Annotated in this window: 62 protein-coding genes and 2 tRNA genes (1 of these 64 running past the window's edge); 35 read left to right on the plus strand and 29 right to left on the minus strand. The window is 61.9% G+C overall.

Going from position 1 to position 53,201, the window contains the following annotated elements; translation table 11 throughout:
- The first annotated feature begins 112 nt into the window (after positions 1 to 112).
- A complete protein-coding gene (gene rpoD, locus CEW89_RS19460; protein WP_096807021.1) occupies positions 113 to 2,110 on the plus strand; it encodes an RNA polymerase sigma factor RpoD in 1,998 nt (665 codons plus the stop codon).
- 45 nt (positions 2,111 to 2,155) lie between these two features.
- On the opposite strand, the gene CEW89_RS19465 is transcribed toward rpoD, so the two are convergent.
- Positions 2,156 to 2,638, minus strand: coding sequence for a hypothetical protein (locus CEW89_RS19465; protein WP_096807022.1), 483 nt, complete (start codon positions 2,636 to 2,638; stop codon positions 2,156 to 2,158).
- Between the two features lie 154 nt (positions 2,639 to 2,792).
- Here CEW89_RS19465 and CEW89_RS19470 point away from each other — a divergent pair, with 154 nt between their 5' ends.
- Positions 2,793 to 3,095 carry an HlyU family transcriptional regulator gene (locus CEW89_RS19470; RefSeq protein ID WP_096807311.1) on the plus strand — a complete coding sequence of 101 codons (303 nt, stop codon included), beginning with the start codon at positions 2,793 to 2,795 and terminating at the stop codon, positions 3,093 to 3,095.
- 31 nt (positions 3,096 to 3,126) lie between these two features.
- Here CEW89_RS19470 and CEW89_RS19475 read toward each other — a convergent pair whose 3' ends face one another.
- Positions 3,127 to 3,978, minus strand: a complete 852-nt coding sequence (locus CEW89_RS19475) for an SDR family oxidoreductase (protein WP_096807023.1) — start codon at positions 3,976 to 3,978, stop codon at positions 3,127 to 3,129.
- Positions 3,979 to 4,101: 123 nt separating this feature from the next.
- Here CEW89_RS19475 and CEW89_RS19480 point away from each other — a divergent pair, with 123 nt between their 5' ends.
- The 6 genes from CEW89_RS19480 (at position 4,102) to ribD (ending at position 7,569) form a co-directional block, all read left to right on the plus strand.
- The gene (locus CEW89_RS19480; protein WP_066705686.1) at positions 4,102 to 4,491 is read left to right on the plus strand and encodes a winged helix-turn-helix transcriptional regulator; all 390 of its coding nucleotides are present in this window, start codon (positions 4,102 to 4,104) and stop codon (positions 4,489 to 4,491) included.
- Between the two features lie 86 nt (positions 4,492 to 4,577).
- On the plus strand, positions 4,578 to 4,877 hold the full coding sequence (locus CEW89_RS19485) for a hypothetical protein (protein WP_066705685.1): 300 nt from the start codon (positions 4,578 to 4,580) through the stop codon (positions 4,875 to 4,877).
- A gap of 60 nt (positions 4,878 to 4,937) precedes the next feature.
- Entirely contained in the window at positions 4,938 to 5,453 is a 516-nt protein-coding gene (locus CEW89_RS19490; RefSeq protein WP_157779931.1) for a hypothetical protein, read from the plus strand.
- Complete coding sequence (locus CEW89_RS19495) at positions 5,450 to 5,869, plus strand: secondary thiamine-phosphate synthase enzyme YjbQ (protein ID WP_096807025.1); 420 nt, start codon at positions 5,450 to 5,452, stop codon at positions 5,867 to 5,869. The genes CEW89_RS19490 and CEW89_RS19495 overlap by 4 nt, the downstream gene beginning before the upstream one ends.
- A 135-nt stretch (positions 5,870 to 6,004) precedes the next feature.
- Positions 6,005 to 6,472, plus strand: coding sequence for a transcriptional regulator NrdR (gene nrdR / locus CEW89_RS19500; protein WP_066705681.1), 468 nt, complete (start codon positions 6,005 to 6,007; stop codon positions 6,470 to 6,472).
- Positions 6,469 to 7,569 carry a bifunctional diaminohydroxyphosphoribosylaminopyrimidine deaminase/5-amino-6-(5-phosphoribosylamino)uracil reductase RibD gene (gene ribD, locus CEW89_RS19505; protein ID WP_096807026.1) on the plus strand — a complete coding sequence of 367 codons (1,101 nt, stop codon included), beginning with the start codon at positions 6,469 to 6,471 and terminating at the stop codon, positions 7,567 to 7,569. The genes nrdR and ribD overlap by 4 nt, the downstream gene beginning before the upstream one ends.
- On the opposite strand, the gene CEW89_RS19510 is transcribed toward ribD, so the two are convergent.
- From CEW89_RS19510 to CEW89_RS19520, 3 genes are all read right to left on the minus strand, one after another.
- Positions 7,562 to 9,301, minus strand: coding sequence for a capsular polysaccharide biosynthesis protein (locus tag CEW89_RS19510; RefSeq protein WP_198403464.1), 1,740 nt, complete (start codon positions 9,299 to 9,301; stop codon positions 7,562 to 7,564). The genes ribD and CEW89_RS19510 overlap by 8 nt on opposite strands.
- A gap of 16 nt (positions 9,302 to 9,317) precedes the next feature.
- Positions 9,318 to 10,448: a polysaccharide biosynthesis/export family protein gene (locus CEW89_RS19515; protein WP_244906109.1), complete on the minus strand. Its 1,131-nt coding sequence runs from the start codon at positions 10,446 to 10,448 to the stop codon at positions 9,318 to 9,320.
- 230 nt (positions 10,449 to 10,678) lie between these two features.
- The gene (locus CEW89_RS19520; protein WP_096807312.1) at positions 10,679 to 11,983 is read right to left on the minus strand and encodes a capsule biosynthesis protein; all 1,305 of its coding nucleotides are present in this window, start codon (positions 11,981 to 11,983) and stop codon (positions 10,679 to 10,681) included.
- A gap of 222 nt (positions 11,984 to 12,205) precedes the next feature.
- Here CEW89_RS19520 and CEW89_RS19525 point away from each other — a divergent pair, with 222 nt between their 5' ends.
- The 7 genes from CEW89_RS19525 to CEW89_RS19555 all read left to right on the plus strand — a co-directional run bounded on the left by CEW89_RS19525 (position 12,206) and on the right by CEW89_RS19555 (position 16,932).
- The gene (locus CEW89_RS19525) at positions 12,206 to 12,805 is read left to right on the plus strand and encodes a riboflavin synthase (RefSeq protein WP_066705854.1); all 600 of its coding nucleotides are present in this window, start codon (positions 12,206 to 12,208) and stop codon (positions 12,803 to 12,805) included.
- Positions 12,802 to 13,368 carry a hypothetical protein gene (locus CEW89_RS19530; RefSeq protein WP_096807029.1) on the plus strand — a complete coding sequence of 189 codons (567 nt, stop codon included), beginning with the start codon at positions 12,802 to 12,804 and terminating at the stop codon, positions 13,366 to 13,368. Before CEW89_RS19525 ends, CEW89_RS19530 begins: the two co-directional genes overlap by 4 nt.
- Before the next feature lie 135 nt (positions 13,369 to 13,503).
- Positions 13,504 to 14,607, plus strand: coding sequence for a 3,4-dihydroxy-2-butanone-4-phosphate synthase (ribB, locus tag CEW89_RS19535; protein WP_096807030.1), 1,104 nt, complete (start codon positions 13,504 to 13,506; stop codon positions 14,605 to 14,607).
- Positions 14,608 to 14,611: 4 nt separating this feature from the next.
- Positions 14,612 to 15,157, plus strand: coding sequence for a 6,7-dimethyl-8-ribityllumazine synthase (locus tag CEW89_RS19540; protein WP_096807031.1), 546 nt, complete (start codon positions 14,612 to 14,614; stop codon positions 15,155 to 15,157).
- Entirely contained in the window at positions 15,154 to 15,639 is a 486-nt protein-coding gene (nusB, locus tag CEW89_RS19545) for a transcription antitermination factor NusB (RefSeq protein ID WP_066705665.1), read from the plus strand. Before CEW89_RS19540 ends, nusB begins: the two co-directional genes overlap by 4 nt.
- A gap of 174 nt (positions 15,640 to 15,813) precedes the next feature.
- A complete protein-coding gene (locus CEW89_RS19550) occupies positions 15,814 to 16,122 on the plus strand; it encodes a hypothetical protein (RefSeq protein ID WP_096807032.1) in 309 nt (102 codons plus the stop codon).
- Positions 16,123 to 16,464: 342 nt separating this feature from the next.
- Positions 16,465 to 16,932 (plus strand): MmcB family DNA repair protein, encoded by a 468-nt coding sequence (locus CEW89_RS19555; protein WP_096807033.1) that lies wholly within the window; start codon positions 16,465 to 16,467, stop codon positions 16,930 to 16,932.
- A gap of 60 nt (positions 16,933 to 16,992) precedes the next feature.
- Here CEW89_RS19555 and CEW89_RS19560 read toward each other — a convergent pair whose 3' ends face one another.
- A complete protein-coding gene (locus CEW89_RS19560; protein ID WP_096807034.1) occupies positions 16,993 to 17,184 on the minus strand; it encodes a DUF6324 family protein in 192 nt (63 codons plus the stop codon).
- A 140-nt stretch (positions 17,185 to 17,324) separates the two neighbouring features.
- Here CEW89_RS19560 and CEW89_RS19565 point away from each other — a divergent pair.
- A tRNA-His gene (locus CEW89_RS19565) sits at positions 17,325 to 17,401 on the plus strand.
- 455 nt (positions 17,402 to 17,856) lie between these two features.
- Here the strand turns inward: CEW89_RS19565 and CEW89_RS19570 are convergent.
- Positions 17,857 to 18,177 carry a DUF6476 family protein gene (locus tag CEW89_RS19570; RefSeq protein WP_066705656.1) on the minus strand — a complete coding sequence of 107 codons (321 nt, stop codon included), beginning with the start codon at positions 18,175 to 18,177 and terminating at the stop codon, positions 17,857 to 17,859.
- Between CEW89_RS19570 and CEW89_RS19575 the strand changes: the two genes are divergently transcribed.
- The 4 genes from CEW89_RS19575 to CEW89_RS19590 all read left to right on the plus strand — a co-directional run bounded on the left by CEW89_RS19575 (position 18,176) and on the right by CEW89_RS19590 (position 22,572).
- A complete protein-coding gene (locus CEW89_RS19575) occupies positions 18,176 to 19,195 on the plus strand; it encodes an RluA family pseudouridine synthase (protein WP_096807035.1) in 1,020 nt (339 codons plus the stop codon). The genes CEW89_RS19570 and CEW89_RS19575 overlap by 2 nt on opposite strands.
- Before the next feature lie 204 nt (positions 19,196 to 19,399).
- Positions 19,400 to 20,296, plus strand: a complete 897-nt coding sequence (rpoH, locus tag CEW89_RS19580) for an RNA polymerase sigma factor RpoH (RefSeq protein WP_066705652.1) — start codon at positions 19,400 to 19,402, stop codon at positions 20,294 to 20,296.
- Between the two features lie 107 nt (positions 20,297 to 20,403).
- On the plus strand, positions 20,404 to 21,372 hold the full coding sequence (locus tag CEW89_RS19585) for a Gfo/Idh/MocA family protein (protein WP_096807036.1): 969 nt from the start codon (positions 20,404 to 20,406) through the stop codon (positions 21,370 to 21,372).
- A gap of 435 nt (positions 21,373 to 21,807) precedes the next feature.
- Complete coding sequence (locus CEW89_RS19590; protein ID WP_096807313.1) at positions 21,808 to 22,572, plus strand: esterase/lipase family protein; 765 nt, start codon at positions 21,808 to 21,810, stop codon at positions 22,570 to 22,572.
- Between the two features lie 3 nt (positions 22,573 to 22,575).
- Here the strand turns inward: CEW89_RS19590 and CEW89_RS19595 are convergent, their stop codons facing one another.
- Positions 22,576 to 23,745, minus strand: a complete 1,170-nt coding sequence (locus CEW89_RS19595) for a dipeptidase (RefSeq protein ID WP_096807037.1) — start codon at positions 23,743 to 23,745, stop codon at positions 22,576 to 22,578.
- 144 nt (positions 23,746 to 23,889) lie between these two features.
- Between CEW89_RS19595 and CEW89_RS19600 the strand changes: the two genes are divergently transcribed.
- The 3 genes from CEW89_RS19600 to CEW89_RS19610 are packed head-to-tail and all read left to right on the plus strand — an operon-like array spanning position 23,890 to position 25,023.
- Positions 23,890 to 24,207 carry a DUF4389 domain-containing protein gene (locus CEW89_RS19600; protein WP_066705647.1) on the plus strand — a complete coding sequence of 106 codons (318 nt, stop codon included), beginning with the start codon at positions 23,890 to 23,892 and terminating at the stop codon, positions 24,205 to 24,207.
- A gap of 11 nt (positions 24,208 to 24,218) precedes the next feature.
- The gene (locus CEW89_RS19605; protein WP_096807038.1) at positions 24,219 to 24,698 is read left to right on the plus strand and encodes a DUF2127 domain-containing protein; all 480 of its coding nucleotides are present in this window, start codon (positions 24,219 to 24,221) and stop codon (positions 24,696 to 24,698) included.
- A gap of 55 nt (positions 24,699 to 24,753) precedes the next feature.
- The gene (locus CEW89_RS19610) at positions 24,754 to 25,023 is read left to right on the plus strand and encodes a DksA/TraR family C4-type zinc finger protein (RefSeq protein WP_096807039.1); all 270 of its coding nucleotides are present in this window, start codon (positions 24,754 to 24,756) and stop codon (positions 25,021 to 25,023) included.
- Here the strand turns inward: CEW89_RS19610 and CEW89_RS19615 are convergent, their stop codons facing one another.
- The 4 genes from CEW89_RS19615 to CEW89_RS19630 form a co-directional block, all read right to left on the minus strand.
- Entirely contained in the window at positions 25,024 to 25,494 is a 471-nt protein-coding gene (locus CEW89_RS19615) for a GNAT family N-acetyltransferase (RefSeq protein WP_157779932.1), read from the minus strand.
- The gene (locus CEW89_RS19620) at positions 25,491 to 27,311 is read right to left on the minus strand and encodes a M3 family oligoendopeptidase (protein ID WP_096807041.1); all 1,821 of its coding nucleotides are present in this window, start codon (positions 27,309 to 27,311) and stop codon (positions 25,491 to 25,493) included. Before CEW89_RS19620 ends, CEW89_RS19615 begins: the two co-directional genes overlap by 4 nt.
- A gap of 82 nt (positions 27,312 to 27,393) precedes the next feature.
- Entirely contained in the window at positions 27,394 to 28,350 is a 957-nt protein-coding gene (locus CEW89_RS19625) for an alpha/beta fold hydrolase (protein ID WP_096807042.1), read from the minus strand.
- Positions 28,347 to 28,634 (minus strand): SCP2 sterol-binding domain-containing protein, encoded by a 288-nt coding sequence (locus tag CEW89_RS19630; protein ID WP_066705632.1) that lies wholly within the window; start codon positions 28,632 to 28,634, stop codon positions 28,347 to 28,349. Before CEW89_RS19630 ends, CEW89_RS19625 begins: the two co-directional genes overlap by 4 nt.
- 87 nt (positions 28,635 to 28,721) lie before the next feature.
- Here CEW89_RS19630 and CEW89_RS19635 point away from each other — a divergent pair, with 87 nt between their 5' ends.
- The 5 genes from CEW89_RS19635 to CEW89_RS19655 all read left to right on the plus strand — a co-directional run bounded on the left by CEW89_RS19635 (position 28,722) and on the right by CEW89_RS19655 (position 33,959).
- Positions 28,722 to 29,291: a tetratricopeptide repeat protein gene (locus CEW89_RS19635; RefSeq protein WP_096807314.1), complete on the plus strand. Its 570-nt coding sequence runs from the start codon at positions 28,722 to 28,724 to the stop codon at positions 29,289 to 29,291.
- A 35-nt stretch (positions 29,292 to 29,326) separates the two neighbouring features.
- Positions 29,327 to 32,239, plus strand: a complete 2,913-nt coding sequence (locus CEW89_RS19640) for a helicase-related protein (protein WP_096807043.1) — start codon at positions 29,327 to 29,329, stop codon at positions 32,237 to 32,239.
- Positions 32,240 to 32,245: 6 nt separating this feature from the next.
- Positions 32,246 to 32,626, plus strand: a complete 381-nt coding sequence (locus tag CEW89_RS19645; RefSeq protein WP_066705628.1) for an RNA-binding S4 domain-containing protein — start codon at positions 32,246 to 32,248, stop codon at positions 32,624 to 32,626.
- 53 nt (positions 32,627 to 32,679) lie between these two features.
- A complete protein-coding gene (gene fdxA, locus CEW89_RS19650) occupies positions 32,680 to 33,018 on the plus strand; it encodes a ferredoxin FdxA (RefSeq protein WP_066705626.1) in 339 nt (112 codons plus the stop codon).
- 431 nt (positions 33,019 to 33,449) lie between these two features.
- Entirely contained in the window at positions 33,450 to 33,959 is a 510-nt protein-coding gene (locus tag CEW89_RS19655; RefSeq protein ID WP_066705623.1) for a CarD family transcriptional regulator, read from the plus strand.
- Here CEW89_RS19655 and CEW89_RS21525 read toward each other — a convergent pair.
- Together CEW89_RS21525 and cobS are read right to left on the minus strand one after the other, a co-directional pair.
- Positions 33,848 to 34,429: a CBU_0592 family membrane protein gene (locus CEW89_RS21525; RefSeq protein ID WP_425321013.1), complete on the minus strand. Its 582-nt coding sequence runs from the start codon at positions 34,427 to 34,429 to the stop codon at positions 33,848 to 33,850. The two genes, CEW89_RS19655 and CEW89_RS21525, sit on opposite strands and share 112 nt — an antisense overlap.
- Before the next feature lie 230 nt (positions 34,430 to 34,659).
- A complete protein-coding gene (gene cobS, locus CEW89_RS19665) occupies positions 34,660 to 35,412 on the minus strand; it encodes an adenosylcobinamide-GDP ribazoletransferase (protein ID WP_096807315.1) in 753 nt (250 codons plus the stop codon).
- An 85-nt stretch (positions 35,413 to 35,497) separates the two neighbouring features.
- On the opposite strand from cobS, the gene cobT reads away from it, so the two are divergent.
- Positions 35,498 to 36,502 (plus strand): nicotinate-nucleotide--dimethylbenzimidazole phosphoribosyltransferase, encoded by a 1,005-nt coding sequence (cobT, locus tag CEW89_RS19670; RefSeq protein WP_096807045.1) that lies wholly within the window; start codon positions 35,498 to 35,500, stop codon positions 36,500 to 36,502.
- Between the two features lie 28 nt (positions 36,503 to 36,530).
- Here the strand turns inward: cobT and CEW89_RS19675 are convergent, their stop codons facing one another.
- The 3 genes from CEW89_RS19675 to CEW89_RS19685 form a co-directional block, all read right to left on the minus strand.
- Positions 36,531 to 38,420: a monovalent cation:proton antiporter-2 (CPA2) family protein gene (locus tag CEW89_RS19675; protein ID WP_096807046.1), complete on the minus strand. Its 1,890-nt coding sequence runs from the start codon at positions 38,418 to 38,420 to the stop codon at positions 36,531 to 36,533.
- A 164-nt stretch (positions 38,421 to 38,584) separates the two neighbouring features.
- Positions 38,585 to 41,455: a hypothetical protein gene (locus CEW89_RS19680; protein WP_096807047.1), complete on the minus strand. Its 2,871-nt coding sequence runs from the start codon at positions 41,453 to 41,455 to the stop codon at positions 38,585 to 38,587.
- Between the two features lie 171 nt (positions 41,456 to 41,626).
- Positions 41,627 to 42,631: a hypothetical protein gene (locus CEW89_RS19685; protein ID WP_096807048.1), complete on the minus strand. Its 1,005-nt coding sequence runs from the start codon at positions 42,629 to 42,631 to the stop codon at positions 41,627 to 41,629.
- A 107-nt stretch (positions 42,632 to 42,738) separates the two neighbouring features.
- Between CEW89_RS19685 and CEW89_RS19690 the strand changes: the two genes are divergently transcribed.
- Both CEW89_RS19690 and CEW89_RS19695 read left to right on the plus strand, forming a co-directional pair.
- A complete protein-coding gene (locus tag CEW89_RS19690; protein ID WP_244906110.1) occupies positions 42,739 to 43,176 on the plus strand; it encodes a hypothetical protein in 438 nt (145 codons plus the stop codon).
- Between the two features lie 25 nt (positions 43,177 to 43,201).
- Complete coding sequence (locus CEW89_RS19695; protein WP_096807049.1) at positions 43,202 to 43,660, plus strand: hypothetical protein; 459 nt, start codon at positions 43,202 to 43,204, stop codon at positions 43,658 to 43,660.
- A gap of 36 nt (positions 43,661 to 43,696) precedes the next feature.
- On the opposite strand, the gene CEW89_RS19700 is transcribed toward CEW89_RS19695, so the two are convergent.
- From CEW89_RS19700 to CEW89_RS20970, 3 genes are all read right to left on the minus strand, one after another.
- Entirely contained in the window at positions 43,697 to 44,431 is a 735-nt protein-coding gene (locus CEW89_RS19700; RefSeq protein WP_244906111.1) for a dienelactone hydrolase family protein, read from the minus strand.
- 53 nt (positions 44,432 to 44,484) lie between these two features.
- Entirely contained in the window at positions 44,485 to 45,342 is an 858-nt protein-coding gene (locus CEW89_RS19705) for a hypothetical protein (RefSeq protein ID WP_096807050.1), read from the minus strand.
- A gap of 173 nt (positions 45,343 to 45,515) precedes the next feature.
- A tRNA-Tyr gene (locus CEW89_RS20970) sits at positions 45,516 to 45,599 on the minus strand.
- Positions 45,600 to 45,755: 156 nt separating this feature from the next.
- Between CEW89_RS20970 and rlmB the strand changes: the two genes are divergently transcribed.
- Positions 45,756 to 46,556, plus strand: a complete 801-nt coding sequence (gene rlmB, locus CEW89_RS19715; protein ID WP_096807052.1) for a 23S rRNA (guanosine(2251)-2'-O)-methyltransferase RlmB — start codon at positions 45,756 to 45,758, stop codon at positions 46,554 to 46,556.
- A gap of 285 nt (positions 46,557 to 46,841) precedes the next feature.
- Positions 46,842 to 47,273, plus strand: coding sequence for a CoA-binding protein (locus CEW89_RS19720; protein WP_096807053.1), 432 nt, complete (start codon positions 46,842 to 46,844; stop codon positions 47,271 to 47,273).
- Between the two features lie 57 nt (positions 47,274 to 47,330).
- On the opposite strand, the gene CEW89_RS19725 is transcribed toward CEW89_RS19720, so the two are convergent.
- From CEW89_RS19725 to hisA, 7 genes are all read right to left on the minus strand, one after another.
- Complete coding sequence (locus CEW89_RS19725) at positions 47,331 to 47,852, minus strand: YcxB family protein (protein ID WP_157779933.1); 522 nt, start codon at positions 47,850 to 47,852, stop codon at positions 47,331 to 47,333.
- A gap of 14 nt (positions 47,853 to 47,866) precedes the next feature.
- Positions 47,867 to 48,181, minus strand: coding sequence for a phosphoribosyl-ATP diphosphatase (locus tag CEW89_RS19730; protein ID WP_096807055.1), 315 nt, complete (start codon positions 48,179 to 48,181; stop codon positions 47,867 to 47,869).
- A 26-nt stretch (positions 48,182 to 48,207) separates the two neighbouring features.
- Positions 48,208 to 49,005, minus strand: a complete 798-nt coding sequence (hisF, locus tag CEW89_RS19735; RefSeq protein ID WP_096807056.1) for an imidazole glycerol phosphate synthase subunit HisF — start codon at positions 49,003 to 49,005, stop codon at positions 48,208 to 48,210.
- A 60-nt stretch (positions 49,006 to 49,065) separates the two neighbouring features.
- Positions 49,066 to 49,341, minus strand: coding sequence for a hypothetical protein (locus CEW89_RS19740; RefSeq protein ID WP_096807057.1), 276 nt, complete (start codon positions 49,339 to 49,341; stop codon positions 49,066 to 49,068).
- Positions 49,338 to 49,790, minus strand: a complete 453-nt coding sequence (locus tag CEW89_RS19745; protein ID WP_096807058.1) for a DUF2867 domain-containing protein — start codon at positions 49,788 to 49,790, stop codon at positions 49,338 to 49,340. The genes CEW89_RS19740 and CEW89_RS19745 overlap by 4 nt, the downstream gene beginning before the upstream one ends.
- A 95-nt stretch (positions 49,791 to 49,885) precedes the next feature.
- Complete coding sequence (locus CEW89_RS19750) at positions 49,886 to 50,248, minus strand: hypothetical protein (protein ID WP_096807059.1); 363 nt, start codon at positions 50,246 to 50,248, stop codon at positions 49,886 to 49,888.
- Positions 50,245 to 50,967 (minus strand): 1-(5-phosphoribosyl)-5-[(5-phosphoribosylamino)methylideneamino]imidazole-4-carboxamide isomerase, encoded by a 723-nt coding sequence (hisA, locus tag CEW89_RS19755; protein WP_096807060.1) that lies wholly within the window; start codon positions 50,965 to 50,967, stop codon positions 50,245 to 50,247. The genes CEW89_RS19750 and hisA overlap by 4 nt, the downstream gene beginning before the upstream one ends.
- Before the next feature lie 149 nt (positions 50,968 to 51,116).
- Here hisA and CEW89_RS19760 point away from each other — a divergent pair, with 149 nt between their 5' ends.
- The gene (locus tag CEW89_RS19760; protein WP_066705591.1) at positions 51,117 to 51,503 is read left to right on the plus strand and encodes a DUF2147 domain-containing protein; all 387 of its coding nucleotides are present in this window, start codon (positions 51,117 to 51,119) and stop codon (positions 51,501 to 51,503) included.
- A 74-nt stretch (positions 51,504 to 51,577) separates the two neighbouring features.
- Here CEW89_RS19760 and hisH read toward each other — a convergent pair whose 3' ends face one another.
- Together hisH and hisB are read right to left on the minus strand one after the other, a co-directional pair.
- Entirely contained in the window at positions 51,578 to 52,216 is a 639-nt protein-coding gene (hisH, locus tag CEW89_RS19765) for an imidazole glycerol phosphate synthase subunit HisH (protein WP_096807061.1), read from the minus strand.
- 18 nt (positions 52,217 to 52,234) lie between these two features.
- Positions 52,235 to 52,822 carry an imidazoleglycerol-phosphate dehydratase HisB gene (gene hisB / locus CEW89_RS19770; RefSeq protein WP_096807062.1) on the minus strand — a complete coding sequence of 196 codons (588 nt, stop codon included), beginning with the start codon at positions 52,820 to 52,822 and terminating at the stop codon, positions 52,235 to 52,237.
- Between the two features lie 205 nt (positions 52,823 to 53,027).
- Here hisB and CEW89_RS19775 point away from each other — a divergent pair, with 205 nt between their 5' ends.
- Positions 53,028 to 53,201, plus strand: partial view of a hypothetical protein gene (locus CEW89_RS19775; RefSeq protein WP_096807063.1) — the 5' portion only. It continues 348 nt past the right edge of the window; only the first 174 of its 522 coding nucleotides appear in the window; it begins with the start codon at positions 53,028 to 53,030; its stop codon lies off the right edge, out of view.

Genomic DNA, 53,201 nt, shown 5'->3' on the forward strand with positions numbered 1-53,201 from the left:
GGCGACCCCGCACCGACTGCCGACCAAGGGGCCAGAGACTGGTCCATGACAAGGGCGGCGACAGGGCCATCGGGACCGCATCGGAACCCGCCAGAGTTTAGGGGAGAGCCGCATGGCAGCCAAAGACAATGACGACGCCAAGAGTGACGATCAGGACCAGGACGTGATGCTCGACGTGAGCCAGGCCGCGGTCAAGAAGATGATCGCCGAGGCGCGTGAAAAAGGCTACATCACCTACGATCAGCTCAACAAGGTCCTGCCACCGGAGCAGGTGAGTTCCGAGCAGATCGAGGATGTGATGTCGATGCTCTCCGAAATGGGCATCAACGTCATCGAGGACGAAGAGGTCGAAGACGACGACAACGCGGACGGCGAGGCCAAGGGCGGCGAGCTGGTCGCGACCTCCGGCTCGCGCGAAGTGGCGATGGCCTCCTCCGAGACCGAAAAACTCGACCGCACGGACGATCCGGTGCGCATGTACCTGCGCGAGATGGGCTCGGTCGAGCTGCTGTCGCGCGAGGGCGAGATCGCGATTGCGAAACGCATCGAGGCCGGGCGTAACACGATGATCGCCGGGCTCTGCGAAAGCCCGCTGACCTTCCAGGCGATCACCATCTGGCATGACGAACTTCTGTCCGAGGATATTCTCCTGCGCGACGTCATCGACCTCGAAGCCACGTTCGGCGGCGGCGTCGATGAGGACGAGGACGAGGAGAACGTCGTCGAAGGGCTGAACGCGGAGGCGACCGCCGGGGAGTCCAAGGAAAAGGAACAGGAATACGACGCCGACGGCAATCCGATTTCCTCCGACGAGGACGAGGATGATGACGAGCAGGCGAACATGTCGCTTGCGGCGATGGAATCGGCGCTGAAACCGCAGGTTCTCGAAACGCTGGCGCGGATTTCCGAGGATTTCGCCCATCTGTCCGAGATGCAGGACCTGCGGATGTCCGCCACACTCAACGAGGACGGGTCGTTCTCGGAAGGGGCGGAGGCCGAGTATCAGAAGCTGCGCTCCGAGATCGTGGTTCTGGTGAACTCGCTGCACCTGCACAACAACCGGATCGAAGCGCTGATCGACCAGCTCTACGGCATCAACAAACGCGTCATGTCGATCGACAGCGCCATGGTAAAACTCGCCGACCAGGCGCGGATCAACCGGCGCGAGTTCATCGAGGATTATCGTGGTTCCGAACTGGACCCGACCTGGCTCGACCGCATGGCGGAGAAACCGGGCCGTGGCTGGCAGATGTTCGTCGAACGCTTCTCCGACAAGGTCGAGGAGCTGCGCTCCGACATGGCCATGGTCGGGCAGTATGTCGGCGTCGACATCTCCGAATTCCGCCGCATCGTGGCGCAGGTCCAGAAAGGCGAGAAAGAGGCCCGTCAGGCCAAGAAGGAAATGGTCGAGGCCAACCTGCGTCTCGTGATCTCGATTGCCAAGAAATACACCAACCGGGGCCTGCAATTCCTCGATCTCATTCAGGAAGGCAACATCGGTTTGATGAAGGCGGTCGATAAATTCGAATACCGTCGCGGCTATAAATTCTCGACTTACGCCACATGGTGGATCCGTCAGGCGATCACGCGCTCCATCGCGGATCAGGCCCGCACCATCCGTATTCCGGTTCACATGATCGAGACGATCAACAAGCTGGTTCGGACCGGCCGTCAGATGCTGCACGAGATCGGCCGCGAACCGACGCCGGAAGAATTGGCCGAAAAGCTGCAAATGCCGCTCGAAAAGGTCCGCAAGGTGATGAAAATCGCCAAGGAGCCGATCTCTCTGGAGACGCCGATCGGCGACGAGGAAGACAGCCAGCTTGGCGATTTCATCGAGGACAAGAACGCGGTTCTGCCCCTCGACGCGGCCATTCAGGAGAACCTCAAAGAGACCACCACGCGCGTGCTGGCCTCGCTCACGCCCCGCGAAGAACGCGTGCTGCGGATGCGGTTCGGGATCGGCATGAACACCGACCACACGCTCGAAGAGGTGGGGCAACAGTTCTCCGTGACCCGCGAACGGATTCGTCAGATCGAGGCGAAGGCTTTGCGGAAGCTGAAACACCCCTCGCGGTCGCGGAAGCTGCGGTCGTTCTTGGATCAGTAAAGTTAGGAGCGCCCCCCGAAAGGGGGGCGTTTTTGTTTGGGAGGCTTAGTGGAACCATTCTGAGGAAATGGTTTGTTGAATACTCTCCGTAAGGGCGCGACTTTGTTCTCTCAGCGCGTTGACTTGGTGTTTTCGGACTGTCTCGTAATCACCTTTTTCCGGGTAGCAAAATTTTGTGCCGTTCAGGATGTTTGTGGCCTCTTCAAGAGATTTTAAGCCTGCCGGTAGTTCTCGTTCCTTAGAAGATGTCCGCATGAGGACATGTCCGGCATCTTTGAGTGCAAAAAGTTTGTTTCGAAGCGCGCGACGTTCCGTATTGAACTCTGCTTCCGAAATGTCGCTTTCTTTAAGCAAGCGTAGCGCGACGGAGTCAGAGATAGCTGATACGGCTTGCTGTGACCATTCTATGAGCAGCTTATCGGCTTCGAGCCTCATGGATGCGTGGGAAATCTTATTTGCTTTTATCGCGATTGTTGCTGCGATTGCAGCCGTCGCGAAGCTGGCTACAAATGTTAGAAAATCAATCATGTGAACATCCTTAATTTATAAAACGACACTGTGAATGGGGCTAGGTATCGCAAATTATTCGGTGCCTGCAAGGTTGGGGATGTTTTTTGAGTAGAGGAGCAACTTGCGCTTCGCTTTCGCTCATTCCAAAATGCCTCTCAAACAGGAGGTCCAAATGTCCATTTTCTCCAAACTCTTCGGCGGCAAATCTGGTAGCACGTCCGGGGCGCAAAGCGCGTCGAAAGAGGACGCAAAGCCTGAGCTCTACGGCGATGAGTTTCGCATTTTCCCGGAGCCGATCAAGGAGGCGAACGGCTACCGCGTGGCCGCCAGGATCGAAAAGGACATCGACGGCGTGACCAAGACCCACCACATGATCCGCGCCGACACGATGGGTGGCGAGGACGACGCGCGCATCGCCAGCCTGTACAAGGCGCAGATGTTCATAGACCAGATGGGCGAGGCGATTTTCAACTGATCCCCCGCCCAGCCGGTGTCCGTAAAACGGCTTAGAGCGCGGCTTTGACCGTCTCGGCGATCGGCTCGGTCGGGTGGCCGATCAGTTTGGACAGCGTTTGGCTGCCGTCGAACAGTGCGCCTTTGGCGGCTTTCGCATCCGAATCCGCGAGGATGGCGGCGAACCCGGCGGGCAGGCCTGCGCCGACCAGTGCTTCGGTAAACGCGGCTTCGGGCATGTCGGTGTAAACGACCGGTTTGCCGGAGGCCTCTGCGACGATGGCGGCGTATTCCGCGAGCGTGTAGGCTTCATCACCAGCAAGCTCCAGAACCTCACCATCATGACCGCCCGCCAACACGATGGCGGCGGCCTCGGCGTAATCCTTGCGCGGGGCGGTGGCGAGCTTGCCCTCACCGGCGGCACCGAAATGCTGGCCCAGCTCAAGGTCTTGGCCCAGCGTCATGGTGATGTTCTCGGAATACCAGCCATTGCGCAGAAGCGTGTGCGGAAGACCGCTGTCCTTGAGCATGGCTTCGGTGGCAAGGTGTTCTTCGGCCAAGGCCATATTGCCGGTGTCGGCATTGAGGATCGAGGTGTAGGCGATGAATTTGACGCCTGCGGCTTTGGCGGCCTCGATGACATTGCCATGTTGCGGTGCGCGCTGGCCCACCTCGGACGAGGAGATCAGAAGAAGGCGATCCACACCGTCAAAAGCAGCTTTGAGCGCGGCTGTATCGGTATAATCGCCGCGGCGGGTGGCGATGCCCTTGGCGGCAAAACCTTCGGCGGCTTTGTCGGAGCGCACGAGGGCGAGGATGTCGTCTTTGGCGACGAGCGTGGCGAGGTGGTCGATGACGAGCTGGCCGAGCTGGCCGGAGGCGCCGGTGACGAGATAGGTGGTCATATGTCTTCCCTTCGGGGTTCGTTTTGGGTATAAGTCTCAATTAGAGACCTTTTTTGCCTCTGAAAAGGAGGCACTTTTTCGGGACAAGGTCACATTGAGGGAACCGCCTGAAGGATGAGAGTGATGCGTGACATTCCGACGAACCGCCTGGAAGAATGGAAGGCGATGGGGTTTGAGCCGCAGAACTGCCCGGTGCGGCAGGTTCTGGATCACGTTGCGGCGAAATGGACCTCGCTCATCCTGCTCGAACTGGAACACGGGCCGCAGCGGTTCAACGCGCTGGGACGCGCGCTCCCCGACATTTCCAAGCGGATGCTGACCCAGTCCCTGCGCGATCTGGAGCGCGATGGAATGGTGGCCCGCGAGGTGTTCGATACGAAACCGCCCTCGGTGGCCTATAGTTTGACCGATCTGGGCCGATCCTTTCTTGGGCCTTTGCACGGGTTGATTGACTGGGCGGAGGGGCGGATGCCCGAAATTGAGGCGGCACGGGGCGTTTTCGACGCGGCCTGACGGGTTATCCACAGGAAATCTGACGGCGTTGAAACCTGATTAAGCCTTTGTGCGTTGTTGTGGGACAACTGCACGGGAGAGCTGTCATGACACGCGCCGCCAAGGCCCTCATTGCCTTCACCTTCGCCATCGTTGCCGCAGCGCTGATCGCGCCCTTTGGGGCGTTGGGCGAGGTGGTACAGGATCTTGCGGTGGCAGATGGTCCGTATGAGGGGGGCGACAACAGCGGTGTGATCGTCATCAAAGTGCCTGCCGAAGACCTGGACCGCTGTATCGCGACGCTGGACGCGGTGTTTATGGCTCCGGTTCAGGATGCGCAGGTGCAGACTGCCTCCCTGTCTCCTGCACAGGCGGGGCAGACCGTCCGCTGCGAAGCTGAGGGCTGACGTTTCCATCGCGATCTGAATGAGGTAAGCCTTTCTGGCAACAGGTGAGGGGAGGCTTCGATGGGCACTTCAGGATACAGGCTGTCCGGCCATATCGCGATGACGGCGACATTTCTTTCACTGGGGGCACTGTCGTCCGGCGCCGCATGGGCGCAGGACGCGGTTCTGCTTCAATGTGAGTTTCCAAATGGCAAAGGCGTGGTTCTGTCGGCGCATGAAAATGGGGTGTCCTATCGTTTCGGTCATCCGGGTCAGTCGCCCGACCTTGCGCTGGAGCGCCCCTATGCCGAGGTTGTCGTGACGCCTTGGCCCGGTGTGGGTGGGGCGATCTGGGAAGAACTGCGCCTGACCAATGGCGATGTGAGCTATGTGCTCTGGGGGGCGCTCGACCGGATGACAGATGATCACGAAATGACGGGCGGGATTGTTGTTGAACGGAATGGCAAGGAACTGGCACGGTTCGACTGTGTGCCGGAGACGCTCGACTATACGGTGTTCGGATTTTCCGATGCCTATGAGGCGGCAGGCTATTGCTGGGATTTCGATGCACAGAGCTGGCTGGAGCGTTGCGAATGAGCCACCGTGTGTTTGAGATCGCCACTTCCGGTCCGGGCCTTTATGAATTCACCGCCGATCTGGCGCGCTGGGTGGCGGGCGAGGGGGCGATGGAGGCGCTGCTGACGCTCATGGTGCAACATACCTCCGCCTCTCTGGTCATTCAGGAGAATGCCGATCCGGAGGTGCAGACCGACCTTCAAGCCTTTTTCCACCGCCTCGTGCCGCCCACGAGCGATCCGTCGATGGCCTATCTGACCCACACCTATGAAGGGCCGGACGATATGCCGGCGCATATCAAGGCGGCGCTTCTGCCGACGACGTGTACAATTCCCGTCCTGAACGGGCGAATGACGCTTGGATCATGGCAAGGAGTTTACCTTTTCGAACATCGGGACCGACCGCATGTCCGGCGGGTGATGGCGCTGCTGCGTTGAGCCGGGGTGCCCTACAACATTTAGCGCTGAAAATTTCATCTACCCAAATTCTGGGAGAGCCCCTATAGTACCTGTGGATAACTGGGGCGCAGACCCCAGACGAGGCAGTGACGAAGAGATGAAGGGGACGCCAGGATGCGTTGTCCATTTTGCGGAAATATTGATACCCAGGTGAAAGACAGCCGCCCGGCTGAGGATCATGTGGCAATCCGGCGGCGGCGGTTCTGTTCGGCCTGTGGCGGGCGGTTTACCACCTATGAACGTGTGCAATTGCGCGATCTCGTGGTGGTGAAATCCAACGGGCGGCGCGAAGATTTCGATCGCGACAAGCTGGAGCGTTCGATCCGGATCGCGGCCCAGAAACGACCGATCGAACCGGAGCGCCTGGACCAGATGATTTCCGGCATCGTGCGACGGTTGGAGAGCATGGGGGAGACGGATATTCCGTCGAAAACCATCGGTGAGATCGTCATGGAAAGCCTCGCGCGGATCGACACGGTGGCCTATGTCCGCTTTGCCTCGGTCTACAAGAACTTCCAGGCGGCCGACGATTTCGACAAGTTTGTCAGTGAGTTGCGCCCCGACGCCAAATCCGACGAATGAGCGAAGCCGAAGATTTGCGCCACATGCGCCACGCGCTGACTCTGGGTGCGCGCGGGCTTGGCCGGACTTGGCCGAACCCGGCGGTCGGTTGTGTCATCGTGCGGGACGGGCGCATCGTCGGACGGGGCTGGACCCAGCCGGGCGGACGTCCGCATGCGGAGGTCATGGCCTTGCGTCAGGCGGGCGAGGCGGCGCGGGGCGCGACCGCCTATGTTACGCTTGAACCCTGTTCCCATCACGGCAAAACCCCGCCCTGCGCCGAGGCGCTGATTTCGGCGGGGTTGTCGCGTGTCGTGGTTGCTCTGGGCGATCCGGACCCACGGGTGAACGGGCGGGGGTTTGCCATGCTGCAAAGCGCCGGGGTTGAGGTGGTTGCCGGGCTCTGTGATGCCGAGGCTCGGGCGCAGCAGCAGGGCTTCCTGTCGAAAGTCACTCTGGACCGCCCGATGGTGACGCTGAAGCTTGCGATGTCCTGGGACGGGCGGATCGCGACGGCGACCGGGGAGAGCCAGTGGATCACCGGCCCGATGGCGCGCCGACGGGTGCATGCGATGCGGGGCACGCATGATGCGGTTCTGGTCGGCGGAGGTACGGCGCGGGCGGACGATCCGACCCTGACGATCCGGGGGCTGGGTGTCGATCATCAGCCGGTGCGGCTGGTGATGTCGCGCAGGCTCGATCTGCCGTTGGACAGCCATCTGGCGCGCACGGCGGGCGAGGTGCCGGTGTGGCTCCTGCACGGGCCGGAGGCCGCACCGGAACTGATTTCGGCTTGGCAAGGGCTTGGTGCGGAGCTGATCGAAGTGCCGGTCACGCAGGGACAGCTCGATGCCGAAGCCGCGTTGCAAGCGCTCGGTGCGCGGGGGCTGACGCGGGTGTTCTGCGAAGGCGGCGGCGCCTTGGCGGCGTCTCTGCTGTCGGCGGGGCTGGCCGATCATGTGGCGTTGTTCACGGCGGGGCTCGGCATCGGTGCCGAGGGGCGTCCGGGGCTGGGCGCGCTGGGGCTGGACCGTCTGGCCGAGGCGCCGCGCTACCAGCTTGAGAAACTCGAACAGATCGGGCCGGATGCGCTGAGCCTTTGGGCGCGGATCACCTGATGCCGAGGGTTGCGGCGCGCAACTGCCGAATCTTGGCCAAAAGCGCCTGAGCGAGACGACTGCGGCCCTTCGGGGCCTGCGCCAGCCGTTCCAGAGCCTCTTCCGGTGACAGGGGCGCACCGGTTTTCGGATCGAAATAGCGTGGATAATCAATCAGAACCGCATAGGCGAGGCTGATCAGGTCGGGGCGTGCGGCACGACGTGCGGGCACCGGGCCGAGATCGGTGGTCAGCCCCCACCCGGCGTAAAACGGCGTTCCGGTGCAGGTCACGGGCGTGTCGCGCAACAGCGCCTCGAAGCCGAGGAGCGAAGTCATTGTCCAGACCTCATCGCAGGCCTCGATCAACGCGAGCGGATCGGCCCCGGAGGCGATGACATCGGCAATGCCGCTGGCTTCCGGCAGGGCGCCGCGCCGCAGCCCGGCTTCGACATCGGGGTGCGGCTTGTAAACCAGAACGGCATCGGGATGCGCCGTCCGTGCGGCCTGCAACAGCGCGAGATTGGTCGCGATTTCGCCCGCGCCAAGGGTGATGGAAGCGTCGTCCTCGACCTGTCCGGCGACGAGGATGCGATGGCCTTCGGGTAGGGCGGGCAGATCCGCGCCGACATTGTATTTGCTTAGATGCAGGGCCTTGAGCCGGGAGAGAAAGCGCTCGATCCGGGCGCGCTGTGCGGCGCTGAGGGGCGTGCGCTCCGCGATCAGGGTTTCCAGCCGGGAGGGGCGGGTCGGGTCGAAGTAGAGGCCGCTGTCGTCGAGCACGAGCGACAGGGGGCGCAGGAGGGCGGCGCCGAGACCGCGAGAGCGCAGGAAACCGTCCTCGAGCCGCAAATCGGCCTCCGGGACGGCCCCCCAGGCGATGTGACGGCGGCCTGCGGCTTTTTCTCGGGCGATGATGCTCGGATCGTCGTTGATCGTGAGAGCTGCGCGGCCGAGATATTGCCGAAGGAAACGGCGTTTCCACCGCAGGATGCCGGAGGCGACATAGCCCGATGCATCCTCACGAGTGGCGCGCTCGCGGGCTTCGAGCCGTGCCAAAATCTCCTCGATCTCCAGCGTCTCCGTGCCCGCATGCCATGTGGTGGCGCGCATCAGGGCGGCGAGAAAGAGCTGGGCGCGGGTCAGGCGATGGCTGCTGTGCGGATCGGGGTCTTCATCGGCGGTGAGACCGAGCGCGCCATACCATGGCCGTCCGAAGACGCGGGGACGATGCCCGGCGAGGACCGCGTCGAAGCCGTAGCCCGCGGAATGGGTGTAGACGGCGGTGGCCGCCTCGAGCAGGCGATAGAGATTGGCGTTCGGCGGCAGGCGGGTCAGACGCGGATCGGTGCTGTCGCTGAAAAAGCCATCGTCGCAACCGAGGATGACGACACGGGCATTCACGAGCTCGGTCTGAGCGAAGACCAGCATTTCGGTCATTGCGGCTTCGGAAGGGGCGTCTTCAGCGCTGCGAGGCTGATCCAGAACGAGCACAAATGGAACATCCGGCGTCAGATCCGGGTCGATTTCGGCGCTGGATCGGGACAATTTCAACGAGATCAGCCATTCAATCGCCTGACGCGCGCGGTCAAGTGCCGCACTGTCGTCGAGAGGCGCGCTGCGGGCGAGGTCGTGCCAGCTTAGCGTGGCGCAGGATAGGTCGGCCTCGGCATGCAGGCGCTCGATCAGACGTGGGATCTGAAACGAGAGCCGCCCCGGCGGGGAGGCCGGGGCGGGAGATTTCGGGCCGGGCAAGTCGCCGCCCATCCGATCACTGGCCGATGGCGGCGAGCGAGTTGGCGGAGTTGGCCGTGCCGGTGACTGCGCTCAGAGTTTTCTGCCACTGGGTGAACGGCGCTTCGGTGACATAGAGCGTGTCTCCGTCGCGAATGAGGAAGTCGCGGGCGAGGAACAACCCGTTCGGCTGGGTCAGGTCGAGCACATAGATCAGGCGTTGGGCGCCCATGATGTCGTCGCGACCGAGCACCTGTTTGGCGATGGTTTCCGGTTCGTTGCGGAAGACGAAAACGCCGGTCGGGTCGGCCGAACTGGTGCGCAGGCCGCCGACCTGTGCGATGGCTTCGAGCGCGGAGAGGTTGCGGGTCTCGAAGGGGATCACGCTTTGCGCGCCGGTGGCGCCGAGGGCGGTGAAGGAGCGCGGGTCGGCCTCGACCAGAATGCGATCGCCGTCGCGCAGCGGAATGTCGTATTTCGGGTTGTCGTAGAGGTCCTGGAACCAGACGATGCCGGTTTTCGAGCCGCGGATCACCTTGACCTGTGCGACATCGGGCTCGACGGCCACGCCGCCGGCATGCGCGAGCATGGCGGTGAGACGACGCGTCGGGCGCTGGATCGGATAGACGCCCTGACCGGAGATCTTGCCGGTGATGGTGACGGTGGCGCCATCGCCCGCGGCACGGGTGACCATAACCTGCGGATCGGGGGTTTGCGCGTCGAGTTTCTCGGTGATCAGGCGGCGGATCGCTTCAGGGCTGTTGCCTGCGGCCTTGATGCGCCCGGCATAGGGCACGAAGATGAAGCCCGCGCCATCGACCTGCACCTCGGAAAGCACGGTGGCATTGGCGCCGGCACCCGCCAGCAGCCCGTCATCGACGTTTTCCCAGATGGTAAGCGAGAGAACGTCGCCCGGCGCGATGGTGTCGGAGCCAATCACCCCGGCATTCTGGAAGGCGGCGGAGAAACCGAGCTCCTGGTTGATCGCGGTCACGGCATTGACGCGGTCGTTAACGGAGACGACAAAGGCATCGCCCTGTTTCATCTCGGAGCCCGCGAAGATTTCCTTCTTGGTCGGGCCGGAACGCGGCAGGGCGCAGGCCGACAGGCTCGCCGTCACGGCGGCCAGCGCAATGGCGCGGGTCATGCGCGATGTCAGGATATTCACTGCTCGATCTCCTCTGCCCCATATTTTTATCGGGTTTAGTCAGAAGATTAACCAATAGCGAGTCAAAAATCCAGCGTTCGCAGAGAGATGTGGGGCGCAGTGAAGGTGGTGTGGCGCGAAGGTCGCGGCTGTCGCAGAGAGTGTGGCGAGGGGCAGTTTTACACCACGATCTAGTGGTGTTCGCAGGAGTTTTCGGACATGAAATTGCCCTGTTCGGTACCCTCGCCGGTTTACTTGACGAGGCGCAGCGGCTGGCGCGGCGGGGTCTTGCCGCTCAGGAGCGCCTGATCGGGGGCTTCGGCGCCGAGCATCAGATCGACGACGAGACGCATGAGCTGCCGCCGCCCACGTTTCGAATAGAACCCGCCAGGGACCTGCGAGGTTTCCAGAAGGAACTGCCGATAATCGCGATAGGCGCGGGTGTCGGGCCGCTCGGGCTGGGCGAAGAAGGTTTCCAGCGGTTGATGGGAGACGAATTCAGGTTTGTCATAGACTGCGCGCCCGAGGATGCGCAGCGGGATGCCCAGCGACAGCACTTGTTGCCCGGCAGTGGAATTGACGGTGACGGCTGAGCGCGCGCTCAGCAGCAGTTTCTGCAATTTGCCGCCGCGGACGTAATGCACCCGGTCCTCGATGCCGTATTCGGCGGCAATGCGGCGGATTTCGTGGCGCAGGTTGCGGCGGTCGTTTTCCAGCGGATGCGCCTTGAACACGAGGTGGTGGTGACGCGGCGCGCCTTTGGCAAAGCCTTCGATCACATCGGCGACGAATTCGAGCATGGTGGAATAGGGGCTGTGGACCTGAAAGCTGGTGTCATGCTCGAGTTGCAGCAGCGCGATGTGAAACGGATGTCCCGCCCCGAGAATGGCGCGCGTGTGCCAGGCGCGCGATAGCCAATGGTGCGGCATCAGGATCAGGCGTTTGAAATATAATATGAATTCGCGCGTCACAGGCAATTCGCGATGGCCGCGGTAATGACGGAAACCGGAGTTCCGGAACATCACGAACCAATGGTAGAGCGCGCCGTAGAAAATGTGCTGGCGCATGTCGCCCCATTGTGCGGGCGGGTCGATCGTGTCCTGGTCGATGTTCTCGAGCGCGCCGCGCATCTCCGCGACGCCAAGCGTCATGAGGGCCGAATTGCCGTTCGAGCCACCACGCTCATAGGTCACCCAATAGGGGCGGATATAGCCCTCTTCAAACACATGGATGGTGAGACCCAGCGCCCGGGCGCGTTCGATGGCGAGGGCATGGACGGGGCGGGTGTCGCCGTAGAGCACGATGTCGGTCACGCCCTTGTCGCGTATGATCCCTTCGAACCGGTCGGGCCAGTCCTCTGGCGGATCGGTGTAGGCGATGAAGCTCTTGGTCGAGAACCAGAAAGCGCGATCCCCGGCGTTGAAGCCGACGCGCCAAACCTGCGCGCCTGCCGCCGTCAGCATCTTGCCCAGGCCCCAGAAAAACGGTCCGTGCGGTCCCTGAAGCATCAGGAACACACGAGCGTCGGCGCTTTTCGTCGGGGTGTGGTTCGGCATGGGGCGGTTTTGCGGCATCGGTTGCGGTTTGTCGTGGTTAATTTCCTGTTAGCCATAAATTCGGGCGGATTTGTGGCCCGTGGAGCGCAGAGGCTGGTCTCTTGTCCGCGAGTTTGCCCGAGAAGCAGTTAACGAAACCTGAGCATGCTTGCGGGCGGGCGGCTGGGGCGTTACCTCTTGGCCAAGGTAAAGCAAAACGATCAACAAACGCATGGAGGCGTCATGTTCACAGGGATCATCACCGATGTCGGTACCGTGCTGGAACTGGAAAAACGCGGCGATCTGCGGGCGCGGATCGGCTGCGCCTATGATGTCGACGGGATTGAGATCGGCGCGTCGATTGCCTGCGACGGGGTGTGTCTGACGGTGATTGCGCTTGGGACTGATCCGCAGAACTGGTTCGACGTGGAAATCTCTGCCGAAAGCGTGTCGAAAACCAATATCGGTGCCTGGACGGTCGGCAAGCGGCTGAACCTCGAACGGGCCCTGAAACTGGGCGATGAGCTGGGCGGGCATATCGTGTCCGGCCATGTCGACGGCGTGGCGGTGATCACGGCGATGAAGGATGAGGGCGACAGCACGCGGATTACCTTCGAAGCTCCCGAGGCGCTGGCGAAATTCATCGCGCCGAAAGGTTCGGTGGCACTGAACGGCACGTCTTTGACGGTGAACGAGGTCGAGGGCTGCTCTTTCGGCATCAACGTCATTCCGCATACGCAGGAGGTGACGACCTGGGGCGTGGCCAAGGTGGGCGACAAGGTGAACCTAGAAATCGACACGCTGGCGCGCTACGTCGCCCGTTTGCAGGAGTGGCAGGTATGAGCGCCCCGCTCCATGGTGTGGGCCACAACGGCGGTCCCGCGCTCGATCCGGGCGTGAGCTATCGTCGCTTTGTCTGGAATAAGGCGCGCAAGAGCCTGATGGGCGAGAGCCTGCCCATCGAAGTGATCCGCATGCGTGTGCGCCGGGCCGAGGAACTTGGCCTGCCGTATAAATCCTATGCCTCGATCCGGGCCTCGACGGGGCGCGATGTGGTGGGATTTCTGTTTTCCTCCAATGCACTGCGGCTTGTGCGGCAGGGCGACAGGATGAACCCGGCCTTTGCCGACAAGTTGGCAGAGGTGAAAGCCGCACGCATCGTGGCGGCGCATCATCCGCTGGTGCCGGAGCTGATCGAAGAGCTTGACGCGGTGGACCGGGCCGGGCGTGCGCCGCGCCCCTATGCGCCATGGGGGCAACAACGCGCCGCTCTGGCGGAACTTTTGGGGCCGAAATTTCCGCGGGATGGGCTTGTTCTGGTCTCGGAAGCGCCGTTTGAGGCGGAATGGGTCGAGGCGGGCAAGCTTGCCGGCCGGATCGACGCGCCGGTGTTTTTCGGCGGCTGAGCGGGCGCGAGCACGAATTGCCGTGCGAATTGCGCAGAAATGCTGGACGATTGTGCGTGGCATGAGGCTGGCCTTTGCCCGCGCAAAGCTGTATCGGGAAGCGACCGAAGTCCCAGAAGGCCCGCCGAGATTACCATGTCCGAAACGCAAGTCAGCTACCAAGACGCCATCTCCCCGATTGAGGAGATCATCGAAGACGCCCGCAATGGGCGGATGTTCATCCTCGTCGACCATGAGGATCGCGAGAACGAGGGCGATCTGGTGATCCCGTCGCAAATGGCGACGCCCGAGGCGATCAACTTCATGGCCACCTACGGGCGCGGTCTGATCTGTGTGACGCTCACCGGCGAGCGGATCGACGCGCTGGGCCTGCCGATGATGGCCTCGAACAACTCTTCACGGCACGAAACCGCCTTTACCGTCTCCATCGAGGCGAAGGAGGGCGTGTCGACCGGCATTTCCGCGCATGACCGCGCGCGCACCGTTGCGGTGGCCATCGACCCGTCGAAAACCGCCGCCGACATCGCAACGCCGGGCCATATCTTCCCGCTGCGCGCGCGTGATGGTGGCGTTCTGGTGCGGGCTGGCCATACCGAGGCCGGGGTGGACGTGGCGCGTCTGGCGGGACTTTTGCCCAGCTCGGTGATCTGCGAGATCATGAACGAAGACGGCACTATGTCGCGCCTTCCCGATCTCGTGGGCTTTGCGCAGAAACACAATCTCAAGATCGGCACGATTTCCGACCTGATCGCCTATCGTCGCCGCCACGACAACCTCGTGACGCAATCCGCGTCGCGCAAGGTCACCTCGGCCTTCGGCGGTGAGTGGGACATGCAGATTTACACCGACGATCTTCAGGGCGCCGAGCATATCGTGTTGTCGAAAGGCGACATCACCGATGGCGCGCCGGTTCTGGTGCGGGTGCATAACCTCAACCCGCTCGAAGACGTGCTGGGCATCGGGCGCACCTCGCGCGAGATGGAAGGCGCGATGGAGGTGATTGCCGAAGAGGGCCGCGGCGTGGTCGTGCTTTTGCGCGACACGACGATGAAAATGGTTGAAGAGGGCGAGGCCTCGCCGCAAACGCTGCGGCAATACGGGCTGGGGGCGCAAATTCTGGCCGCACTCGGTCTGCACAAGCTGATCCTCGTCAGCGACAGCCCGCAGCCGAAAGCACCGGGGCTTGAGGCCTTTGGTCTCGAAATCACCGGCACGCGCAAGATCACGGAAGGGAACTGAGCCCATGGCCGCCAATGAACAGCATTACACGCTCGAGCTGCCGTCTTTCGATCAGCCGGTGAAACTCCTCATCGTCGTGGCGCCCTATTACAAGGACATCGCCGACGAGTTGGTGGCGGGGGCCAAGGCGACCGTTGAGGCCGTGGGCGGGACCTGGGATCTCGTGGAGGTTCCGGGCGCGCTCGAAGTGCCGACGGCGATTTCGATTGCCGACAAGCTATCGAATTTCGATGGCTATGTGGCGCTGGGCTGTGTCATTCGCGGCGAGACCACCCATTACGACACGGTCTGCAACGACAGCTCGCGGGCGCTGCAATTGATGGGCCTGCAAGGGCTTTGCATCGGCAACGGCATCCTGACCGTGGAAAACCGCGATCAGGCGGTGGTCCGCGCCGAGGCGAAAGGCCAGAACAAAGGTGGCGGCGCGGCGGCTGCGGCCTTGCATCTCATCGCGCTTTCGCGCAAATGGGCTGCTCCGAGCAAGGGCGTGGGATTCCATACCGACGCGATCAAGCTTGCCGGCCAGCCTGACGAGAGCAAAAAAGCATGACTGACGAGAACGACCACCTGAAACCGCCGACCAAGCGCGAGATGAAATCCGCCGCAAGGCTCTATGCCGTGCAGGCGCTGTTTCAGATGGAAGCGGCCGATATGACCGTCGACAAAGTGCGCCGCCAATTCTACGACCATTTCTTCGGGCTGAAGACTGAGGAAGAGGGCGAATTCATCGACGGCGACAGCGATCTGTTCCATGAGATCACCGAGATCGCGGTGAACGATCAGGCCAAGGTCGACCAGATGACCAACCGGGCGCTGGTGGCGAAATGGCCGATCGCACGGATCGACTCGACGCTGCGCGCCCTGTTCCGGGCGGCAGGGGCGGAGCTTTTGTCCGGTCGCACGCCGCCGAAGGTGGTGATCGTCGAGTTCGTCGATGTGGCGAAAGCTTTCTATCCCGATGGTCGCGAGCCGAAATTCGTCAATGCGGTGTTGGATCATATGGCCCGCGAGGCGCACCCAGAAGCGTTTTAACGCGGAGGGAAAACGCGCGAGCATTCGAACATGCGAAGCGTTTTCGAGCACAATTCTGATGGAAACGTCCCTCCTTGGGGCGTTTTTTACGTTTTGGGATGCGACGGAATGGAACTGGAAAATCCCGCCACATGTGCTAAGATTCTTGAATATGTTCCCGTTTGGAGTGCTGCTATGCCAAAGCTCGTGAAACTCTACATCACTCAGGTCCTGATCGGCTTTGCCATCGCGGCGGCTTTTGTGGGCGCGCTTCTCTACTTCAACGTCGCCAACCTCTGGCATCTGGTCACGCATAACGACGCGGGCATCATTGCTGTCATCGTCTTGTGGTTTGCCAATGGCATCGTGTTCTCCGGCGTGCAATTCGCCATTACGATCATGCGGATGGCCGAAAGCGAAGATACCGGGCAGGGCGGTAAGCGCGACGACATCCCGCTGATGGCGATGGAACCGATCCCGGTCGAGGCGTCGCGGCGCCGTTGAGCGAGTGTCACAACAAAGAAAAACGCGTCCTTTCGGGCGCGTTTTGCGTTTTGACCCTCTTCGAGGGCGTCTTGTCGAATTGCCTTCAAGAAGGCGGCGGGGGACCACAGCATCCGTAGCAGCGCGTATGCTCCCGAAGCCTGAAAAATCAGGTGGGCGCCAGGTAACTGGACCAGGATCCAGACAGAGCCAGCTCCCATTCGGTTGCGTAAGGCCACCGGAGACTTGCGCCCATGTGTACGAGAAGAGCAGATCCCGCCTGGGCTTCGAGATAGGGCTTTGCTGCGAGGACGACAAGGGGGAGGCGTTGAAAATCGCGCGAGACTGCGGCAGGGTCTGGCCATGACCGATACGTTTCTCACGTCCGCCCAACCCGGCCAGTTACTGGCGCGCGGCGTGTGCCGCCATCTGCGTTCGCATGATTTTGCCTGTGTCGAGGAATGGGTGCCCGCGCGCGGCCTGCGCGTCGATGTTCTGGCGCTGGGGCCGAAAGGCGAGGTCTGGGTGGTGGAGTGCAAATCGTCGCGCGCCGATTTCATGTCGGACGCGAAATGGCAGGGCTATCTGCCGTGGTGCGACCGGTATTTCTTCGCCGTCGATCTCGACTTTCCGACGGAGATTCTGCCGTCCGAAGCGGGGCTGATCATCGCCGATGCCTATCAGGCGGAGATCATCCGTATGCCGGAGGAGGACAAATTGCCCGCCGCACGGCGCAAATCGGTGCATCTCAAGGCCGCGCGCGATGCGGCGCGTCGGCTACAGGGCTATCGCGATCCGGGCGTCGCGGCGCTGTTCGGGGGCGAGAGCTGAAGGGGCTTTCCGTGGGAGAAATACTCCCGCCGGAGGCATTCAACGCTGGTCAAGCCGGGCTTATTTCGCCATTTTCCGCGCTTGCGCCGCCGCAGCCATCAGCTCTTCGGCGATCTCTTCGGCCTCTTCAGGTTCGAAATCCATCGGAATCTCGATGCCGCCGATGGCCTCGATGAACATCCGCACCATGCCGAGCGAGGTCGGCCCGATTTGCAGATTGGCTTCGATGTCGCGTTCCGAATTGATACCCATGACGGCTCCTTTTGATCTTTCCCGAAATACGCGTTCGCCCGATCTGACGCAAGGGGCGCGGGAGATTCCGGGTCTCGGGCAATTTTCTCGCAATCTGCCTCTTGCAATCATCTGCCCGTCTCGTTAAATCCCCCGTCAGTGCCGCCTTAGCTCAGTTGGTTAGAGCGCCTGATTGTGGATCAGGAGGTCCCCCGTTCGAGCCGGGGAGGTGGTACCACTCTTTCCCTTCCTCTTTCAGTTTGACTGATCTCGTGGTGTTGCCACTGCGGGTGTTCCTGTACGCTCTCATGCCCTTCTGTCGACCGGCATGCTGCTGAAACCCGCGACGATGTCTTTGTCAGTGGCGGTGTCGCCCTCTGTCGCAGGGCCTGCGACAAAATGTAGCAGATTTGGCGAATTTGTGGTATCCTTCCAAAAAGGGAGGAAAAAATGCATCTTTATTTCGTGGGTCTCGCCTATGCGGCGCTTGTCATGTCTCCAATCCTGTTTTTTGCCCTCGTCGGGCGGGAGCTGAATTGGGGAAGGTAGGGGCCGGTCCGCAGATGTGACCGGTCCATCGGGGGAGGAGCGCCGCAGGTCAGGCAAGGCCTCGGCGCTCGCTTCTCCGTTTGCGTTTCTGTGCGATCCGTTTCGCGGCGTATTTCCGGGGTGCGTTTCTGGGGTGTCAGGCGCTTACGGAGACACTTTGACGGAGACACGCTGGCGCAGGGCGCCGTCCTCGGCATTGAAAATCAGAATTTCATCGCCCGCGACCACGGCGACCCAGTCGGAACCGCGTGTCACCGCCTCTGGGGTGATGCCCTCCGGCAGGGCCAGTCGATCGGGCCAGGGCAGGGATGTCGGGGCGGGCGCGTCCATTGACGGGAAACGGGTGACAAGCAGGGCGATCAGCACTAGAAACCCGGCAATCATCACCACCAGAAGTGTCGTGACCAGCCGCCGCAGGAGCGTCAGCCGGGCCGCGTCCTTCGGATCAATCTCAAGGTTGCTCATGCCCGTATCCACCGTCGCCTTCCTCATCGCGGAAAAACCGCCCAAGCGTCTTGATAAGGCGATTGCCCGCGATGTGCCAGAAGAAGCGGTGCTGTCGCGCTCGCGTCTGGCGAAATTGCTCGCCGAGGGGGCGATCAAGGTGAACGGTGCGGTGGTGACGGATCAGAAGGGCAAGGTGGCCGAAGGCGATCGGATCGAGATCACGGTGGAAGAGGCCGCCGAGGTCGAGGTGCAGGCCGAAGACATCCCGCTCGATGTGATCTACGAGGATGACGACCTGATCGTGGTGAACAAACCGGTGGGCATGGTGGTCCATCCCGCGCCGGGCTCGCCTTCGGGCACTCTGGTCAATGCGCTGATGGCGCATTGCGGCGACAGCCTGTCGGGGATCGGAGGTGAAAAACGCCCCGGCATCGTGCATCGGATCGACAAGGACACCTCCGGGCTTTTGGTCGCGGCGAAATCCGACAAGGCGCATCAGGGTCTTGCGAAACAGTTCGAAAAGCACACGGTGGAGCGGAAATATTTCGCGTTGGTCTATGGTGCGCCGGATCCGATGGACCCGCGCCTTCGGGGCGTGAGGGGCGTGAGTTTCGAAGGCTCGAACATTCTGCGCATCACGTCGTTTCTGGGCCGTCACAAAACAGATCGTCAGAAACAGGCGGTGTCCTTTACCGAGGGCCGTCATGCGGTGACGCGGGCGCGGGTGGTGGAGCTGTTCGGCACGCCGCCGCAACTGGCGCTGGTGGAATGCTGGCTGGAAACCGGGCGCACCCACCAGATCCGGGTGCATATGGCCCATGCCGGGCATGGGTTGGTCGGTGATCAGACCTATGGCGGGCGGCGCAAGCTGAACCACAAGGCGCTCCCGGACCGGGCGCGGGCGGCGGTCGATGCCTTCCCGCGTCAGGCGCTCCATGCCGCCGTGTTGGGATTCGTGCATCCGGTGACGGGCGAGGACATGCGGTTTGAGGCGCCTTTGCCTGAGGATATGCAGGTGTTGCTCGATCAGCTCTGAGCCGATGTAACAGAGACCACATTGGCGTGATCTGCATGTAATTTCGGTGAAATGCGCTGGTCGGGCGGCGGATGTCGGGTCATCTTTCGTTTAAATTGTCGCAATGAGAAAACGTGGCAGCGCCTCTTGAAAGCGCTAACATCCCTTCCCAAATGAGATGTTAAGCCTTATAACATGGCGCATGACGCGGGAGAGATGTGAGACATGAGTAACTACGCAAATTTGCCGGCTCCCAGTCCCGAACAGGGTCTGAACCGCTATCTGCAGGAAATTCGCAAGTTCCCGATGCTGGAACCCGAAGAGGAATACATGCTCGCCAAGCGCTGGGTCGATCACGAAGACAGCCGGGCGGCGCATAAGCTCGTGACGTCGCACCTGCGGCTCGCGGCCAAGATCGCCATGGGCTATCGCGGCTACGGTCTGCCGCAGGCGGAGGTGATTTCCGAGGCCAACGTGGGCCTGATGCAGGCCGTCAAACGGTTCGACCCGGAAAAAGGCTTCCGTCTGGCGACCTATGCCATGTGGTGGATCCGTGCGAGCATTCAGGAATATATCTTGCGCTCGTGGTCTCTGGTGAAACTCGGCACGACTTCGGCACAGAAGAAACTCTTCTTCAACCTGCGCAAGGCCAAGGCCCGGATCGGCGCCTTCGAAGAGGGCGATCTGCACCCGGACAACGTCAAGCAGATCGCGCACGATCTGGGCGTGACCGAGGACGAGGTGATCTCGATGAACCGGCGGATGTCGGGGGGCGATGCCTCGCTCAACGCTACGGTGGGCAGTGACGAGGAAGGCTCCGCGCAATGGCAGGACTGGCTTGAGGACGAAAGCGCCAACACCGCCGCCGATTACGAGGCCCGCGACGAGATGGAAACCCGGCGCGAGCTTCTGGTCCGTGCGATGGAGGTGCTCAACGACCGTGAAAAGGACATTCTCATGGAGCGCCGTCTGAAGGATCAGCCGATGACGCTCGAAGACCTGTCGGCGAAATACGAGGTGTCGCGCGAGCGCATTCGCCAGATCGAAGTGCGTGCTTTCGAGAAGCTGCAAAAGCGCATGCAGGAGCTGGCGAAGGAACAGGGCATTCTCGAGAACGCCTGAGCGGAGCTGAAAAAACGGAACATGAGGGCGGTCCTTTGGGCCGCCCTTTTCATTTGTTCCGCCTCCGCGCATGATGGCGCTATCGTTTCAGCAAGGGAGGGCTGAATATGAGCAAGCCGGTACGGTTCGGCGTCCTTGGGGCGTCGGATTTTGCGCTCCATCACATGGCGCGGGCGATCCATGAGGCGGAGGGGGCAGTGTTTGCCGCACTCGCCACCTCGTCGGAGGAGAAAGCGACGCCGTTTCGTGCCTTCGTCCCCGATCTCAAGGTGTTCACCGATTACGACGCCCTGCTGGCCTCGGAGGAGATCGACGCGGTCTATATCCCGCTGCCCAATCACCTGCATGTGGCGTGGAGCCTCAAGGCCATGGCGGCGGGCAAGCATGTGCTCTGCGAGAAACCCATCGCGATGAAGGCCGGAGAGATCGACGCGCTGATTGCCAAGCGCGATGCGACCGGGCTTGTGTGCGCCGAGGCCTTCATGATCGTGCATCACCCGCAATGGCAGCGGCTGCGCGATCTGTTGGCGGCGGGCGAAATCGGGACACTCGAACGGGTCGAGGTCGGTTTTTCCTTCGACAACCCGGACGCGGGCAATATCCGCAACCGGCCCGAGACCGGCGGTGGCGCTCTGGGCGACATTGGTGTCTACGCCTTTGGCTGTGTGCGGTTTGCGACGGGGGAGGAGCCTGTGACGATCACCCATGCGGAGATCACGCGCGAGAACGGCGTCGATGTCACGGCGGAGGTCTCCGCGCGGTTTCCGGGCTTCGCCTATCACGGCTATGTCTCGATGCGGATGGCGCCGTTCCAGGAGGCACGGTTTCATGGCCGCAAGGGGCTGATCGTGGTGAAAACCCCGTTCAACGCAGGCGTCGCGGGGCTGGCCGAGATCGAGATCACGGACGGGCAGGGGCTGCGGTGGATCGAGAGTTTCCCGGCCGTGCGGCAATATGTTGTGCAGGTTGAAAACTTCGTTCGGAGTGTGAAGGAAGGTGTGACATATCCCTGGAGCCTGGAGGAGGCCAAGGGCACGCAGGCAATGATCGACGCGGTTTTCACAGCCGCGATTTGATCGGGATCAAGGTTGATCTGCGCGACTCGGGCTATGATTAAAGTGTTGATAAGGCAAGAAAAGGAGGAGACATGAGAATGTTCCACGCTTCTGGCTCTAACAACAAGGAGGATCCGCCGCAATAACCGGCGCCTCCGGCTTGGGTTTCTCGGATCCGTGGAGGGATGTTCGGGGGCAGGGCCGGGGAAGACGGTTCAAGGGATCTGAAAGGGTGCTGCCGATTGAGGCTTTGAGACCCCGGATGAAGCGAGACGGAGGAGCATGTGCCCCCTCGCTCAAAGGGCCAACACCCGGACGATCCTGACCCGCAAGGGGGGAGTTCCTCTGGGAGGTACGATTGGTAAGGGCGCCCTTGTCGGGCGCCCGTGTTGTTTTGAGGAAGTCGGCTTTGGGGCTGATCTTGTGCCTTTGCTAGCGCATCGCCATATCTCTTATATGACCCGTTTTCCCGCCCTTGTTTTCAGCACGTTCGTCGCCTTGACCGTCAGCCAGTCTGCGTTGGCGCAGGACGCACCGAAGCCGCGTTGCGTCATCCTGTTGCACGGGTTGGCGCGCACGGATGCCTCTATGCTGGTGATGGAGCATGCGCTTGAGGCGGCGGGGTACAAGACCGTCAATCAGGATTACCCCTCGCGCGCGGCCCCGGTGGCGCTTCTGGCCGATCCGGCGTTGCGCAGCGCCCGCGAGGCCTGTGCTCCGGACAGCACACCCGATGTGGTGACGCATTCCATGGGGGCGATCCTGTTGCGCAGCTTCGCTGCGGACCACCCGGAGTTGACGTGGGGGCGTGTCGTCATGCTTGGCCCGCCCAATCATGGCTCCGAGATCATCGACAGGTTCGGCGAATACGCCGCCTTTCAAGCGGCCAACGGTCCCGCGGGGTTACAACTGGGCACCGAAGGCCTGCCGGGGACTCTGCCGCCCGTGCCGTTTGAGACTGGGGTCATTGCGGGGAGTCAGTCGCTCAATCCGGTGCTCTCGGCGGTGGTCGAGGGCGTGGATGACGGCAAGGTGTCGATCGACAGCACCGGGGTCGAAGGCATGACGGCGCATCTTACGCTTCCGGTCACGCATACGTTCATGATGCAGAACCCGCGCGTCATCGTGCAGACGCGCGCGTTTCTCGACAGCGGTGCGTTCGAGCCTGACCTGAGCATGGCGGAGGCGCTGCGGCGGCTTTGGCGAGTTGGCGTCGACTGACGGTTACTGCGGCAACACCTCGCCCAGCACCCGCACCATATTGCCCCCCATGACACCGGCGATTTCCGTTTCGCTCAGGCCCTCATCCATCAGCGCCTGTGTCAGAGCCGCAAGTTCGGAGGTGTCGAATTCCACCGTGACGGAGCCGTCGTAATCGGAGCCGAGTGCCACATGATCAGCACCGACCAGATCAATGGCGGCCTTGATCGTTTTCGCAACCCCGGCGGGGGAGGCGTCACAGGTCACGTCTTCCCAATAGCCGATGCCGATCACACCGCCGGTCGCGGCGATCTCGCGCATCAGATCGTCCTCGAAATTGCGTTTCACCTCGCAATGGGAATGAATGCCGGTGTGCGAGAGGATCAGAGGCTGATCTGTCATCGCGATCACTTCGCGTGCCATGCGCGGCGAGGCGTGGGCAAGGTCGATCACCATATGCTTGTCGACCATGGCCTCGACCACCGCGCGTCCGAAATCGGTCAGCCCGCTGTTGTCCTCGCCATGCAGAGAGCCGCCAAGCGCATTGTCGAAGAAATGGGTCAGCCCCATGAGGCGATAGCCCGCTGCGTAAAGCCGGTCGAGATTGGCCAGATCGCCCTCAAGTATATGCCCGCCTTCCGAGCCGAGAAGCGCCCCGGTGAGCGGTTGTCCGGCAGCGCGAGCGGCCAGCACCGCGTCGAGATCGGCTTTGGTCCGGATGATGCGCACCTGATCGGGGGCCTTGTCCTCATAGCGCTGCATCCGTTTGGCCATGTACAACCCGCGCTCGGTCAGATCGGACCAGCTTTTCACCGGCCACAGCTCGACAATGCTCAGCAGCGTGATGTTGTCGCGCGCCTCTGCGGAGTTTTCTTCGTAATTCTGACCCGCCGGGCTTTTGGTCACGGCGGTGAACACCTGCACCGCGACATTGCCCTCGCGCAGGCGCGGGAAATCCACATGGCCCCGGTCGGAGCGTTCCAGAAGGTTGCGGTTCCACAACAGGCTGTCGGCGTGCAGATCGCCGATCACGAGACGGTCGTGCAGGGCCTGTGCTTCGGGTGAGATCGGGTAGGGGGCATGGGCGACATAGCCGTTCTGGCCCTTTTCCACGATCCCCGGTCCGATGCTGAAAAATACCACGGCTGCGATCACCAGCATCACGGCGATGAGCCGTCCGATCCATTTGAGCATTGAAAGTCCTCCCGTTTTGCGGCGAGCCTAGGCGGTGTTTAAAAAACACCCAAATGAAACCCCACGTCAGTTTGGGGAGAGACGGACGATTTTGGTCGGTGGACGTTCGGGATAAACTGACACCGGACAACAAAGGAATCACCCATGGCCGACCCGCATGAATTCGATCACGTGATGCCCGATCTGGGCGGCAAAAAGGCTGCGCGCCCCGAGGAGATTTCCGAGAACATCGGCGCGCGTATCCTCTATTCGATCATCATCTGGGTGATGATGAGCTTTGCCTCGACGATCATCGGTGTTCTGGCGATCCTTCAGGCGATCATCATGCTGATGAACGGCAAGAAACCCAACGACCGGGTGGCGGATGCGGGCACGGATGTGGGTATCTGGTTTGCCAAGGCAACGCGCTACATCACCGGCGACAGCGAGGTGAAGCCCTGGCCCTGGACGGAGCTCGACTGAGAGCTGCGGCGATGCCCCTGCGCGAGACATATTTCCGGCATGCCTTTCAGATCAGTGTGATCCTAAAGGGGTTGCACGCGTTGATCGAGATCGCGGGCGGGGCGCTGTTTTATCTGGCTCGCACAGAGACCGTGCTGCATTGGGTCAATGTCCTGACCCGCGAAGAGCTTCTGGAGGACCCGCGCGATTTCGTGGCGACCCATCTTCTGGCGGCGGCACAGGGCATGACCGGCGCGACGCAGAGTTTCTACGCCTTCTATCTGATGAGCCACGGGGTGATCAAAGTGGTGCTGGTCGCCGGGCTGTTGCGACGCAAGCCGGTCGCCTATCCGCTCTCGCTCATCGTGATGACGCTGTTCATCCTCTATCAGCTCTATCGCTACAGCTACACACACTCCGCCGGGCTCTTGTTCCTCACCGGGTTCGATCTCGTGGTGATGTGGCTCGTTTGGCACGAATGGCGGGTGATGCGAGGCAAGGTGCGGGCTTGACGGGCGGGCGCTCAGGGCAAAGACTTGAGAGAGACGGTTCAGGAAAGGAACGGATATGGCAGGTGGCTGGGCGAAAGACGGCGCGGTGAGCGAACAGATCGAGGCCTCGATCAGCGACGAACTGGCCCGGATGAAACAGCATCGCGCGCCTGTGGGCGAGAGTTTCACGGAATGCGCCGAATGTGGCGAGGAGATCCCCGAAGCACGGCGCAAGGCGATCCCCGGCGTGAAGCTTTGCATCGACTGTCAGCGCGACCGCGACAGCGCCTATAAGCCGCGCGGCGGGATCAACCGGCGCGGCTCGAAAGACAGCCAGTTGAAGTGATCAGGTGAGGGGCAGGCACATGATGTGCTGCGGCCCGAACCCACCGTCGAGATAGAGCGCGCCTGTGTCGATGAACCCTCCCTTGAGGTAGGCGCGGTGCGCGTTGGGATTGCGGCAATTCACGGTCAGGTAACAGGTGTCAGCCCCCGGGTATTGCGCTTGCAGATAGGATTTCAGCGCCCGGCAGGCGGCGGAAGCATGGCCCTGGCCCTGTGCGGCGTGATCAATCATGAACTGACGCAATCCGAGGGCGCCTTTGGGGGCGAAATCGTGATGATCTGCATAATCCCTGTCGATGGCGAAAAAGCCCACCGGCTGCCCCTCGGAGATAATCACATGACCATCACGCGCCGCGCCTGTGGACAGGGTGACGGCGGGCAGATCGGCAAACCCCGCCTGACCGGGCGGCAGGGAAAACCCCGCGAGACGGCTCAGGTCTTCGCGGGGCAGAGGGGCGAGCGTGAGGCTCACTCCATCGCTTCCAATTCGTCGATGAAGCCGGAGATCATCGACAGGCCCTTGTCCCAGAATTTCGGGTCGGAGGCGTCGAGGCCGAAGGGTTTCAGAAGTTCTTTGTGATGTTTCGAGCCGCCCGATTTGAGCATGTCGAAATATTTGTCCTGGAAGCCTTCGGGTTGCTCGGTATAGGCCGCATACAAAGCATTCACCAGACCGTCGCCGAACGCATAGGCGTAGACGTAGAAGGGCGAATGCACGAAATGCGGGATATAGGACCAGTAGACCTCGTAGTCCGGGAAGAATTCAAAGGCCGGCCCGAGGGATTCGCCCTGCACCGACATCCAGATTTTGTTGATGTCCTGAGGCGTCAGCTCGCCGCCTTTGCGAGCCTCGTGCAGCTTGCATTCGAAATCGTAAAACGCGATCTGGCGCACGACCGTGTTGATCATGTCCTCGACCTTGCCAGCGAGCATGACCTTGCGCTCGGCGTCGGTTTTGGCGCCTTTGAGCATTTTCTGGAAGGTCAGCATTTCGCCGAACACCGAGGCCGTTTCCGCGAGCGTCAGCGGCGTATCGGCGAGCAATTCGCCTTGCCCTGCGGCCAGAACCTGATGGACGCCATGACCCAGCTCATGCGCCAGCGTCATCACGTCGCGCGGTTTGCCGAGGTAGTTGAGCATCACATAGGGATGCGCGTCGGTCACGGTCGGATGGGCGAAGGCGCCCGGAGCCTTGCCCGGTTTGACGCCCGCGTCGATCCAGCCCTTGGTAAAGAACGGTTCGGCAATCTCGGCCATGCGCGGGTCGAACCCGGCATAGGCGTCCATCACGGTTTTGCGGGCCTCGTCCCAGCCGACGGTGCGGGTTTCTTCCATCGGCAGGGGCGCGTTGCGGTCCCATACCTGAAGTTTATCGAGCCCAAGCCAGCCACGTTTCAGCTCGTAATAGCGGTGCGACAGTTTCGGATAGGCGGCGACCACGGCGTCGCGCAGCGCCTGCACCACCTCCGGTTCGACATCGTTGGACAGATGGCGTCCGGTCTGCGGCGTCGGCATGCCGCGCCATTTGTCCTCGACCTGGCCCATCTTGGCCAATGTGTTGTGCACTCGGGAGAAAATCTTGATGTTGTCGCCCAGAACCTTGCCGATTTCGCGCGCCGCCGCTTCGCGCAGGGAGCGGTCCTGTTCGGTCATCAGGGTGGTGGTGGCCTCGATCCCGAGCGTCTCTCCGTTCACCTCGAATTTCAGATCGGCAATGGTTTCGTCGAACAGCTTGTTCCACGCGGAGGCGCCCACGACCGACATGTCGTGCTCATAGCGCTCCAACTCGTCGGAGAGCTGATAGGGCCGCATTTTGCGCATCCGCTCGAAAATCGGCCGGTAGCGGGCGAGCCCGTCGTGTTTCAGCATCTCTTCGAGCGTGTCCTCGGGAATGCGGTTCACTTCGAGTGAGAAAAACACCAGAGGCGCGGTGAAATTAGTGATCTTGTCCTGAATGTCGGAGAGGAATTTCGCCCGCTCGCCATCTACGGTGTTCTGGTAATAGAGCAGCCCGGCGAAAGAGCCGAGACGGCCCGCGACCTGCGAAATCCGTTCGTTGCGCAGGATGCAGTCATACATGCCCGCGCCGTCGAGACCCGCGAGTTTGCCCTCGTAGTCCTCGGCAAAGCTGGCGCAATGTTCCTCGAGCCAGTCGAGATCGCGTTTGACCTCGGGGGCGTCGGTCGAGGGATAGAGATCGGTGAGGTCCCAGTCCGGCAGATCCCCGAATTGGTTATGGCCGCTCTGGGCGGTCTGATCGAAAACCGGCTGGGGGAAGGTGAACCGCATCGCATCGCTCCTCATGTTGTTTTTCAACAGATAGGGCGTCGCAGCGGCGGATGCAAAGGATCAGGTGCGTTTCCGATCCGTTTCAGGCGCATTGCTCGGAAAAAAGTGCCGCCAGATGATCGTAGAAGTGTTTGCGGATCGTCGGGTTTTCCATCGGGATCTCGTGCCGCCCGCCCGCCACTTCGATCAATTCGCAGGAATGCCAGCGCGCCGCGAAGTCGCGCACGGCCTGGGTGTTGACGATTTTCTCGTCGAGACCGAGAAAACAGAGCACCGGCACGTCGGGCATCTGGTGATCGAAGGCCCAGTCGTTTTCCGCGATGGCCTCGGTGACCCAATGCGACGATGGCCCGCCCAACGAGAGGTCGGGTTTTTCCACCACCTGCCGGGTCATGTAATCGAACATGTCGCGGTCCGAGGTCAGAAGGTTGTCCTTGAACCCGTGCCAGACCATGTAGCTCTCGGGCTTGGTGCCCGGCGCGCGCAGGTTTTGCAGACCGAGGGCATGAAACACCGGCGAGACGAAGCGCACCAGAAGTTTCTGGATCGGCGAGAGACCGATGCCCCACATCGGCGCGGAAAACCCGGCGGCCTTGAAGGGTCTGCCCTCGATCAGAGCGCGCACGCCAATGGCCCCGCCCATGGAGTGGCCGATGAGGAACCACGGTTTCGGCATGGCTTTCTCTTCGGCCAGATTTTCGACGAGTGCGATCACCGCGTCGAGGTCTTTCTGGTAGTCCCTGAAATCCTCGACATGGCCGATGCGGCGGTCTTTCAACAACCGGTCCGCGAGGCCTTGCCCGCGCCAGTCGATGGCGAGGCTGGCAAAGCCGCGGGCGGCAAAATCCGCCGCGCCGCGCCCGTATTTCTCGACGCATTCGGTGCGCCCGGGCAGGATGAACACCGTGCCCTTCGCGCCCTCGTGCGGCCAAAGCCCGACACGAATGCGCACCCCATCCGAGGCGGTCAGCCAATAGGCCTCGCCATGGTCCGGCCCGTCGGCCAGTTCGGCATAATAGGGCGCGCGCTCGTGGCTCACGACAGCGCGGAGCCGAGCTGCATGGCAAGGCCCATGTCGCCGTCGATCGACAGTTTGCCCTGCATGAAAGCCGCGGTCGGGTTGACGTCGCCTTCCATCATACCCTGAAAGGTTTCGAGATCGGCGGTCAGCGTCACATCGGCCGCATCATCGGCGGCGCGCACGCCGTCGGCGTCGACCACGATGGCGCCTTCGCCCTCGATCACGAATTTCGCAACGCCGGCGGTGAAGCCGTCGATTTTCTCTGACAGGGCTTCCACGGCCTTGGTGATGATATCGCTCATATGTATTCCTCCGGTTGTCTGGGGCGCGCCCTGTCGCCACATTGTGACTATGAACATGGGGCCCAGAAAGCTACAATCCAGATCGTTATGAAGAGATTACGACAGTTTCTCAAATGTGCCGTTGCGTTCTGGCTCTTTTTCGGGGGCGGGATCGGTGTCTCGGACGCATATGCTGCGGATGCCGCGCGTCTCGACACGCTGTTTGGCGCGCTGTCCGAGGCCGATCCCCATGATGCCTCCCGTATCGAGCAAGAGATCGCGCTTGAATTGTCGCGCTCCGGCTCGGACGCGATGGATTTGCTCTTGGAACGCGGGCGCCTGGCGATGGAAGCGGGCGATGTTCAGGGCGCCATCGGCCATCTGACCGCGCTTGTGGATCATGCCCCCGAGTTCACAGAAGCCTATAACGCGCGCGCCACGGCCTATTTCATGGCGGGGCTTTACGGCCCGGCGCTTCAGGACATCGGCGAGGTTCTTAGCCGCGAGCCACGCCATTTCGGAGCGCTCTCGGGCCTGTCGCTGATTCTCGAAGAAACCGGCGACGAGGCACAGGCGCTGGCCGTGCTGCGCAAGATCGCCGAAATTCATCCGAACATGGACGGTCTTTCGGACCGGATCGCGCGGCTTGAACTGGCGCTCGGCGGTGTGGCGCTCTAAGTTCCCTCTGTAAAGACAAGACAGGACGAGACCCGATGGGGGACGCGATGGGCGGCGGTCGGATCACGGCGGTGCTGGGCCCGACCAACACAGGCAAAACGCATTACGCCATCGAGCGCATGTTGGCGCACCGCACAGGTGTGATCGGCCTGCCTTTGCGCCTTTTGGCGCGCGAGGTATACGACCGGATCGTCGCTGCGCGCGGTCCGTCTGTGGTGGCGTTGGTCACGGGCGAAGAACGCATCGTGCCGCCGCGCACGCAATATTGGGTCTGTACCGTCGAGGCGATGCCGACCGGTATGGGGGCGGATTTTCTCGCGATTGACGAGATTCAGCTCTGCGCCGATCCTGAGCGCGGGCATGTGTTCACCGACCGTTTGCTGCATGCCCGTGGCCTGCACGAAACCCTGTTCATGGGCTCCGATTCCATGCGTTCGGTGATCGCGCAACTGGTGCCCAAGGCGCAGTTCATGCGGCGGGAGCGGTTTTCACGCCTGACTTATTCAGGTTCGAAAAAGATAAGTCGCATGCCCGCGCGGGCGGCGATTGTCGGGTTTTCTGTTGATGATGTCTATGCCATCGCCGAGCTTTTGCGCCGTCAAAAGGGCGGTGCGGCGGTGGTCATGGGGGCTTTGTCCCCCCGGACCCGCAACGCGCAGGTCGAGATGTATCAGAACGGCGATGTGGATTACCTCGTCGCCACGGATGCCATCGGCATGGGGCTCAATCTCGACGTCACCCATGTGGCGTTTTCCTCGACGATCAAGTTTGACGGGCGCCGGATGCGCTATCTCATGCCCAACGAGCTGGCGCAGATCGCGGGGCGGGCCGGGCGCTATCAGACCGACGGCACCTTTGGCGTGACGGGGGAGGCGGAGCCGTTTGACGCCGAGGTGATCGAGGCCATCGAGGAGCATCGGTTTACCCCGCAAAAGAAACTCAACTGGCGCAATCCGCGCCTCGAATTCGGCACGGTCGACCGGCTGATCGCCTCGCTCGAAATGGCCCCCTCCGACCCGGCCCTGGTCAAGGCGCGGGAGGCGGACGACCTTCAGGCGCTCAAGACGCTCTCGACGCTCAAAACCGTGCGCCCCCGGCTGCGTACGGCGCGGGATACGAAACTTTTGTGGGACGTGTGTCGCATTCCCGATTTCCGGGGAATCAGCCATGGCGAACACACCTCGCTTCTTGAGCGGATTTTTGAATTTTTACACGAATATGGGCGGGTTCCCGACGATTGGCTGGCCACACAGGTCAAACGCATTGACCGGACCGAGGGCAATATCGACACTCTGTCTAAAAGACTCGCCTATATCCGCACTTGGACCTATGTTGCGCAGCGCGAAAACTGGGTTGACGACGAAAGCCATTGGCGTGAGGCAACCCGCGCTGTAGAAGACCGATTGTCGGATGCGCTGCATGGCGCGCTGACGCAAAGATTTGTGGACCGGCGGACGAGTGTGCTCCTTCGGCGGCTCAAACAGAAGGAGGGCCTTGTGGCCGACGTGAACGACAAGGGTGAAGTGACGGTTGAAGGCGAATTCGTCGGCCGTCTTGAGGGGTTCCGCTTTATTCAGGATAAAGCCGCAACTCCGGATGAGGCGAAGACCCTCGCCGCTGCCGCCATGGCCGCACTTGCGCCGGAATTCAACCTGCGCGCGGACCGGTTCTACAACGCCCCCGATACGGAGATGGATTTCACCGATCAGGGCGGTCTGATGTGGGGCGAGCATGCCGTGGGCAAGCTGGTCGCAGGTGACGATGCGCTGAAACCGCGCGCCGTGGCCTTTGTGGACGAAGGCGTGGCAACGGATGTGGCTGAGAAGGTCCAGCGCCGTTTGCAGCATTTCATCGACCGCAAGGTGGCGACCCTGTTCGAGCCGCTTCTCAACATGTCGCGCGACGAAACGCTGACCGGGCTGGCCCGTGGTTTTGCTTTCCGTCTGGTCGAAAACCTCGGTGTGATCCCGCGTGAGCAGATTGCGCAGGAGGTCAAAGACCTCGATCAGGACGCCCGTGGCGCGCTGCGCAAACATGGCGTGCGGTTCGGTCAGTACACGATCTTCATGCCGCTGCTCCTGAAACCCGCGCCGACGCGTCTGCGTCTTTTGCTTTGGGCGTTGAACGCGAAATTTGACGAATTCCCCGATGCGCCGCCGCCGGGTCTGGTGACCATTCCCGCCGCCGATCACGCGCCGGATGGCTATTATACCATGTCGGGCTACCGCCTTTCGGGTCAACGCGCGATCCGCATCGACATGCTCGAACGCCTCGCCGATCTTCTGCGCTCGCAGGACAGCCGCGCGGGCTTTGAGGCCAATCCGGACATGCTGTCGATCACCGGTATGACGCTCGAACAATTCGCCGATCTGATGGAAGGTCTGGGCTACAAGGCCGACAAATCCGAACGGGTGAAGATGAAGACCGTGGATCAGGTGCTCTCCGACGACGCCATGCCCGCCGGTGAACCGGAAATCCCGGAAGCCGCCGATCTGTCCGGTATCGCCGCGGAGCTTCCGGACGAGGGCGAAGCACCCTCTGCCGAATTCGCGCAGCCGGTGCCTGCCGAGGACGAAGCCTCTGAATTCGACGAAACCGAACTGCCCGAAGGCGTGGCGGTGGATGCAGGTGTCGTCGAAGAAGAGACCGAAGAGTTCTACACCTTCACCTGGGGGGGCAACCGTGGCGGCAATCGCAATGCCAACCGTGGTCCGCGTCGCGGGGCACAAGGCGGTCAGAATGCCGGTGGCGAGCGTCCGCAGGGCAAAAAGGGTGGCAAGCCGCAAGGTAAGAAGGGCGGAAAACCGCGCCGTGACGGGGATCGTGACGGCAAGGGGCAGGGTGGCAACCAGCCTAAAACCTTCTCAGCCCGTCCGCCGAAGAAAGAAAAAGCCATCGACCCGGACAATCCGTTCGCGGCGCTGATGGCTTTGAAGGACAAGAAGTAAGTCTCTATGGAAAAGCGGGAGACCATTCGCCTCGACAAGTGGCTTTGGTATGCCCGCTTTTTCAAAACCCGCGGTCTGGCGACGAAAACCGTCACCGGCGGCCATGTGCGGGTCAATTCCACCAAAGTGTCCAAGGCGGCGACCTCGGTGGGGGCGGGCGATGTGCTGACCTTTCCGCAGGGCCACCATATCCGGGTGATCCGGCTGGTCGGTTGTGGAACGCGGCGCGGTCCGGCGCCCGAGGCGCAGGGGCTTTACGAGGACCTGAGCCCGCCGGAGGCCCCGAAGGACCCTGTTCCGTCTGTGCCACGGTTCGAGGGAAAAGGTCGCCCAACGAAGAAAGATCGTCGCATGACGGACCTTTCGCGCCCCGACATGCTTGAATGATGGCGCGCTTGCCGCTAGCAAGTGCGAACAGATTCAGATTTGGATGAGCCGCAATGACCTACGTCGTGATTGATAACTGCATCGCCTGCAAATACACCGATTGCGTGGAAGTCTGCCCCGTGGATTGTTTCTACGAGGGGGAGAACATGCTGGTGATCCATCCCGACGAATGCATCGACTGCGGTGTCTGCGAACCGGAATGCCCGGCAGACGCGATCCGTCCGGACACCGAGCCGGACATGGAAAAATGGGTCGAACTGAACCGGAAGTATGCCGAGCTTTGGCCGGTGATCCTCGAGAAGAAAGACCCGATGCCGGGGTATGAGGACAAGGATGGCGAAGAGGGCAAGCTCGACAAATACTTCTCCGAAGCGCCGGGCGAAGGCTCCTGATCCGGGATTTGTATCGTCATTTTGCAGCGGCAGAGATGATTCGCAGGTTGAACAGGGGGCTTTCGGGCCCCTTTGTCGTGCGTGCGCAGCTTGTAACCGGGGATTAACGCCTTGGAATCTCATGTAACCCCCTGAAAAACGGAGGGAAGTCCGTGGGTGAAGCGCGCAATGCTTTCTTTGGGCCGGATTTTGTGGTATCAAAGGGAAACCATGACAGGGCATATCGACCTCAACCCCCAAAGCAACGCTTTTTTAGGGGATTGAGCTTTTCGCGCCTCATATCCGTCGTCAGGTGCTTTGAAGAGAGCACGTGTCGGCTTCGTTTTGGCTTTCGGGCCGGCGGCTTTTGTGTGTGCCGTCAGAACGGGAATGGGGCGGGAAGCGAGTGCTTGTGTGGTGAGAACGGTCCCGTCTGAGGAAAAAACCTGCAAATGAGCAAGACCAAGAAATCCGAATTCCGCCCCAACGATTTCGTTGTTTACCCGGCCCATGGTGTTGGCCAGATCATGTCGATCGAGGAACAGGAAATCGCGGGCATGTCCCTCGAACTTTTCGTCATCGCTTTTGAGAAAGACAAGATGACGCTGCGCGTGCCGACCAACAAGGCCGTCGAATCCGGGCTGCGCTCGCTGTCTTCGCCGGAACTGGTGCAGGACGCGATGAAGACCCTGAAAGGCAAGGCCAAGGTCAAGCGCGCCATGTGGTCCCGCCGGGCGCAGGAGTATGAGCAAAAGATCAACTCCGGCGATCTGATCGCCATCGCCGAAGTGGTGCGCGACCTGCACCGCACCGATGACCAGCGCGAGCAGAGCTATTCCGAGCGTCAGCTTTACGAGGCCGCCCTCGATCGTCTGACCCGCGAAGTGGCCGCCGTGTCCGGCACCGGTGAAGCGGAAGCCCAAAAGAAGGTGGACGACGTGCTGGTGAGCCGCGCCGCCTGATTTCGAGTATTTGAAGCACAAAGGAAACCGCCGCCGGGGAGACCTCGCGGCGGTTTTTCTTTGCGGGGCACACGGACAAAAAACGCTGCCATCCGAGGAGGTGACAGCGTTTCGCCTGACATCAGGAAGGGCACAAGGCCTGTCAGGTTTTCGGAGCGCTCATGTCGGGTCCTCCAGACGGTTGGGAGACCCCAGACCGATCTGGACCGCATCCGGGTGTTGCGTTCCTTGAGACGCAGGCCCAGCCCCATCAGGCCGAAACCGAGGAACAAGACCTGAGTGATCGCCGATGCCAGATTAAAATCGACGCTCAGGCTGATCAGAAGGAAGCGCGCGCCCAGTATTTTGCTCCGTGAGTGCCAGAGCCCCTTGCCCCCGATCCAGTGCATCTGGAGCGCCGCGAAGCCCCCCACATAGATCACACTGCCTGCGGCACCGATCATCCGGCACAGGCGCGAGCGCGACGTCATGGATCGCGGACAGGATGTCGTCCGGCGGCGGCATGCGGGTGTCGTTCATCGTGACCCTGTGCGTTTTGCGGTATCCGGTGTGGTCTCTGGCACAAGGCTTGCGCGTTCGGTGACGTCAGGGAAGAATTTTTTGAACGGCTGGGAAAAGCCCCGCGATTTTCCCAGTTCGAAAGTAAGGTTTGCCTCACCTCTGTGACGCAGGCGGGCACCTGTTTGCGTCGGGCGTCGGCTCAGGCGAGCGTGGCGAAGACGGTGAGCGCGGCGATTTCGCTCAGGAGCTGTGTCGCGCCCAGCACATCGCCGGTCTGACCGCCGATCTTGGCTGTGGCGATGCGCGAGGCGAGAAAGGCGGTCCCAACGATGGCGGAAGCTGCGACGACGGTGGGCACGAATCCCACCACCAGCCAGGACAGCAGGAAGGCGACCACGGCGCCCAGAGACGCGGCATCGCGCGGTGGGCGACCGGTTGTGACCGAGAGGCCATCTTTGCGCGCAGGCGGCATCAGCACCATGAGATAGGGCAGCGCGGCGCGCGACAGCATGGCGCTTGCGATCATCGCGGTAACGATCAGGTCGTCATGCGCCAGCGTGGAAAGTGCTGTGAAACGCAGCAGCAGCGCCAGGATGAGGGCGATCACGCCATAGGCGCCAATCCGGCTGTCGCGCATGATCTCGAGGCGACGGGCGCGCTCGAACCCGCCCCAGAACCCGTCGGCGCAATCCGCGAGCCCGTCCTCATGCATGGCGCCCGTGGCGATCACCAGAGCGGCGAGGGCAAATCCGGCGATCAGCCCTGCGCCGAGCCCGAACCATCCGGCGATTGTTGCGACGGCCCCAGCAACAAGCCCGACGGCGAGACCCGCGAGGGGAAAGGCCCAGGCGGCCTCGGCGCTGCGCGCAAAGCCCGCACGTACCGGGATGCGGGTCAGGAGCGCCAGAGCGGTGGTGATGTCGGCGGCTTCGGGGCGGAAATGGCGGGTCATGGCATCCTCGCAATCGGACCTGTCCTCGGTCTGTCTCAGGGGATAGAAGGTCGGGGACTCAAAGACAATGAGGGAGAGTTGAGGCATGGCATTTTCCGATCTTGCAGGGTTCGAAGCGCTTCTGAAAGCGGCGCCGGGGCCGGATTTGGAGGCGAAGGCCGGGGCGGAGGCGCGCAACAGCCAGTTGACGAAACCGGACGGCTCGCTTGGTCGGCTCGAGGAGATCGGCATCTGGTATGCGTCCTGGCGCGGGGAGGCGCGGCCCAGGATTGCCCAGCCGCAGGTGGCGGTTTTCGCGGGCAATCACGGTGTGACGGCGCGCGGCGTCTCGGCCTTCCCGGCGGAGGTCACGGTGCAGATGGTGGCGAATTTCGAGCATGGCGGGGCGGCGATCAACCAGTTGGCACGCAATGCCGGTGCGATCATGTCGATCCACCCGATTGAACTGGACCGCCCGACGGCGGATTTCACCATCGCCCCGGCGATGAGCGAGGCGGAGTGCGTTGCGGCCCTCAAAGTGGGTTGGGACGCGGTCGATCAGCAGTCGGATTTGCTGGTCGTGGGCGAAATGGGCATTGGCAACACCACCTCGGCGGCGGCGATTGCAAATGCGCTGTTCGGCGGCACGGCAGCCGATTGGGTCGGGCGCGGCACCGGGGTCGATGACGCCGGGCTGAAGATCAAGGAAGAGGTCTGTGCCGCCGGTGTGGCGCTTCATGGCGGCAAAGCTCCGCTGGAGATCCTTGCGTCTCTTGGCGGGCGCGAAGTGGCGGCTATGGCGGGTGGTATCGCGCGGGCGCGGATGCTGCGCATTCCGGTCATTCTCGACGGGTTCATCTGCTGCGCGGCGGCGGCGACCCTTGAGAAGGCGGTGCCCGGCGCGCTCGATCACTGCCTCGCGGGTCATGTTTCCGCAGAGGCGGCGCATCCGGCGGTGCTCAGGGCGATCGGCAAGGAGCCGCTTTTGTCCATGGGGCTGCGCCTTGGCGAAGGCTCCGGTGCTGGGCTTGCCATGCCGCTGGTGAAGGCCGCAGTCGAATGCCTGTCAGGTATGGCGACCTTTGCCGAGGCGGGCGTGTCGGGCAAGTAACTCCCTCAGTTTGGGCGGAACGGTGCGGTCAGGCCGCGCTGTTCTTCTTGCGGTTCTGATCGAGCTGGGTGACCAGCGCCGCTTCGAAATCCTTGTCGAGCGTCTTGGCGCGCTCGATATAGGCGGGGTTTTCCGACACCGGCACATTGGGTTGCCAAAGCTCCGCCAGCACCCGCATGCTTTCGCGGTCATGCTGGTAATAGGCCTGTTCGGTCATCGCTGCGTCATATTCCGAAAAGCCCATTTCCTCGAGCACATAGCGCCCGGCGCGCAGCGAGCTGTCGAACATCTCGCGGACGATCTTGTTGGCGCCGGCCTTGTAGAGCTCATAAACATGCACACGGTCGCGGGCGCGCACGATGATGAAAAGATCGTCGCGCAGCGAGCGGGCGTATTTCACCAATTGCGTGGCAGCGGCGGGGTCGTCGAGAGAGATCACCAGAATGCGCGCGCTGTCGATGCCTGCGGCATGAAGCAATTCGGGTCGGGTCGGGTCGCCGAAGAAGCCCTTGAAGCCGAATTTGCGCATGAGCTGGATGGTTTTCAGATCGTGATCGAGCACGGTGGTCTGAAAGCCCGAGGCCTGCACCAGACGGTTGACCACCTGACCGAAGCGACCGAGACCGGCGATGATGATCTTCTGCGGATTGTCGATTTCGTCGGCGGGCTGATCTTCTCCCCGTTCCGAGAGCTTGGCGCGGAGGTAATCATGCAGCATGAAGAACAGCGGCGTGAACAACAGCGACAGCGCGATGACCAGAAGCACACGCTCGCCCAGATAGGGCGTCAGCACCCCTTGTTGCAGCGAGAACGTGGTCAGCACCATGCCGAATTCCCCAGCCTGCGCCAGCGACAGTGTGAACAGCCACTGCGCTCGTTTGCGCAGTTTGAAAATCCGCCCGATGGCGTAAAGGATCAGCCCCTTGAGGATCATCAGGGCAACGGTCAATCCGACGATGGTCAGCGGGTCGCGAAACAGCACGGTGAAATTGATCCCGGCGCCGACGGCGATGAAGAACAGCCCCAGGAGAAGCCCCTTGAACGGCTCGATCGAGCTTTCGAGCTCGTGGCGGAATTCGGAGTTGGCCAGAACCACCCCCGCGAGGAAGGTGCCGAGCGCAGGCGACAGGCCGACCGCGTTCATCAGAAGCGCGATGCCGATCACGATCAGAAGCGAGACGGCGGTGTAGATTTCGCGCATGTTGGCGGAATGGATGTAGCGAAACAGCGGTCGGGTCAGGAACACGCCCGCAAGGATGATCGCCGCTACGGCCCCGAGCGTCACCAGCGTCACGCCCCAACCCGGCAGCCCCGCCACCAGAGAGGCGCTGTGCCCGGCGGCCTCATGTGCGGCGTCGGTGCCGCGGCTGATCGAACCGTCGGGGTTGAGCGAAAGTGTCGCCCCGGTCGCCAGAAGCGGCATGATCGCCAGCATCGGGATCACCGCGATGTCCTGGGTCAGGAGCACGGAAAAACTCGCCCGTCCGCCTTCGGTGTGGATCAGCTTCTTTTCCGACAGGGTTTGAAGCACCACGGCGGTCGAGGACAGCGACAGGATCATGCCAAGCGCCAGCCCGGTCTGCCAGCTCTGCCCGGCCCAGATCGCCGCGCCCATGATCGCCGCCGCCGTCACCGTGATCTGCAACCCGCCGAGCCCCAGCAGCTTGTGCCGCATGTCCCAGAGCGCACGCGGGTCGAGTTCCAGCCCGATCAGGAACAGCATCATCACCACGCCGAATTCGGCGAAATGCAGCAGGTCGGCGCTTTCCGAATGCTGAATCATGCCAAAAAGCGGCCCGATCGCCATGCCCGCCAGAAGATAGCCCAGCACGGAACCGAGCCCGAGCCGCCGCGCCAAAGGCACGGCCACGACCATGGCGGCAAGATAGATCACGGCTTGGGTCAGGGCGCCGTCCATGAAGGGTCCTTTCTCAGGGGGCGGTCTTCAGGGGCGGGAGCGCCCGGGAGACGTCTTTTGGCATAGTCGCGTTTCGTCACGCAGAGGTAAAGCCTTCCCGATCTCCGGCAAGGTGAGGGGACGCGTTTTCAGACATACGCGGGGAGGTTCGGCCCATGCGGGCCTTAGCCGCCGATCTCGAGCGTGACCGCGCGGCCGTTCTTCACATAGGTGAGGGTGTCAGCGCCGATGGATTGCACCCGCCCGCCATCAAGCTTGTCGCCGACCTTCACCTTGGCGAAACGCCCGGACGGCAGGCGTACCAGAGCGCGACGGTCCGAACTTGAGCCGTAGACCCCCATCAGGTTCAGCTTGCGCAGGTTGATGGCGTTGTTGACCGTCGCGGCGCGGGCGACATTGGCGGGACCGGCCTGCGGAATGTTGGTCGCGGGGACCTGGGCGGTGACTTTTTCCGCATTGGAATTGCTGGTCGTGCCGGCCTCTGCGGCGGCGGCGGCCGCAGCTTCGGCGGCGCGGGCGGCGGAGGCGAGCTTGTCGAAATCCCGTGGCCGGGCTTTCGGCACGAGCGAGGCTGTGACCACGGGGGCGGTGCGCGCCGCTGTGGTTTCGCCTGCGGCCTCGGCATCCTCCTGCGCCATTTCCTGGGCGATCTCCTGCGCCGAGGCCGGGCGCAGACGCGGCGCGATACGGCCCAGTTCTACCCGGGTCAGCCCGCCGAGATTGGCTTTCTCATTGTTCTCGACCAGCGTGTCTGGGCGCAGCTTCGGCTGGAATTTCTCCAGCGCCAGCCGCACCGGATCGTTCGCCGCGACTGCAGCCGGGGCGAGGGCGGCTTCGACCGCATCGTCGACGGCGCTGCCGGGGCGGGGTTTCGTCGTGACCTGCGGACGACCGGCATAGACCACGACGCCGTCGGGTGTCACGGTGCCCTCGGGCGTGGCGCGGATGAACCCGTCCTCGTCATATTCGTAGCGCGTGCCCAGGGGGGCGGGCGGCAGGGCGGCGCGCGGCGCGGCCTCGCCGATATGGCGGGTGGCCTCGGGCAGGGCGACGGCATCCTGCGACGCGATGTCATGGTCGATCGAGGCGGTGTAAAGCGTGTCGAGGTCGTCCTCGGCGCTTTCTCCAGTGTCCGCCTCGGGCGCGAGCGGCCATATGCCGGTGGCGGCATAGCTTGCGGTCAGCGCCTCCATGTCGAGCGTTTCTTCTGCGGCAGCCTCGGCGGGGGGGGCGGGCACGCTGGCCTGCTCGAGAAGCTCCGGCGTCAACTCGGGCTCTTCCTCATCCGCGGCGACATCCATCGGCTCCGGGGCACGTTCGCCCGGCATGCCGTCGGGTGCCCCGGTGTCGTCTGTGGCGATCACCGTCGGACTGTCCTGCGTGGCGGTGACGGCAGAGACGTCGGTGGGCTGCGGCTCATCGGGCAGAAGCCCGGCGATGAGGCCGATCAGAAGCAGAAGCGCGACCAGCCCGCCAGTCAGGATCAGGCCGAGATGACGCGGCTTGTTGCGGCTGTCCCGGTTGTGGCGGCGGGCGCCGAAGACGGTCAGGGCCTCCGCCTCGTCGCGGGTGTTTTCCACCCGGTCGAGACCGGCTGCGCGATCCGAAAGCGGGGCGATGTCCTCGCCCGCGGCGGCTGCGATCTTTGGCAAGGCCGCGGGTGCGATGTCGGCGGCGGGCATGTCTTTGCGTGCCCTGGCCCCAGGTTTCGGAGCCCGCACCGACAGGGATTTCAGCGCGCCGAGCGCAGCGGCGCCGCGTGATTTCTCATGAGATTTCTCGCCATGTTCTGCGTGAGACGACGGCGTTTTCGGCGTCGGCTTGGCGACGACCGGCGCGGGCATCGGCGGCGGCTCGGGCAGCGGGTCGGCCTTGCCCGGGCGTGGTGCTTTCAGCTTCGGCGCCTTCGGTGTGTCGACGGGCACCTCGCCGGAGGTGACGGCGACATGCGGATGTTCGACGGGGGACGGGGCCGAGATGTCTGCCGCTGAGGTGTCTTCGCGATCTTTCGGTCCCTGGCCAAGCGGTTCGGCGCGTTGGTCATCCTCTGGCGGGATTTGCGCCGGAACCATGGCCGCCAGCACGCGCGAGGGCTGGGCCGAAAGCCGCGGAGGGGCTGGCGTGGTCGGTATTTCGCCCGTGTCAGCCCCGGTTTCGCGCCGACTGTGGAAGGTGGAGACCGGCGTCGTTTCGGGAAGGTCCCCGGCGGTGGCGTCTTCTACGGTTTCTGTGGCGGAGACTTCGGTGGGTGTGTCGAGAGAGGCGGCCTCTGTCGCCGGTGCATCGGACAGCAGCTCGAGCTGTTCCGGCGGTTGCGGAGCGTGTGCCTCTGGCTGCATCTCCGGGCCCATCTCTGGCGGCGTTTCCTCGTGCGTCTCCTGCGTGTCTGGCAGATCGGCGGCGCTTTCGGGCGTTGCGGTCTCCGGTTCGGGCGTCGCGGTTTCTTCGACCGGCGGCAGCGGTGCGCCCGGTGCTTCGGGCGTCAGGATCGGGCGTTGCGGCAGGAGGTGCATCGCCTCGCGGTCCGGCTCCACCACGGTCTCCGCCCCGATCAGCGCGTCGGCGCTGCGGGCGCGACCGAAGAAGGGCTCTCCCGCGAAATCGCCGCTCTCCGGGATGGCAATGAAGGACACCGGGTTGAACCGGTGCTCCGTCGCGAAGCTTTCCGCCTCGTCGAGGGTTTCGCGGGCCAGAACGGCGATCTGCAAGGTGCCGTCCGAGACGGTGCTGTCCCAGACCAGTTGGTCGAGCTCATAGGGTGTGGCGCCGTCGAGGGCCGCACGGATTGCCGCATCGCGGGCTTCCGGACCGGGATCGGGCAGAGCGCGGTAAAGGATCTGGCTGTTCGGGATCACCAGCTTGGTGGCGAGACCGGCGGTCGAGACCGAGGTTGCCAGCTTGCGCAATTCGGCCAGTTCCGCCGCCATGTCGGGGGCATCGAGGGCCACTTCTCCCATCGCCAGCCAGCCGCTTGCGGTGCGGTGCAATAGCATGATGCCGTCATGGCTGAGATTCAGGGCAAAATTCGGTTTCATTTCCGTGTGCTGGCTCGACTGGTCCCGGGGTCACGGCGCACCCTAACGCAGCTTGCGGGGCATGCAAAGGGAAACCGGGGTGGCTGCGACCTTGAGGGCGGTGCGGATGGCGGAACCTTGCCGGGGACACCTGTTTCGGGGCGCGGCAGCTTCGTTAGGCAGCAGGCGGGCTTAGCGCATCCACAACCCGGCTTTCTTGATCTGGTTGCGGATCATCTGTTCGCGCCGGGGCAGGTTGTCGCGGTCGAACATGGCGCGGATTTTCTCGCCTTTCGGCTGATAGACGAGGCGCTTGATCGGTTCGTATTCCTTGAGCACCTTCTTGATCCAGTTGGGATGTGTCACCTCGCGCAGCACCTCGACCACACGGTCGTCTTCGCGGGCGAACAGGAGCGGGAAGGTGCGGTAGTGGCAAGAAATCGCGTCATCGAGCGTGTCCTCGGGAATGGTCCGGCGCGCACCGCCAAAGGAATGGATCACCAGCGGCAGGGCGACCTGATCGAGCCAGGGATCGAAGACCTGAAGGCTCGCGGCCTCGGGCGGGTTGTTGCGGATTTCGAGGGCATAGTCGAGGAAGCGCTGGCCGAATGTGCGCGGGCATTCATAGAAAAAGAAGCCGGCGTTGAAATAAAGATAGCGCTTCCAGTATTCGTCCGGCTGGGAGAGATCGAGCGTGCTTTCGAAGTCGAGGCCGAAGCGGTCATAGAGCGATTTCCAGATCTCCGTGTAGCCCGGCCCGTACAGTTCGATCTGTGGCCACGTTCCTTCGACTTTGAGCGAGGCGCAGGGGCGCGAGAAATCGAAGGGCACCGACGAAAGCGGCCCGGTGATCAGCGTGTCGCTGTCGAAGAACACGAAGGGCTCGCCTTCGGGCAGGGCCAGAAGGGCCTCGATCTTGTTGCCATAGGGATAGCTTTGGCCAAAATGCCGGCTCTCGAACGGCAGGATCTCCGCATCCAGCCGCTTGAACGCCTCCAGAAGATCGGCTTGTTTCATCCGTGGATCGTCCGACCATTTCTCGCCGGGTTGCGGTTCGGCGATGAAAAGCTTGCCTTTGAACTCCGGGTCGGAGGCCCGGAGCGAGGCCGCGAACAGCAGCGCCTCATACATCAGCCGCCCGTCCTGACCGATGACGACAACGTTGAACGGAGCGGGATTTTGGGGCTTACTGGTCATGAAAGAACTCTGATCGGGACAGCACGTAGGAACATCTTGGCCGACTATAGGGTGGATCACTATTGATCAAAAGGTGCTAATTCCCTCGAAGTAAAAGGATTGTTTCCATGTTGCCGAGGATGACGCCGATGAAAGCTGCGATTGCCGGTGTTTTGAGCCTTAGCGCGCTGGCGCAGGGCGCTAAGGCCGAGAATTTCACCACCGCCGCCGAAGTCCGGCCGATCCTGCAGGCGACCAAGCCGCAATGGATCGCCCTGCGCAACTATGACGGCCATGACCTTTTGTATTTCACCAACCTCCTGAGCTGGCGCTGTGGACTGACCGAGATTTTCTATTCGGTGAACGGCGCCGAAATGGTGCCTTTTGCGATGGAGCCTTGTTACCTCGACACGGCTCAGCCCAATGCGCTCAAGGCGGAAACGCTTGACGCGATACTGGTGAGCTTTCCGCCGGGCACGGTCGACACGGTCGATCTCAACGTGATTTTCGATGACGGCATGGCGGAACAGGCGCATTACGAGCGCAAGGCGGTTGAGATTCAGTGAAGACAGATTTTTCCGGAGCCTAAAGGTGTTCGAGCAGACGTTGAATTTACATAATTGGCAGAGAGCCTTCCATGTCGACGGATCTCTCCGGGATATCTATGTGCATGAAACGACGGCTTGGGATTGGTCAAAATTCATGCAGATTGTGGCGCGGTATAATCCTGTCTTTTACAGAGAAGGAGAGGCTGCTGTGCTACCTGATCGGGTGGAGGGTTTGCCCGGACAATTTGGTGCGGCTGCACTCTTGCTGTCCTTTTCCCCAGGGAAGGTGGGCGTGAATTGTCATTTCTTCGTAGAGGACGAGATTGAGCTCGATGTTGATCTGCGGGAGGTGACCTCGCCGCTTGAGGTGAAGGCCTTGATGGCGTTTATGGTCGAACTCGGTCGATCTCTGAAAAAGAATGTCACCTTGACGGAGGAGGGTTCTCCTACGTGGAAATGGTTCGGCTATGAACACACCGATGATTGCATCATATTGTTTTGAAAACCTTTACAAAGTGCATTCCATTCATATTCACCTTCACCGCAACACTTCCGCCAGAAAATCCACCAGCGCGCGCCAGCTTCGCGCCGTTGCTTTGACGTCGAACCCGAAGCCCGGCTGCGCGCCGGGTTTGGCTGCCGGGTTGGTAAAGGCGTGTCCGGTGTTGCCATAGGCGTGGAGCTGCCATTTCGCACCGCGTTCCGTCATTTCGCGACCGAATGCCAGAACGCTTTCGGGCTTGGCGAGCGGGTCGTCCCAGCCATGCATCACCAGCACATCGGCGATGATTTTCATCTCCGGCGCAGTCTCTGCCCGGTCGAGAATGCCGTGAAAGGTCGCGACGCCGCCGATGTCGACGCCCTCGCGGGCCAGATCGAGCACGGCCTTGCCGCCGAAACAATATCCGATCGCGGCGGTGCGTTCGGCATCCACCAGATCTTGTGCTTTCAGCGCCTCGAACGCGGCCACCATGCGCGCGGCCAATGTGGCGCGGTCCGCATCCAGACGCGCTTTGGCGGCATGGGCCTCCGTCGGGTCGGTGGTGCTCCAGCCCTGACCGTAATAGTCGATGGCGAACCCGATATACCCCAAGGCTGCCAGCTCCTGCGCACGCTGTTCCTCGAACTGCGCCCGACCGCGAAAGGCCGGGGCGACGAGCACGCCGGGACGTGGGCCCTCAAGCTCGGCGTCCCAGTGCAGGGTGCCGATGAATGGGCCGCCGATGTCGCCCTTGCGGCCATCGTAGCGAATTTCCATGCTGCGCAGATCCATGCCCGTTCCTTTCCTGTGACGTTACAGGCAGTCTGAGGGTTTCCGATGGGATTTCAAGCCTCTTGCGGGGCGACTGTCACGGGATTCTCCATCATGGTTTCCGCTGGATCAGGTTCGGTGTCGAGAGACAGCGCATGGACCAGCCGCCCGTCCGGCAGATGCAGCGTTTCGCACTCCGGCGCGCTGTCGGCCCAGGTTGCGCCGGGGGACAAGCCCTTGAGCCGGAGGGCCATGCCGCGGCGCGCGAGCGTGGCCCCGAGATGCTCAAACGCATGAGCAAAACTGTCACAACGGGTTCCGAACAGGAACCGCCGCCGTCCGTCGCAGGCCAGACGCACCATCAGGTGGCAGGCCGGGTCATAGCGCCAGGCGGCGTAGTAATCGAGCGTCCCCGTGGCGGTCTCGACCGTGCGGCTGAGATGGGTGACGGGTCCAGATGGTCCGCGGGCCTTGCCGACTTTGCCGGGGGGCTTCGGTTGTGAGCGGAAGCGTTTGAACCAGCCTCTGAGGCCGGGGGCCCGGGTGAAGATTACAGGCAGCTCCGCGAAATCCGTCGCCCGCTCTTCGGCCAGGTCGTGATCCCATGCGGCGAATTGCGGCTCCGGTGTCGCCCGGAGCGGGGCGTCTTTTTCTTCCTCGTTCGAAGCCTGCGGTATCGCCAGAATCGGAAGATCGCAGGGCACCCCCAGCAACAGCAACCTGCGCGAGATCAGCTTGTCGAGTTCGAGCCGCGCCTCCTGCGTGCTCAGTCCCGACACGCCTTCACGTGCGATCCGTGCCTGCAGGGCGCCGATGGTCTGCACCCGCCCGCGATGGCTTTGCAGCGGCGCGCGGGCCAGGGTGTCGGTTACAAGCGCACTCAGGGCGTCGGCAGGCAGAGGGTGAGACAGAGAAGACGAGGGGGCAGACACGATGCAGCACTCCGCAACCGGGGATTTTGGTGGAGTGTGGCAGCAAGGCGTGAAGATTGGCTTGAGGACAGAGATAAAATGCGAAGGACATACAGGGAAAGCCGCGCCTGAAATGGCTCGTCGCCATTGCGGATCATGTGACCGCTTCGAAAAAGAAATCGGAGGGGGAGAAGTGGTGGGCGACCCTGGAATCGAACCAGGCATGAGTCTCCTCGGCGGAGTTACAGTCCGCTGCCGCACCTTGCAGCCCGTCGCCCACTTTCACGCTCGATCCGCAATCACTCACCGACCGTTTCGCGTTGTGTGGGCGGTGGATACAAGTGTGACCGGGGGGCGTCAACAGGAAAATTGCTTGTTCTTGGAGATTGCCTGCGCCAAGAAGGGCCAGCCATAAAAAGCGGGACACCAAAGCCATGAAAAAACCCAAGTGGGTCGTCGAGAAAGAGCAAGCCAAGCGCAAGGCCGCGCAGGAAACCGTCTGGCTTTTCGGCCTGCATGCGGTGCGCGATGCGCTTGCGAACCCGGCGCGGGAGAAGCTTCGGCTTTTGGTGACGAAGAATGCGATGGCCAAACTTGAGGCGGAAATTGCCGCCTGTGGCATCACGCCCGAAGAGATTGACCCGCGCAAATTCCACGATCCGCGCAACCATGGTGTGCCGGTCGATCCGGCCTCCGTGCACCAAGGCGCTCTGCTTGAGGTGAAGCCGCTGAGCTGGGGCTCGGTCGAGGAGGTCTGTCTGGCGGCAGGCGAGGGCGCGCCGACGGTGGTTTTGCTCGATCAGGTGACCGACCCGCATAACGTGGGCGCGATTCTGCGCTCCGCCGAGGTGTTCGGCGCCGAAGCCGTGATTGCGACCGCGCGCCATGCCGCGCCCGAAACCGGCGCCTTGGCGAAAACCGCCTCCGGCGCGCTGGAGCGTCAACCCTATCTGCGGGTGCGCAACCTCTCGGAGACGATTCTCAAACTTCAGGAGCTGGGCTTTGCCTGTCTCGGCCTCGATGGCGAGGCGGAGGTGACGATCGGTCAGGCACTGGGCGATCTCAAGGGGCGTCCAGTGGCGCTTGTGATGGGGGCCGAGGGGCCGGGGCTGCGTCAGAAGACCAGGGAAACCGTGGACGGGCTGGTGAAAATCCCCTTCGCGCGGGATTTCGGCTCGCTCAACGTGTCGAATGCTGCCGCCGTTGCGCTTTATGCGGCCTCGATGCGGGGCTGAGAGCTGGGCGAAAAAAAACAGCGGAAACGCAGGCGGTGTTCACTCCGTGTTCACGTTTTTCTTACACGCTCTTCCATATCGAGAACGACCACCTATCTCATGTGGTGAGACGCGCAACTTGGAACACGCGCGTTGTTCTCACTGTCCCTCGTTCCATACCTATGCCCGGGTCTTCTGTCGTCCAGAGCCCGGGCTTTTTTCATCCGCATTCGTTCAGGGGCGGTCTGTGGCAAAGGCCTGCCGAGGGGGCTTTTTTCTTTTTCAGAACGCGCTACTATCCTCATCATGCAACATGTTGACCGACTGACCGACACCGATATCGCCCGCATCCTCGGAGACACGAAAGTGATCGCCCTCGTCGGCGCGTCGCCCCGGCCTGAGCGTCCGTCGCATCAGGTGGGGGAATTCCTCGCCAAGCGGGGCTACAAGGTGATTCCTGTCAATCCGGGGCAGGCGGGTAAGGAATTGTTCGGCCAGACAGTCGTGGCGTCTCTGTCGGAGATCGACGAGCCAGTCGATATGGTCGACATCTTCCGTCGCTCCGAAGAGGTGATGAATGTGGTCGAGGAGGCCTTGAAGCATCTCACCGGGTTGAAATACGTTTGGATGCAACTCGGCATCGCAAATGACAAGGCTGCCGCTCTGGCCCATGCCCAAGGCGCGGAGGTGGTGATGGATCGCTGTCCGGCAATTGAAATCCCGAGGCTGGGGCTTTGAGCCGGAATTTGAGTATTTAGTCCATCAGAAAAAGCCGATGCTGCAGCGGCGGCGCTTCTATTTCACGCTTTTTGCAATGAAAGCGCGTGCTGTCGAGCAGGCATTTCCGAGGTCTTCGGCGCTTTCAAAGGCTGAATTCGGGATAAAGTAGAACTCACCTTCGGCAATCAACAGTGCCAGACCTTGACTGGTTTCTTCCGCCGCAATGAAAGCCCCCCAAGCCAGTTTAAATTGATGCAAGGAGCTTTCTTCCTCGTAGCCGCTTTCAGAAATCGAAAACCGTGTTTCGACTGTGCGCAGTTTCGCATTTTGAAAGCCGGTGAAAAGGTTGCGTCTCCATCTCAGAGTAAGCCAGACAAACAGAAGAAGAATACCAATAATGAAGAGTGGGAATAATAGCATGGCCCACTGCGGGACTGGGGTCGGCAGTGCGATGTTCAATGCGTAAAGCATGAAAATCGCGCCGATCATGAGGATCAGCCTGTGCCTGTAAAACCAGGGTGTTCGTTTCCTCGTGAGGTCTGAAAGACCTTTTTGAACGTTGAAATCTGAAAGCTGTGCTGAAAATTGAAGGGCCATAATGCTCTCTAAATTTAGGGGGTGCGCGCGGCCTTTTCCGCGATCCCCGAAAGTCCCTGACGGCGGGCCAGTTCGCTCAGCACGTCATCGAGTGCGATATCGCGCGCGGCCAGCATGACCAACATGTGATAGAGCACATCGGCGGCCTCGTAGGTCAGGTTTTCCTTGTCGTCGATGGCGGCGGCAATAATCGCTTCGATGGCTTCTTCGCCGAACTTTTCAGCGCATTTCTGCGGCCCCTTGGCAAAGAGCTTCGCGGTCCAGGAGCTTTCCGGATCGGCGGATTTGCGGGAGATGATGACCTGTTCGAGATCGTGCAGAACGGACATGACCGGCTCCTTAATTGAGACGCTTGTTAGTTGAGGCGCATAGGGATGCCCTTGGAGGCCATATACTCCTTGGCCTCCTGGATCGTGTAATCCCCGAAATGGAAAATAGAAGCGGCCAGAACGGCGCTGGCGTGGCCTTCGGTGACGCCTTCGACGAGGTGGTCGAGATTGCCGACCCCGCCCGAGGCGATGACCGGGATGTTCACGGTGTCCGCGATGGTGCGGGTCATGGCGATGTTAAAGCCTGCGCGGGTGCCGTCGCGGTCCATCGAGGTCAACAGGATCTCGCCTGCGCCCTTGCTTTCAATGAGCTTGGCGAATTCGACGGCATCAATCGGATGGCCATCCTTGTCGAGGGCGGCTTTGCGCCCGCCATGGGTGAAGATCGCCCATTTCGTCGGATTGCCTTCAGCGTCCCATTCGATGGTTTTGGCGTCGATGGCGCAGACGATGCACTGGCTGCCGAAGTGATCGGCGGCGCGCGCAATCACGTCCGGATCGGCCACGGCAGCGGAGTTGAACGACACTTTGTCCGCACCGGCCAATAGCAAATTGCGCACGTCTTCGGTGGTGCGCACACCGCCGCCGATGGTCAGCGGCATGAAACACTGTTCTGCGGTGCGGGTCGCCAGATCGTACATCGTGCCACGGTTTTCATGCGTGGCGTGGATGTCGAGGAAGCAGAGCTCGTCCGCGCCCGCCGCATCATAGGCCCGCGCGCTCTCAACCGGATCGCCCGCGTCGATCAGGTCCACGAAATTCACGCCTTTGACCACACGGCCATCGGCCACGTCGAGGCAGGGGATGATGCGGGTCTTGAGCATGGGTCACGCGCCTTTCGCCAGTGTCGGTCTTGGCTTACTGCGCCGGCGCGCGCGATGCAATCATTTGGACGCTGTGTGGCGTGTGCGGCGGCCAAGCCAGAGGCGCAACAAGACGGCAATCAGGGCAAGCGGGCTCAGCAGCAGCGTGAAAACCGCTGGGGCGAAGCTGAAATAAAGGGCTAGCCCCCATTCTTTCCCGCCGATTTTGCAAGATAGGGGTTCGAAGATGCTGCTGACGAGACCGCAGCCCGTCACAAGGCTGATCACCCAGGCGACCAGCGCTTGCAGGATGGGGAAAGCCCAGAAAAGGATAAAGATCGAAAGAGCGGGTTTCATGCGGCGCGGGCGATCCGGCGCATGGCGTCCCGCACGATCAACACGTGAAACGGTTTGACGATCATCAGATAGGCCCGCCCCAGCGCATTGTTGCGATGCACCCAGGTTGCCATATGAATGTGGCCTGCCTCCTGCCTGATGCAGATGCGGAAATTCAAGTGCCGGTCGTCGGTGCCGAGGATCAGCTCGTCCTGTCCCTCGTATTCCACCGGAAAAATCGCGCCCTCGCCGCTGTCTGCGGTCTCCGTTTTCAGGCCGAGAGGCTTCACGATCCGATTGCGCAGGTTTAAGAGCGCATCGGCCCAGCCGGGCATGGTCAAGCCGATATTGGCCGCCTCTCGCGGGGACAGCGCACTTTTGACGGCGTAGCCGTCGATGAAATCGCCGGGCAGGACCTTGGACCAGAGCCGGGAGGTGGCGGGAAGGGGGGTATGCTGAACCTGTGCCATCGGAACTCTTTACGCCATGTTAAACGTGTTCACTTAACGGCGAACCATGGCGCAAGGGAAGGGACAGCTTGACGCAGGGAGAGGATGTTTTGGCTTTAAGCCTCTGGGGCAGAACAAGCTGCAATCGCGACTTTGAGCTCTTCATAAACATGTGAAGGCAGATGGGTTTGCAAAAACCTTTGAAACTCTGCGTTTTCCTGAGTGCCAGCCAAATAAATTGCGTCCTCATACAATTCTTTGAGTGCCATTCTCAGAATGCCTTGCCGATCGTTTTCATCCTGCGCTTTGTGAATGGCGGTATCAAATTTCTCTCCAAGGGCATCCTCAATGCCGGGAATGCCTTTGGAAACCGTGAGCTTGTAATCGCGCAGGGCGAACGCGCAGCTGGCTTTTTGTTCGACGGAGAGAGCGTCGTTCAGGGTCTTGAGTGCAGCGCGTTTGCTCACGATCCGCTTCACGCCTTCATCACCTTGAGCGCCTCTTTCAAATCAATCGCCCCATCGTACAACGCCCGCCCCGAGATCGCGCCATTCAAAGGCGCGCCGCAGGATTTGAGGTTTTCCAGATCGGCTATCGAGGACACGCCGCCCGAGGCAATCACCGGGATCGACACGGCATTGGCGAGTGCTGCGGTTTCCTCAATGTTCGGCCCCTGCATGGCGCCGTCGCGGTTGATGTCGGTGTAGATGATCGCCGAAACACCCGCGTCTTCGAAACTCTTCGCCAGATCCGTGGCGTTCACATTGGTCTCTTCGGCCCAGCCCTTGGTCGCGACCATGCCTTTGCGCGCGTCGATGCCGACGGCGACGTGACCGGGGAAAGCCCGCGCCGCTTCGCGCACCAGATCGGGGTTTTCGACGGCGACCGTGCCAAGGATGACGCGCTCAAGCCCTTTCGAGAGCCACATCTCGATCGTCGCCATGTCGCGAATGCCGCCGCCAAGCTGGGCCGGGACCTTGCACTGTTTGAGAATCTCCTCGACGGGGGCCGCGTTCACCGGCTCGCCCGCGAAAGCGCCGTTCAGATCGACAAGGTGCAGCCACTCACAGCCCGCCGCAACGAACTCCAGCGCCTGCGCCGCCGGGTTCTCGTTGAACACGGTGGCTTTCTCCATTTCGCCCTTGTAGAGGCGCACGGCATGGCCGTCTTTCAGGTCGATGGCGGGGTAGAGGATCATGGGGTGCTCCTGTCGTGACACTGTTGCGCTCCCTTTGGCATGATTGCGCGGGAATTGCAAAACCCGCTTTGGCGCGATGTGCCGCTGCGTTAATCTTGCCAGGAAACCCGCACCCGGCTCAGGATGCGGGCATCTAGGGAGGATACACTATGAAACGATTTATGACTGCGGCTGTGACCGCGCTCGCGCTTGCGACCCCGGCCTTTGCCGCCGACCCGGTTGAGGGCACATGGCAGACACAGGTGGATGACGGCCATTACGCCTATATCGCCATCAAACCCTGCGGGGCGCAGATTTGCGGGACCATCGCCAAGGCCTTTGACGCCAACGGTCCGATCAAGTCGGAGAACATCGGAAAGCCCATCGTCTGGGACATGGCGCCGCAAGGCGGCGGTGCCTACAAGGACGGCAAGATCTGGCAGCCCTCGACCGGCAAGGTCTACAATTCGAAAATGACGCTCTCGGGCAATACGCTGACCGTGAAGGGCTGCGTCGGGCCGATCTGCAAAGGCCAGACCTGGACACGGGTTCAGTAACCGCCGGTACTTAAAATGTGAAAGGGGCCTCAAGCGGGCCCCTTTGTCTTCTTGTCGGTGTATGGACGCGGCCTTTACGGCTTCCAACCGAGAAAGTTCGACACGATGCGCAAACCGGCCCGCTGGCTTTTCTCCGGGTGGAACTGCGTGCCGATTATATTGTCACGCGCCACGATGGCGGTGACCTCTTCGCCGTAATTCACATAGGCCAGACGATGCGCCGGGTCCGCCACCTTGAAATGGTAGGAGTGGACGAAATAGGCGTGATCGCCGGTTTCGATCCCCTCGAGCACCGGGTGCGCCCCTTCGAGATGCAGGTTGTTCCAGCCCATATGCGGCACTTTTAGCGCCGGATCGGAGGGCTCGATCTTCACCACCTCGCCACCGATCCAGTCGAAACCCTTGGTTTCTTCATACTCGAGGCCACGGGTCGCCAGCATCTGCATACCGATGCAAATCCCCATGAAAGGACGGCCTTTTTCGGTCACCGCCTCGGAGATCGCTTCGAACAAGCCACTGTAATCGAAAAGCTGTTTCTTGCAGGCCGGAAACGCGCCGTCGCCCGGCAACACGATGCGGTCGGCTTTCGCGACCACATCGGGTTCCGAGGTGACGACGATGGTGCCTTCGCCCCGCTCGCGCGCCATACGTTCGAAGGCCTTGTGGGCGGAGTGGAGATTGCCGCTGTCGTAATCGACCAGTGCTGTCAGCATGTCAGTCTTCCTCCGCGCTCAAAGCGCGCCCTTGGTCGACGGCAGGCTGTTGGCCATGCGCGGGTCGATCTCAAGCGCCATGCGCAACGCGCGGGCAACCGATTTGAACGCCGCCTCGGCGATGTGGTGGGAATTGATCCCGTGCAGTTTGTCGACATGCAGCGTGATGCCGCCGTTCGTTGAGAGCGCTTGGAAGAATTCGCGCACCAGCTCGGTGTCGAACGTGCCGATCTTGTCGGTCGGGAAGTCGAGATTCCACACCAGAAACGGTCGCGCCGAGAGATCGAGCGCGCATTGCACCTGCGTGTCGTCCATGGCGAGCGCGAAGTGGCCGTAGCGGTAGATGCCCTTCTTGTCGCCCACGGCCTTGACCAAGGCCTGACCCAGCGCGATGCCGGTGTCTTCGACCGTGTGGTGATCGTCGATATGGGTGTCGCCCTTGGCGCGGACGGTCATGTCGATCAGCGAGTGGCGCGACAATTGGTCGAGCATATGGTCGAAGAATCCCACGCCCGTCTGGTTGTCGTATGTGCCCGTGCCGTCGAGGTCGATCTCGACGGTAATCTCGGTTTCCGCAGTCTTGCGGCTGATCAAAGCCTTGCGCATGGGCTGTCCCTCTTCTCGCTTCACGCCGCTTATACGCGCCTCGGGGCGGGTTTGCCAATGGGCGCTCTGATCCGGCGGAGGCACCGTTTCGCCGCCGTTCTGGAGAAAGGTGAAAAACTGTCGAAAACTGTCATGGAAAAATTAGGGATATGTTAAGCATAACGCCCTCATATGGACCCATCGCAACGTCAACAATGGGACTCACATGCGCGTCCTGATCTGGCATGAAGACATCGAAAGCTCGACCAAATGGCAAACCGCCTTTGGTCGGCGCGGACATGATGTCCGGCGTAGCCGCACGGCCGAGGATGCCATGGACCGTGTGCGCAAGGAACCGTTCGATCTCCTGCTCTTCGATCTTCTGGTGCGTGAGGAAGGC

The sequence above is a fragment of the Celeribacter ethanolicus genome (assembly GCF_002407265.1).
In the GTDB taxonomy this organism is placed as follows: Bacteria; Pseudomonadota; Alphaproteobacteria; order Rhodobacterales; family Rhodobacteraceae; genus Celeribacter; species Celeribacter ethanolicus.

Coding starts and splice junctions, on each gene's coding strand:
- CEW89_RS19700 (WP_244906111.1), bottom strand. CDS start 44,431: ATGGATCTGCGCAGCATGGAAATTCGCTACGATGGCCGCAAGGGCGAC.
- CEW89_RS19525 (WP_066705854.1), top strand. CDS start 12,206: ATGTTCACAGGGATCATCACCGATGTCGGTACCGTGCTGGAACTGGAA.
- CEW89_RS19690 (WP_244906110.1), top strand. CDS start 42,739: ATGTTGCCGAGGATGACGCCGATGAAAGCTGCGATTGCCGGTGTTTTG.
- ribD (WP_096807026.1), top strand. CDS start 6,469: ATGAGCGAAGCCGAAGATTTGCGCCACATGCGCCACGCGCTGACTCTG.
- cobS (WP_096807315.1), bottom strand. CDS start 35,412: ATGACCCGCCATTTCCGCCCCGAAGCCGCCGACATCACCACCGCTCTG.
- CEW89_RS19490 (WP_157779931.1), top strand. CDS start 4,938: ATGGGCACTTCAGGATACAGGCTGTCCGGCCATATCGCGATGACGGCG.
- CEW89_RS19635 (WP_096807314.1), top strand. CDS start 28,722: ATGAAGAGATTACGACAGTTTCTCAAATGTGCCGTTGCGTTCTGGCTC.
- CEW89_RS19725 (WP_157779933.1), bottom strand. CDS start 47,852: ATGGCCCTTCAATTTTCAGCACAGCTTTCAGATTTCAACGTTCAAAAA.
- CEW89_RS19630 (WP_066705632.1), bottom strand. CDS start 28,634: ATGAGCGATATCATCACCAAGGCCGTGGAAGCCCTGTCAGAGAAAATC.
- CEW89_RS19645 (WP_066705628.1), top strand. CDS start 32,246: ATGGAAAAGCGGGAGACCATTCGCCTCGACAAGTGGCTTTGGTATGCC.
- rlmB (WP_096807052.1), top strand. CDS start 45,756: ATGAAAAAACCCAAGTGGGTCGTCGAGAAAGAGCAAGCCAAGCGCAAG.
- CEW89_RS19540 (WP_096807031.1), top strand. CDS start 14,612: ATGGCCGCCAATGAACAGCATTACACGCTCGAGCTGCCGTCTTTCGAT.
- CEW89_RS19560 (WP_096807034.1), bottom strand. CDS start 17,184: ATGGGTATCAATTCGGAACGCGACATCGAAGCCAATCTGCAAATCGGG.
- CEW89_RS19730 (WP_096807055.1), bottom strand. CDS start 48,181: ATGTCCGTTCTGCACGATCTCGAACAGGTCATCATCTCCCGCAAATCC.
- CEW89_RS19745 (WP_096807058.1), bottom strand. CDS start 49,790: ATGGCACAGGTTCAGCATACCCCCCTTCCCGCCACCTCCCGGCTCTGG.
- CEW89_RS19570 (WP_066705656.1), bottom strand. CDS start 18,177: ATGAGCAACCTTGAGATTGATCCGAAGGACGCGGCCCGGCTGACGCTC.
- CEW89_RS19640 (WP_096807043.1), top strand. CDS start 29,327: ATGGGGGACGCGATGGGCGGCGGTCGGATCACGGCGGTGCTGGGCCCG.
- CEW89_RS19575 (WP_096807035.1), top strand. CDS start 18,176: ATGCCCGTATCCACCGTCGCCTTCCTCATCGCGGAAAAACCGCCCAAG.
- CEW89_RS19520 (WP_096807312.1), bottom strand. CDS start 11,983: ATGCCGAACCACACCCCGACGAAAAGCGCCGACGCTCGTGTGTTCCTG.
- CEW89_RS19480 (WP_066705686.1), top strand. CDS start 4,102: ATGCGTGACATTCCGACGAACCGCCTGGAAGAATGGAAGGCGATGGGG.
- cobT (WP_096807045.1), top strand. CDS start 35,498: ATGGCATTTTCCGATCTTGCAGGGTTCGAAGCGCTTCTGAAAGCGGCG.
- nusB (WP_066705665.1), top strand. CDS start 15,154: ATGACTGACGAGAACGACCACCTGAAACCGCCGACCAAGCGCGAGATG.
- CEW89_RS19475 (WP_096807023.1), bottom strand. CDS start 3,978: ATGACCACCTATCTCGTCACCGGCGCCTCCGGCCAGCTCGGCCAGCTC.
- CEW89_RS19760 (WP_066705591.1), top strand. CDS start 51,117: ATGAAACGATTTATGACTGCGGCTGTGACCGCGCTCGCGCTTGCGACC.
- CEW89_RS19550 (WP_096807032.1), top strand. CDS start 15,814: ATGCCAAAGCTCGTGAAACTCTACATCACTCAGGTCCTGATCGGCTTT.
- CEW89_RS19555 (WP_096807033.1), top strand. CDS start 16,465: ATGACCGATACGTTTCTCACGTCCGCCCAACCCGGCCAGTTACTGGCG.
- ribB (WP_096807030.1), top strand. CDS start 13,504: ATGTCCGAAACGCAAGTCAGCTACCAAGACGCCATCTCCCCGATTGAG.
- CEW89_RS19470 (WP_096807311.1), top strand. CDS start 2,793: ATGTCCATTTTCTCCAAACTCTTCGGCGGCAAATCTGGTAGCACGTCC.
- CEW89_RS19675 (WP_096807046.1), bottom strand. CDS start 38,420: ATGGACGGCGCCCTGACCCAAGCCGTGATCTATCTTGCCGCCATGGTC.
- CEW89_RS19600 (WP_066705647.1), top strand. CDS start 23,890: ATGGCCGACCCGCATGAATTCGATCACGTGATGCCCGATCTGGGCGGC.
- CEW89_RS19680 (WP_096807047.1), bottom strand. CDS start 41,455: ATGAAACCGAATTTTGCCCTGAATCTCAGCCATGACGGCATCATGCTA.
- CEW89_RS19605 (WP_096807038.1), top strand. CDS start 24,219: ATGCCCCTGCGCGAGACATATTTCCGGCATGCCTTTCAGATCAGTGTG.
- CEW89_RS19595 (WP_096807037.1), bottom strand. CDS start 23,745: ATGCTCAAATGGATCGGACGGCTCATCGCCGTGATGCTGGTGATCGCA.
- CEW89_RS19590 (WP_096807313.1), top strand. CDS start 21,808: ATGACCCGTTTTCCCGCCCTTGTTTTCAGCACGTTCGTCGCCTTGACC.
- CEW89_RS19465 (WP_096807022.1), bottom strand. CDS start 2,638: ATGATTGATTTTCTAACATTTGTAGCCAGCTTCGCGACGGCTGCAATC.
- hisF (WP_096807056.1), bottom strand. CDS start 49,005: ATGCTCAAGACCCGCATCATCCCCTGCCTCGACGTGGCCGATGGCCGT.
- nrdR (WP_066705681.1), top strand. CDS start 6,005: ATGCGTTGTCCATTTTGCGGAAATATTGATACCCAGGTGAAAGACAGC.
- fdxA (WP_066705626.1), top strand. CDS start 32,680: ATGACCTACGTCGTGATTGATAACTGCATCGCCTGCAAATACACCGAT.
- CEW89_RS19585 (WP_096807036.1), top strand. CDS start 20,404: ATGAGCAAGCCGGTACGGTTCGGCGTCCTTGGGGCGTCGGATTTTGCG.
- CEW89_RS19655 (WP_066705623.1), top strand. CDS start 33,450: ATGAGCAAGACCAAGAAATCCGAATTCCGCCCCAACGATTTCGTTGTT.
- CEW89_RS19685 (WP_096807048.1), bottom strand. CDS start 42,631: ATGACCAGTAAGCCCCAAAATCCCGCTCCGTTCAACGTTGTCGTCATC.
- hisH (WP_096807061.1), bottom strand. CDS start 52,216: ATGCTGACAGCACTGGTCGATTACGACAGCGGCAATCTCCACTCCGCC.
- rpoH (WP_066705652.1), top strand. CDS start 19,400: ATGAGTAACTACGCAAATTTGCCGGCTCCCAGTCCCGAACAGGGTCTG.
- CEW89_RS21525 (WP_425321013.1), bottom strand. CDS start 34,429: ATGACGTCGCGCTCGCGCCTGTGCCGGATGATCGGTGCCGCAGGCAGT.
- CEW89_RS19495 (WP_096807025.1), top strand. CDS start 5,450: ATGAGCCACCGTGTGTTTGAGATCGCCACTTCCGGTCCGGGCCTTTAT.
- CEW89_RS19530 (WP_096807029.1), top strand. CDS start 12,802: ATGAGCGCCCCGCTCCATGGTGTGGGCCACAACGGCGGTCCCGCGCTC.
- hisA (WP_096807060.1), bottom strand. CDS start 50,967: ATGATCCTCTACCCCGCCATCGACCTGAAAGACGGCCATGCCGTGCGC.
- CEW89_RS19485 (WP_066705685.1), top strand. CDS start 4,578: ATGACACGCGCCGCCAAGGCCCTCATTGCCTTCACCTTCGCCATCGTT.
- CEW89_RS19620 (WP_096807041.1), bottom strand. CDS start 27,311: ATGCGGTTCACCTTCCCCCAGCCGGTTTTCGATCAGACCGCCCAGAGC.
- CEW89_RS19720 (WP_096807053.1), top strand. CDS start 46,842: ATGCAACATGTTGACCGACTGACCGACACCGATATCGCCCGCATCCTC.
- CEW89_RS19740 (WP_096807057.1), bottom strand. CDS start 49,341: ATGAAACCCGCTCTTTCGATCTTTATCCTTTTCTGGGCTTTCCCCATC.
- hisB (WP_096807062.1), bottom strand. CDS start 52,822: ATGCGCAAGGCTTTGATCAGCCGCAAGACTGCGGAAACCGAGATTACC.
- CEW89_RS19610 (WP_096807039.1), top strand. CDS start 24,754: ATGGCAGGTGGCTGGGCGAAAGACGGCGCGGTGAGCGAACAGATCGAG.
- rpoD (WP_096807021.1), top strand. CDS start 113: ATGGCAGCCAAAGACAATGACGACGCCAAGAGTGACGATCAGGACCAG.